We start from the raw sequence: 55,756 nt of genomic DNA, 5'->3' as shown, positions 1-55,756 counted from the left end.
AGGAGTATATTTGAACCGATTATGAAATGCTTTTCAGCTTATAGCATGAGGGGTAAAAATTAAATTGCACACTTACCGAATTCTAATTTTCTCCGGACATGAGGAAACACCGAGAAACTAGAAGCTATCTCAAAAATATCTTAGAATAATTGGAATCGGAGTTTTTAGCAAAGATAAAGTATTTTTGAGATAGCTTCTAGTTTGTGAAACGATTACCGATCTCTACATAATAGAGTGTCTAAAATTCCGCGTCTAAACGCGGGGTTTGTGCTCAAATTAACGGTATTTTATTTTATAGGGATCAGTAGGAAATCAAACTAAGTTTAGAATCGTTTCTGCATAAATGATTTCTTCCGCAGGTTCCATTAAATAATACCCTTGCGAATAGTCTATATCCAAAGATTTCACCGCTTCCAACTCCTCTTCTTTGGATACAAACTCGGCGACTACTTTAGCGCCGATTGTGTGGGCCATTTCCGTTATCGCGGCAGCCAATCGATATGAAGTTTGATTTTCATGAATTCCTTGTATAAATTTGCCGTCTATTTTGATAAAATCCGGCTGAATTTCCATCAGTCTTTCAAAATTGGAACGCTCCACCCCGAAATCATCAATCGCAATTTTGCAACCGATTTCTTTCAATTCTTGAAGAGAACGAGTAGAATTGGAACATCCATTCCAACGATCGTTTTCTAGAATTTCAAAAATCACCCGATCTGGAGATATTCTATAATGCAAAAGTCGATTCATCACCCAAAGTGGAAACCCTTTCTTATCCAAATCGGATTCGGAAATATTGATGGAAAAAGAATATTCGGAATGTTTTGAGAAATATTTAAACGTTTTTTCAACCATTAAAGGAGTGAGTAATCGAATCAGTCCCGTGGATTTTGCGATTGGAATAAACATCGCGGGATTATAAATCTGCCCCCCTTCCATAATTCTCGCTAAACATTCGTATTTTGTAATCCTTTTGAGCTTGTTATCGTAAATTCCCTGGAAGTAAGGAATTACATTTCCAGCATTCAAAGCTTCGTTGAACTTCCGACCCAACTTCAGGTTTGCATAAATTCGGTCCACCTTGTTGGTCGCTTCCGAATAAGAAACATATTCAACGGAAGAATCATTGCTCGCAGTCATCATTGCAAGTCTCGCTTTGTCATATACGTCCGATTGGTCCGACGAGACTCCGATCGAAATTTTAACCTGAAAAGAAATCCCGTCCACTTCGATACATTCGGACCTGAGAAAAATACGGACGGCACTCAATAAGGAATAAAATCGATCCTCTTCGATTTTCGCCAGAATCGCAATCATGTTGTCGTAAATATGAAAAATTTCTCCGTTGTAGCCTCTTACAAAACAATTGAGGACCGATAAGAATTCGGATAACACCTTGCGATATGTCTCAATTCCGAAATTTTCAGCGATAGAACCGAAAGACTCTATTCGAATGAGAGCAAGACTGGAACTTTCGTTTTCGATCAGTCTTTGATCGATTCTTCGTTTTAAATTTTCGAAATTAGGAAACAAAGTTTCACGATTGAACAGATACGTTTCTTCCAATTTAGAACTGAGTTCGGCCACCTTTCGATTTTGAAAGTAAGCTTTTACCGCTTCGGAAATGGTCAGAGTCAAATCCTCAGAATCCCAGGGTTTTGAAAGATATCGATAAAGATTTGCTTTATTCAGCGCATTTCCAAGGGTTTTCGCGGAAGCATAACCCGTAAGCATTACTTTATAGATTTGAGGATATTCTTGATGAATTTGAATCAGTAGTTCGTCCCCTCTTTTTTCACGCAGTACTTGATCACAAATGACCAAAGGAACGTCGATTTGTTCGGATTTACATCTCTCCAAAATTTCCATGGCAGAATCTGCATCTTCCGCGATCTCCACTTCGAATCGGCTTCCAAAACTGAGTTGAATTGCACACTTGATACTCTTCAATATGACAACTTCATCGTCTATTACCAATATAACCGGCTTGATATTCAAATTTGTATTTTGAATGAATTCGTTATTTCCCATCATACTTCATCTTTATTTTAAATTTCATTCTCTAGTTCTTAAAAAAAGGTCCAACAATTCTAATTTCAAAATAGGTGCTTCCCTTAAGAAGAATCAATTTATCTCTTGTCGTTACCAGACCTAATTGCGCAATTATTACGATGCAGAAGTTTCTATCAACTAACATTGAATTTAAAAATTCTTTTTCTATCAATTGTGCGTTAAAAACTTTGGTTATTTTTTATTTTGGATCTAAAATTAAAAGGAAATTCGATGTCTTAATTTTTGTAGAGTTATAATCTGAATTGAGATTATCGATTTACGAAAGATTTCAAAACGAATTTAAAATTTGGATATAATTTAATTCTTCAAATCTGAATGGGAAAATATTTTCGGATCAAAAGCACAAACCCGGTTTCTACCCGAAGATTTTGCTCGATACAACGCCTGATCCGCATTTACGAAGGCTTCCTCCAAATCCAACACCCCTTGTGAAACTCCAATACTCAACGTCACCGGGTTTCCATCGTCCAAACGAACTTGATTTTCCACTTCTTTGCGCAGATCTTCTGCGATGTCGGTTGAAGCTTTCTGACCGGCTCCGAATAAAAAGATGGCAAACTCCTCTCCACCCCAACGACAAACCGCATCGGTTTGTCGAATCGAACGACTAAGTACTTGAGCGACTTTTATCAACGTTTTATCTCCAGTATCATGTCCGAACTTATCGTTCACCTGTTTGAAATGATCGATATCCACTAGCAAAATCGTCCAATCCTTTCCGTGTCGATTTCCAATGGCAAGGGACCTCTGGGTCAATTTTAAGAAGCCCCTTCGATTCCAGATTCCGGTCAATGGATCTGTGTGAATCAACTTGGACACCTGATTCATCGAAGAACGCAACTTGACATACAATATGAGCACAATGAAAAACGTAAATACAAGCACCCAAAAAGGGAGTAGGTTTTTTATTATATAAATTATATATTCAAATATTTTAATCTCATGAACGAGCCAGATTTCTTCATCCTTAATTTTGTTTCCGATCCAGAAACTTCCTTTTTCGAGAGAAAACGAGTCCTGCGGTTCCATAATCATGGAAATCACCGAAAGAGGAAGCCGCGTATCCAACTTAAAAGTTCCGGATTTTGCTATGATTTTTCCATTTTCATCGATGAGCATGCTTTCTCCGATACAATCCCCGCTTTCCAAAATTCTCTGCATCGCGTCCAAACCTATATCGATCGAAGCGACGCCGATGAATTTCTCATTTACATAAACGGGTTCGGAAATTGTAATCATCAGTCCTTTCCCGGCAAGGTCATCGTAAAGATCGGTTATAATTTGGCGCCCGGTCGGATTGATTTGAGGGGTCGCCTGAGTCCAATACGGGCCCAAATAAAGGTCATCGGTAAAATAATAATTTTCATCCTTAAACTTCGGAGTAATATAGAGGAACTTTTGTTTAGACAAATAGTAAGCCCAGACAACCTCACTTTGTTTTTCAGTCAAAGACTCGAATTGTCCTCTTAAGTTCAAAGCGGCCTCAATTTCTTTGAGGATGGAAGGATTCAATTTAGAAACCGAACCCATTGCGGTAAGAGTTCCCGAATCTGCCCCTTCCTTATTTTCCCGACTGATATGGGGAATTCCAAACCTGTTTATACTTGGATAATTTTTGAATTTTTTAACGAGACTTGGATTTGCGGATGTATCTTCGTAAAATGTCAGATAGTCCGAAATCGATAACCCAAGCGCCCTTGTTTGCGAACCGACCCTACGAATATAATCCTTCATCACGCGAGTTCTCATACCTACGACTCGGTCAATTTCTTTTTTCATTCTCAGATTTTCATAAACCAGAAAAAATAACAGCAAAACAAAAACGATTGCCAAAAGCGAAAAGAGTATTCTCTTCTTGATTTTTACATTTTCAACTTGTGCATTAGTGTAAGTTTTAAATTGCAACTTGATCACCTCGATACCATAAATGGATAATAGCGCTTTAATAGATCGATGATACAAGTTCTATCGAAAAAGAAATCCAAATTCTTTTTCATCATTTATCATAATAAAACTTGAGAATCCATATTGTAAAACGTAGTCGATCTGAACTTTTTAATTCAGTTTCCGAATACAGAATGGAAAAAATACGAACATTTGACAAAAACAGCTTCTTTTGCTATTCAAAAAATATAATTTAGCAGAAAGACTTTCTGCTTATATGAGCTTACAAGCTATTTCGTAACAAAAGTAATCTTACCTAGTATTTATAACATCTTAAAAGTCACCGAATCACAGCAATAGAAATAATTTCACTTTATAATAAGAAAAGATTAAGCTCAAAATAGCCATAAAACTTGGTAAGAGTATTGCTTTTATAAAGACAAATATACGAAGTCGATTCTTACTTTGTTGTAAGGTCTTTCAGGCACGAAAACCTACGATAACAAGAAAGAATTCGTCCCGGTAAACCTCAAGAGAACGGCCGCATGAGGTATTGGGTCAAAAAACTCCTTCCCAGCTTTACAAACATTCAGAGAGAATATTTGTAAATCGTATTCCCGAAATACTCTATCCGGATCATTTTGAAACTCGGAAGCGGATGACGGTTGCTTTTATTGGAAAAATCAAAGATACTTCATCACTAAGAGTTTAGCTGGAGAAAGAATCGGATTTGAGCCAATCGAAGACGGCCTTTGGCGGATCTATTTCAGCTTTGTAACAATCGAATATTTTGATGAACGAATTCGAAAAATAATCAGGACTTTAAAAGTGTAGCCCATGTCTCTGGTTTAAACTGTTACCTATGTCCCAGGATGTACAGATTTTGGGTGGTGGGGTGATGAGCGACCCGTAGGGAGCAAATCATTGAGCCTGGAAGCGGGAAAACTTGGGAGATTTTTTTCTATCAGAAAATCATACTTTTTGCAAGTAAAAAGACTCATTTTGTCGGAACACTTGAAAAATACGGCCTTTGATCCTTATCTCAAAAGCCTTCTTCATTTGTGGGTTAAACTTCAGGTATTAGAGGGACTCCAATTTCTTTTTTGCCAACTCATATACGACCTGAAACTGTTCGAGTGTCATTTTGTTTTGCGCGCCTACCGGTGAATTTTCGATTTCACTGTGATTGTGCACGTAAGGAACATTCAATTTTTGTAAATCTCCCGGAGTAATATAAATCGTTTTATCCCCTTTTGTTACGGATAAATAATCGGAATCGTTGATTTTTTTAGTATGATTTTGCCTGTTTTCCAATTCTATATGACCCTCACAATGACAGATAAACGTCATATCTCCGTAGACCGAAGTATAAAATTTCGTTCCTCTCACTCCCGCAGTTGTTGTCGGAGTATGGAGACTCATTCTCTCCCCTTTTACTAATTTGTTCGTTAGGATCCAAGTACTTCCTTTGTCCTGAAAAAAGGCTTTTTCATCGGTCTCTTCCTTTACTTGAAATCGGGAATCCGATTGAATTTCAATCAAGTAGGAATTTTCACCGAAAACAAGCGAAGCTACGGACTTAGTCCCTGTAATGACTATATCTCCATTTAAGATCTCCTGAGTAACGGTCGCCTTTAAGTTTTGATCTCCTCTTTGAACGGAAACTTCTCCTTTTACAAAAGTAATCGCCCCCTTTGTTCGATTCGATTGTTTTTTACCACAATAAATACTTAACCCACTTACACAGACGACAATCAGTATCACCGATATTTTTTTCATAAATTCTCCAATCCAGGAAATCCAATTTGAATCGAGTCCATGGATGTTTTCGGATTCCAAAAAGGCAACCGAAATATTTTAGGCGTATTTTTTATATTCAAAATATATACGATCTTTTATAATGATAGTTTATCTATGCGACAACTTACCTGCAAGATAACTTGTTGGTAGATATGCCCCTACCAAATCTAGTATGGTAAACCATATCGGCGATGGTAGAATTATAATATTTGCGATGCCTCCTGCCAGGAAAAGGATACCTACCGCTAAAGCAAACTTAATCTTATGACTCGCACTTACCATTGCGGTTAGAAACGCTCCCGCAAATGTTCCAAGAGCATGAGCTAAAAAAGGAAAAATAAAATGTTTAGGCTGGAATAAATGCATGGATGTTTTCAGTCCTTCCATCGTAGTCACATCAGCTCCATCCGGCGGAGGTATTATATGACCGCTGAGCATGATGATTCCCATATTTACAATACTGCCGAAAACAGCTCCCGCTATTACCGCTATTGCATTTCGAATGATTGGATTCATATTCTATTGTCCTAATTTTGTTTTCTGATCGACGATTCGTCCCAAAACTCAAGCTCACTCGCCGAAATTCAAATTCGGATTTCCATATAATTTCAACGGCGACATACGGCAAGAATAGTTTTAACTTTTTCAATGCGTTTTCGTAAGCTTTTTAAAAACAATGATTTTTTATAAAAATCTATATTTGCGGTTTTTAATGTAGAGACTGTCTGTTTTTTGTGGGAAGTTTAAACTTTGAAAGTAGAGAAGTCTTATAGAAGAAAATTCAACACAATAATTTCTGCTTGACTACGTTGAAAGATTTTATCATAGAAAGAGAAGACTTTGGGTTATGTGAGTTCTGCCGAATTTCGAATTAAAAATTCCGCATAGACAGATCCGGGAAGTTTAAATACTTTATTTTATTGAAAATTGAGACTTCGTTGTTAGGAAACAGAAGGAATAATTGAGATCAAAATAAATACTATCCCCAATAAAATGTCCTATACGAATCCAACCATTGATACAATTAAAGAAATTTTATGTTAAATAAAATATCTAAATCTATTGTTATATTCGATTAAACAATGACTGAACTTAAAAATCTTGAAGAGAAATTAAATTCTAATTTAAATAGAATTTCGATTATTCGAATTGTTTCATGGTCCACTTTTGTTATTTTTTGGACATTCTCCTTTTGGACGATTTGTCAACAAACGATCTGGCTTCATAACTTTCAATTCTTTGCAAATTTACGTTTAGATTACTACTTATTCTTTTTTGGGTTATTAGTTAGTTATACAATTATTTTTCCAATTGCAAGGTATGCGGATAGGCGTCGAATAATATCTAATATTATTTTAGAATCCGAAGATGAAGAGCATACAAAATTTCTTGAATTCTGCAATATCATTAACAAAAGACTCAGTACAACTAAAAAATGTTTATTAGTAGAATCGAGTGAATCTGCATATTATAAATATTCAGCAGGGGCTTCAGAATTGCTCGATACTACAGAATTCCGACAAAGAATTAATTCCACATATAGAATATCAAGCAAGACCACGCATTATTCTTTTGAAACTGACGCCGTACAGATAACGCTTCTTGGAAGTATGGTATTAATCTTCCATTGGCGATCTCGAAAATTTTCGGTGCGTCAATCAATTAACTTTTATGGCTCACTCGAACGCTTTCATTTCATATGGGATGAGCAAATTCCTGTTGATTCGCAGATTTTACAATACCAATGGAAATATACAAATAAGAATGGTAGACCAGACCAAAGATTTAAAGATAATTATCAGATTCCAACTTTATTGTTTTGGTCATTTGAAATCGAAACAAACGAAGAAATACTGCAGATCCTTCTTAGCGATTCTTCTATGGGAGAAGATATAGCTAAAGCAATAGAAGATTTCAAAGCTATAGTTAGTTCAAATAAAATTTCAGAAGAAGGCGTTTAAGAATACAGAATGAGCAAAAAGCGCAAACAACCCAACCCCACTGTCATACTTTTACTTGTCATTACAATGATCATTCTAACAGCGGTTGCTTATTACAAATGGTTTAAGCGAATTTCGCAGTCCATGTTAGATGTAAAACTAAAAATCTCAATTTATTTTTTTCATTTCGCAAACGTGGCCTTGATTATCACAGCAATTTTTCATAATACTCCCTTAGCTAAAGATTACGGATTTATAAATTTTATCATAGAATTCAGTTTTTCATCACTCATTGCCTTCATTCCAAGCTTAATCCTACAATGGGGTTTAGAAAAAATTCAACTTATACTTAGGCGGGCTGATATTGTTTAAAATTTTTTCTAAGGTTTTAAACTCTTTCATTAGAGTTGTTGAAAAATTACCAATTAAAACGTTTACCAAAAAATAAATGAAGGTTCCAAAGTCGTGCGGCTTAAAACGGCAGTCAGCAATCCTGTGTAAATGACGCTCTCCAAAAAGAATCTAATTTCAATCGATCCCAAAGAAGGGAAAACTGATTCATAGCTTGAACCAAAGCGAGTTGCTCTCGAAGGAAGTAGACAATTAGAGGAAAATCTTAAGAATTTCAGTTCCTCTAAAAAGCGAGAAGGGATATAACGCCTCACTCGTCCTTAAACAATTCATCCGTAAATCTTGAATCTCCGACCAATCTACTTTCCAAAAAATTAAAACCGACTCTTCGAAAATACGGTTCAATGACCTTGAGATATTGTTTTTTGGTTCTCACGTAAGCGTAAGGATCTTCAAAGGAGATATCCTTTTTCATTCGAATATAATCTTCCTTTGTGGGAACGGAGAAATAAAGATACTTAACGATTTTATGAAGTTTTTCGAATACAGGTCTCAGATCACCTTTGATGTATTGAACCACGGAGTTGCAAATACCAAGATCAAATGGAAGATGTATAAAATACGTAAGATCCAATTCCTGGACAGTTGTGTTCAACACGGAAACATTCCATGAACGAATCCATTTCTGAGCGAAAAGTTCGTCGAGCATCTGTTCGGAAGGATCAATGGCAAGGACCCTTCCGGGTTTGAAGATTTTCACCATTTCTTTTAAGAGTATCCCTTTACCGAACCCGAAATCCGCCACCGAATTCACGTTTATTTCCATCAAATTCAGAATAGATTTCGCATAACGCGCATGTTCCTTCGCATTGAACGTGGCATCTACGTCCGTTCCCGAACCGTAAATATCTCTCCAATACTCGGCCTCGAACGGTTGGCCGTTGGCTCCCAAAGCCAAGTCTTCGTTTTCCAAAGGCTCTTCCTGTTTCCGATTCGGCTTGAAGTTCAATTTTTCTTTATAGAAGGATAAAGATACCACCGGATTCTTTCCTTTAGAAACGGAGTTCTTATTTTTTGCAGTCGATTTTTTTTTCCAGATCGACTTCAAGGATTCAGTTCCGGACTTAACGCAGAGATAGAAAATATTCTCGTTAGAAAACGGCTAAGTCTCTTCTCCCCGGTTTTCGAAGAAAGTTGAGTTTTTGCTTTTTCAACTTGAATCTTAATCTGTGTATTCTCCTTTTCACCGGAGATAACTTTCGTCAAAAATCCGGTAATTAATATCTGTTCTCCCGATAAAAATACGAATTGAGGATTTTTAAACTTATAACGTCTGAGCATCTCTCTTTTATCCGCGAGCCAGATCTCCTCAAGAAACAGATAATCCCGATTTTTCCATTCCTTCGGTCGAATCGATTGTAATCTTTGCTTGGAATGAAAATACACGTAAGACGAAACAGAAGGACTCGTATAGACTCTTTCGTCCGTCTGAATCACTCCCCTACTCTTTAAGCTCACAAGATCCTTCGTGAAGGCTCCGAGTTTGGTCGCGTCAAGTCCGGATGTCGGTTTAACGGAAAAATAAACAGACACGAGAAGGATCACGATCAAGACCGCACTCGCCGCCACGGTGTTAAGCTCTTTTTCGGATTTTAAAAGGAAGTTTCCGATATATAAAATTAAAAACAAAGGCCCAAAATTGGAGAGATAACTCCAGAGTAATTTGTAGAACATTTCGAAAGAATTTACGCCGTAGAAATTTGTGACGATCAAAACAGTCAACAACGTAAGGAAGATTCCCATATACGCGAGCAAGACCAACTGAGGGATATTCCTTCTCTTAAAAAAAACGGATTGATGTTTTTTTCTTTCTCGGATTCCTACTGTTCCCGCCTTCACTACAAAAATCGTAAAACCGACTAAAAAGATCGTAAAGTGAGAGAAAAAACTTCCAAGGATACAGACGATGAGAATGAATATGTCGCCCAAAGTTTCCATCCTAAACGCAAGAAAAAGAATCAAAAGAAAAAATAAGCTCAAACATTCCGGATACAAAACCAGAGGTATGGAATAAGTCAGAGGAGTGATCGCGGACAAATAACAGAGAATATAATGATTCGGTTTCCATTTTTCCCTCTGAAAAATCAATCCGATCCAATGAATCCCAAGCGAAAAAATAAATGCGGAAAATGTAAACAAAGCCGTGGTATAGTTGAGTCCTGTGACCGATTTCCAAAGACTCAGAACCAAAAACGGAAGAGGAGGTTGATCGGAGAAAAACTTTCCTTCTTCGGTTAAGGAACGGAGATTGGCGAGCATTTCCATCGCCTCCGGATTCAAAGGTTCTCCGAACCAGTTGTAAAGTACAGAAAGAACGACCGTAAGGCCGATCACAGATAGGAAAAGGAAGACTAGGTTGGCTTTATTACTTCTTTCTAAGTCCATTGGAGCTCGTAGGGTTTTTGCGGAAATCAGAGCAAGGATAAAAATTTGGGTGAAATTCTACCAACACATTTTGAAGTATCAACGAGACATCGAATCGGGACAAAATTCATGGAAAATAAAAATCATATCCTATACGACAAATCCGGCAAACCCTCCAAAGAACCTGCTTGGATTTTCAGAACGTACGCGGGGCACACAAACGCGAGAGAATCTAACGAACTTTTTAGAAAAAATCTATCCAAAGGACAAACCGGTCTTTCCATCGCCTTTGACTTGGCAACTCAATGCGGTTATAGTTCCGATCACGCAATTGCAAAACCGGAAATCGGGAAAGTCGGTGTTCCGATCAATACCCTGGAAGATTTCAGAATCCTTTTTAACCAGATCCCGATCGAAGAGATGAACACCTCGATGACGATCAACGGAACTTCGATGTATCTTTTGTCCCTTTACGTTGCCCTTGCCCAGGAACGCGGAGTAGACGTTTCCCTTCTTCAAGGAACCACTCAGAACGACATCATCAAAGAATACCTCGCAAGGGGAACGTACATCTTTCCTCCCGCGCAATCCATACGAGTCATCGTCGACATGTACGAATATTGCCTGAAAAACATTCCGAAATGGAACCCTTCCAACATTTGTTCGTATCACTTGCAAGAAGCCGGAGCGACTCCCGTGCAGGAACTCGCGTTCGCGCTCGCGACGGCAATGGCGATTCTAGACGCGATCAAGGAAAGAAATTGTTTCACACCCGACGAGTTCGAACAATGCGTGGGAAGAATTTCATTCTTCGTAAACGCGGGAATTCGTTTTGTGGAGGAGATGTGCAAGATGCGCGCCTTTACGGAAATGTGGGACGAGATTACAAAAAACCGTTATCAGGTAAAACAGGAAAAATACCGCCGTTTCCGTTACGGAGTTCAGGTAAATTCTCTGGGGCTTACCGAGGAACAACCAGAAAACAACGCGTGGAGAATTCTAATCGAAGCGTTAGGCGTCACCATGAGCCGAGATGCAAGATGTAGGGCCCTTCAGCTTCCCGCGTGGAACGAAGCGCTTTCTCTTCCCAGACCTTGGGATCAACAATGGTCTTTACGATTGCAACAGGTTCTCGCGTATGAAACGGATCTTCTGGAATATCCAGATCTATTCGAAGGTTCTAAAGTTGTCGAAAGCAAAGTAAAAGAACTTAAAGAAGAAGCTTATAAAGAAATCCAAAAAATTCTCGATATGGGCGGCGCGGTCAAGGCGATCGAAAACGGTTATATGAAATCTCAGCTTGTTAAGTCCCAAGCGGAACGTCTTGCTAAGATCAACAACAATGAACTCATCGTCGTCGGTAAAAATAAATGGACTGAAGGAACTCCTTCTCCACTCATGACCGATCAAGACGGAGGAGTTTTTAAAGTCGATCGCCAGTCCGCGGAAGAAACTTTGGAAGTACTCGCAAAAGTAAAATCGGCAAGAGACGTGAAGAAAGTCCAAGAGACCCTCTCACAACTTGAAGCGGACGCTAAAGCCGATAAAAATCTAATGCACGCTTCCATAGAATGTGCAAAAGCGGGAGTTTCAACCGGAGAATGGGCGGATGTTCTCAGATCCGTGTTCGGAGAATATAGACCTGCCACCGGTGTAGAAGGACAAAAACTCAATCTCGAAACCGAAAAAGTGATCCGAGTAAGAGGAAAAGTGGAAGCGTTCCTTAAAGCGAGCGGCTCCAGACCTAAGATCGTAGTCGGCAAACCGGGGTTAGACGGACATTCCAACGGAGCTGAGATGATCGCGGTATCCGCAAAACACGCCGGATTCGACGTGATCTATTCCGGAATTCGTTTAACACCGGAAGAAATCGTTCAGACCGCAGTAGAGGAAAACGCGGACGTAATCGGAGTTTCGATTCTTTCCGGATCTCATCAGGAATTGGCCGAACAGATCTTCCAGGAATTAAAACACTATAAAGCAGATATCCCTGTCGTATTCGGAGGGATCATCCCTCCGGGAGACTTCGACGCCCTTTTAAAACTCGGAGTCAAAGCTATCTTTACTCCGAAAGACTACGATCTCATGGACGTGATGGAAAGAATTATCGACATCATCTCTCAGACTGTAAAAGCCGCATAACGCGGATACGGGCACACGGTGAAACATCGTAAAGAAGATCTAGCGGAACTCATCGAAGGGGCGCGCGTAGGAGAAAAATTTCCTATCGCGAAACTCATCTCCGGCGTTGAAAAACCGGATTCTTTCGAGTTTAGAAAAAACCTCTTCGAGTCTCTTGCTTCTCAAGGTCTTACGGGCCAAAATTCTCTCACCGTGGGTTTTACCGGAACTCCCGGGGCCGGAAAATCTTCCTTACTCGGAGAATTGGCGATTCAATTTCTAAAAGCCGACGACGAAGAAACGATGGCGATCGTCGCGATCGATCCTTCCAGCCATATCTCCGGTGGTTCTTTGCTCGGCGATAGAACCCGCCTCTCTCTTCCCGCAAGAGAGAAAAGGATCTATTTCCGTTCCCAACCAAGCCAATTGGAGTTAGGCGGAGTCAATCCATATACGTATCACGTGATCCGTTTGCTTCGCTGTTTCTTTCGTTATGTGTTTATCGAAACCGTCGGAATCGGTCAAAACGAGATCGAAGTTTCGAAACTTACGGATCTTTCTTTTCTCGTTTTACAACCGTTAGGTGGTGATCAGGTTCAGTTTATGAAAAGCGGAATCATGGAAGTTCCAGATTCTTTTATTCTCAACAAATGCGACGAAGAGGTTCTTGCGAATTCCAGCTATCATATGTTAATTTCCACTCTGGAATTTTTAAAAGACGTCATGCCGGGAAAAAATCTTCCCCCCGTTTTTAAAACTTCCGCAAAAACCAAGTATGGAATCGGCAATCTTCTGGAATTTATCCGCAAGTCAAAACCCGTCGTCGATCGTTCCGTAGAAACGGATCTTCAGCTCAAGAAATGGATCAAAAACGAATACGGCAATTTCGGCTTGAAGATCATCGAACATCTTCCCTACTCGGGTCCCGAAAATTTTGAAACTCTGGAAGGAATAGCCCTCCGAGAAATTCGGAAAAATCTACAGTTTTAGAATCGATCTTCTCGGATTTGTGTCCGTGAAACGTGTGTTAAAACCTAACTTAACGTGAGTTCGGCGCGGTTCATTTTTCTGAATTTGAACTTTGTAAATTGATTCTTAAATTGTGGGAACTACAACAAATCTCGATTTTACGAATAAATTCTAAAACTAGGAACTCCTAATTTTAGAAAATTCTTTCTCATTTCCTTACGAACTTGCTCACGTTAACTTACGATCGTTTCGTCCAAGGATGTGTTTTGAAGTCCGTTTGAATCATCCCCTAATGAGACTTTAGTAAAATATAGAAAGCGGTTTTCGTATATTACGTTTGTGATTCGATACTCAGTTTCGACGAATAGTCAGGAACCCCGGAGATCGCGTTCGGTCATTGGGTTCGGTTTGAATTCCAATTCCCTGGATATTAGATTTTGTCGTAAATCGAGCGTCCAGATCATTCTGTAAGTCCCATGAAAACTAGGAACTCCTCTATTTAAAGTCTCCACGATAGAATCTCCCACTCCGACGTCTTCCAACCAAAGCATATAATTAAAAAGATAACACCTTGATACACCGTGCGCTGCCGCAAGCGCACCTAAAATCGCCCAAGTCCCAGTATTCACACGAATACTGAATTTTTTCATTTTCCCGACTCCCCGGTTGTATTTGATTTTACCCGCCTTACAATGGAGACGTTTCATCGCCGCAATGTATTTCCCGTATCTTCGTAATAGAAACGGAAGACGTCTCGGAAGAATTTTTTTCTCTTCCCGACTCAAACGATCCCAATAAGCAAACGGAACCAAAAGAGAATCCAAACCGAACGGACCCTCAATCAAGGCAGATTCAATTTTTTGACCGTCATCCAATAAAAGAATATCCATATTAAAGAACGGTTCTTAGAACTTTCTGTGCCGAGTGATTTTAGAGAATTTTTTGAATCGAACGTAGATTTAAATTTCGAACATGTTTTAAATCCCAAATTCACTCTTAACGAAACGTGCGAGTTTTCATAAATTACGCCACCTACACTTTCAAAGTTTCACACTGAAATATAAATTTGTAGTAGTTCCTACATTTTAAGATTAGGATAGATTCTTAGCATTGACTGTGATTGAGACACCATTATGCTGGAGAATAAATTCGAAATCCCGGATAACGTAAAAATGAAACATCATTTTGGAGACCTTTTGGATAGAACATACGGGCATTGGGCCATCCTGCCTAACATAGAAAGACATAAATATCATCTAGACGATTGGTCTCAAGCTCAAAAATTCTGTTTCAATTGCCACCATCTACGGCAACGACCTAAACTGGAAAACAATCGGATCCTTACCTAAACTAAAAGAACTGACGCTTCATCAACCAAATAAAGAGCAGCTTAATTTTGTAGCAATACTTGGTAAACTTAAAAGATTAAGGATTACTCATGCTCGCCCCAAGACCATTGATTTTCTAATCAGGCTTCAAAACGTAGAAGAGTTAGTCTTAGAATATGTTTCCGGTTTTGAAAGTGTGGAGCCAATCGGGGAATTAAAAAATCTCAAAGCCTTACACATCGAAAACGTTCGAAGAATCACAAACTTTTCCGGACTCGGTCGCGCCCAAGAACTTCGTTATCTCAGTATTAACGGTACATTTGACTGGGCCCAACCGATTGAAAGTTTTGATTTTCTTTCCGGACTGAACCAATTAGAATTTTTTAGCCTCGGATTTGTAAGATCACTCGCAAAAACTCCGGCCTTAGAAGCGTTGGCATGTTTAACAAGTCTTAAAGAAATCCGCATACCTAATCACATTTTTACACTATTAGATTATGCTTTACTGGAAACAGGCTTATCCGGAGTAAAAGGTTCGACTTTTCCGCCCTTTAAAAAATACATGTCGGGTCTTGATACAGACGGAGAATGGTTCTATTTACTAGGCAAAAAAGCGGGAAGAATTAAAGGTTCCTCTCCAAAAGCGAAAGAGAAATGTGAAACACACTTAAAAGCGTACGAAGAAACAAAGATAAACGCCCGCAAACTTTTAGATACACTCGCCAAAAGATAAGCATCGAAAAAAATACCTTTAAAATATTATGTTTTTTGCAATAGAGTTGTAGAAAAATTTCATGGTTCAGATTAGAAATCGCTTCAAACATCCATTTCAATGAAGCAGAAACGGATAGAAAATTAATTTTTCAAAAACTCTAATTAAAACCTACAACTCGCTCCTTTTCAATGCACATTCAAAAAATATAAAAACTCCTGTCCAAATTGTATTCGAAAATTAGAATCTATTAGGCATTTTCGAATACGAGAATTAAAAATCATTCTTCCAAATAAAAACGAATTCGAAAAACAGTATACACTACTTTCGAAAGTGCAGGGTGGCCATCGACTTTTAACGAATTCGTCGCAAAATTTACAAGCATTCAAAAAAGCGAGGACGATCATCTTTTTACCGGATGTTATCCTCCTGAGTTATTTCAGAAGTTTAAACGCGTGTGTCCAAGATTGAGATAGAAATCCAGGAATACACCAGAGAATACAAAGAGGTTCGATCGCTCTCGCAGCTTCCGCTTTTCCCATGTCTTCGATTTCCCAACCGAAAAGATTCAAGATTTCCTTTACTTGTTTTTTGGCGGATTCGTCGTTTCCGCAAATGAACATGCTCGGCTTTCCGTCTTTTAAGTGAGGATTTACCATCAAACCGCTTCCGACGGAGTTGAAACATTTTACGAAGTTCGCCTTGGGAACCTGCTTCTGGAATTGTTCCATTAGAGATTCATTGTATGTTGTAAAAAATTTCAAGACTCCGTTTTGGGGCGATTCTTCCCCGATCGGATTGGTTGTATCGATGATCGTTTTACCATTCAAAGAATCTATTCCAGCCAACTTTAACACCTCGGACGCGGCATTTCCTTTGGAGGCCAGCACAAGAATTTCTCCGAAGTTGGCGGCGTCCTCAAATGACCCAACCGACGCACTTGTTCCCGCCTTGGATAACCAATCTTTGAGTTTTCCGGAATCTCTCGTACCGATTTTTACTTCGGCCCCATATTTTAAAAATCCGTTTGCGAGAGTCTGCCCTACTACGCCGGAACCTAAAATTCCGATTTTTTTTCCTTTCATAAGTTCTCCTTTTTCATTCTCTTCGATTCCATTTTCTTGGTAAGAATCAAACACGTTTTTAATAAAACGCCTTAAAACTCAAAGCTAATTCTAAAACTATACAACAAAAATAATATATATATTTTTCACGACAAAGAACCTCTTCTAATTAACGTGAGCAGGGTCGTAAGAAACCCATGATTCATTTTTCTGAAAAGAATTGGAGTCTGATCTTTGTAAATTGATTCTTAAAATAAGAAAATCAGCACAAATCACGATTTTACGAACAAATTCCGAAATTGTAGGAATTTCTACTTTTAGAAAATTCTTTCTTATTTTCAACCACCGAACTCACATTAAACTCAAATCTTGCTCCCAACCATAACCAACCCCACAAATTAAGAAGACTTTTGGGATAATAAGGATCAAAACTGATATTTTTCAAGTGTTCCGACAAGAATGATACTTTTTACTTGCAAGAAGTATGATTTTCTGATAGAGAAAAATCTCCCGAGTCTTTCCGCCTCCAGGCTCAATGATTTGCTCCCTACGGGTCGCTCATCACCCTCCACCAAAAATAAGGGTGGGAACTAAGTTTCAGAGAGGATTTGTCGTAATTCCGACAGATTTATCTTCCGATCCAAGTAATTGTGGATAAGGTTATAGCTTCCCATGGAGCGCCATCTTGTCTTATAGTAATTTCTTAAATAAAAAAACTTGGAACTTGGTTGCTCATTTCCCGAAAAACAGACTTAAAAGATCAAAAAATTTCGCTTTTTTTAAAATAATTCCCAACTTTTCTGCAACCTGCGCAGTATTAACCGCTCATAGTATTCAACAGGAGTTAATACCAAATGGTGATTATTCTATCTTTCTTTATCGGGCATTGGTTCTTATCGGCTTTTGTCCAATCGTTCTTTCTACACAGATACGCGGCTCACGCAATGTTTAAGATGAATAAGTTTTGGGAAAAATTTTTTCACATTTTCACTTGTGTGGCACAAGGCTCCTCGTTCTTAAATCCGCGCGCTTATGCGATTATGCACAGACAACACCACGCATACAGCGATACCGGAAAAGATCCCCATTCTCCGATTGCCTCTAAAGGATTTTTGGACATGATGTGGAAAACCGCGCTCAATTACGAGGCAATCTTAGACAGAAAAGCGAATGTAGAAAAAGAATTTAGAGGCAACTACCCCGAGTGGCCGGCAATCGATAGACTCAGCGACTCCTGGACCTTCAGATTGTTCTGCGGAACCCTTTACACGTTATTCTACCTTTATTTCGTTCCCGCAGGACAGTACGGATGGTATCTGCTACTTCCAATCCACTGGGTGATGGGACCGCTTCACGGCGCAATCGTGAACTGGTGCGGGCATATGTATGGTTATAGAAATCATAAAAAAAATCCGGACAATTCGAAGAACACTCTGTTTGTGGACTTTATGATCGCAGGCGAATTGTATCAAAACAATCACCATGCTCATCCCAATTCTCCAAACTTCGCGTTCCGCTGGTTCGAACTGGATCTTACGTATCAAATAATGAAGGTCCTTCACTTATTGAAAATCATCAAAATCCAAAGAGCGATTTGGACCGAAAAAGGAAAAAAAGCGCTTCGCGGATCCGACGTTCCTATCGAAACAACATCCGCTTCTACAGCCGCCGCGTAACGCGTCTTTTCCTATTCCCAGATCCCGATCATCATAGAAAGGGATCTGTTGAAAGAATCCTTTTCCGTATCCATTGGGCCGGCCCGATTTCTCGAAATATAAGGATATTTATATATTCTGATTTTCGAACTCAGACACACAGCATGTCTTATTGGATTTTCACCATAAATCCAATACCGGTGACCGTTCACTCCAAATTTTGGAGATCTTTTAGAATTTCCTCTTCGTAATTTTTTTTCAATCGATCCAAAAAGTTTTCCTGTAAGGAAATCTTATCGTTCAAGAACAGAGAAAACAAACCGATTAACAGACTTCTCTTATCTTCAAAGCCAGAAAACAACCATTCCAAAAGCTCCAGCGCAAGATCCACTCTTTCTTCGATTTTGATCATATTACGAAATTCTTGTTTGATCCCTTCTTCCCGATTCTCTCTCAAAAGATTCCGGATCTTTTCCGGATAAAGATTGAGCAAGGTTTGTTTTTTAGCGTTAGGTGTACATACAAAATGATTGCGACCCGGAGGAAGATGCGACAAGATCGCTTCTTCTGCGGTTTGAGAAGAAACGCCGCTTTCCAGGAGAGTTTTTAAGAGCACTTCTCCCAATAAAAAATCCCGAAAAGGATAAAAAGGAAATCCGGAATTTACATCCGAACTCATTCTTTTCCGATCTCCGATTGTCTACAGACTTTTTTAGAAAAGCTTTCGAAAGAAGCGACTTTTTTTGTAAGTTCGAAAAAACAAAACACTGCCTTGTAATATTCGTCTTTGTGAAAGAAATAAAATTCGGATTTTCTCATTAGGGTTTTAGTTTGATTTCTTTGGAAGCTTGCGACCGCAACTGCAATCGATAGAAAAAGCAACGGGTAATTTTCTGGAGATATCATTGATCTTTTCTAGAAAAACTCTGACACAAATACAGAACCTTCCGCCATTCCTTTTTCAGATATCGTACTTTCTATGAGCCTTTTCTTCCTCGCCCAATTTTCGGATTTGCCGTTTTGCTGGGACATAAAGTCTTTTATCAACATAACTATATTTTCACGTTTCTGATCGCCAAACCGGGGCAGATTTCTAGAGTAACCTTCAATGCTATGGGTTCAAGTGATAATTCGGCTTTGATATCGAAAAAACAAAATGAGTATCTTCAATCCCCGAACTTTCTTTGAAAAAATCTCGATCATTTGTAACTAAATTCATTTCTTGTATTTGGATCATTTTCATGTCCCTAGAAAAACTAAAGGCAACCGAACGAGTCCTCATTTTAGGTAAACGAACCAAATTCGAGTTGGACCTGGAAGAATGGGGATCGCTCCAAAAGATCGAAAAAATTTATAGGATTCAAAACGATTCTTTTGCAAGGATCCACGAATCCCATCTCAGACAACTTTCCAATCGAGAAACTCTCAAGCGCCTTTTTCCAAACAGCACTTTTATTTTTCGAAAAGATATGGATCGTAATCCTCCTTCCGATTATGATCTCGTGATCGCTTTGGGCGGAGACAATCATTTCACGTTCGTCGCGCACCACGCCGTGGACACGCTCGTTTTGGGATGTAATTCCGATCCGCCTACGTCCGTCGGAGCGCTTCTTTCCTTTCATGTAGAAGATATTAAAAAAGCACTTGAGACGAACTGGGAAAATGCGATCATTGAAGAGTGGCCCTTGATTGAAGTCAAGATAGACTATCCGAACGGAAGGAATGTCAGCACTCTACGAGGAATCAGCGAAATTTCGATCCGAAATAATAGCCCCGATCTAACCAGCCGATTTCTGATCTGTCACGGCAACAAAATGGAAGAACAAAAATGTTCGGGACTTCTAGTTTATACCGGAGCGGGTTCTACCGGCTGGGTTATGTCCTGTGAAAATACAGACACAAGTTTTGACAAACAATCCCCTTTCTTCAAAGTCTATTGCAGAGAACTTAGAAAAAAGGGACATACTCAGTATGCTCTGGACCATTTTACGGTCGCCGATAGTTTCAGTCTAATTTCGGAAATGAAAGGAGGAATTTCGATCGATTCTCTTGCGGAAACGATTTACGATTTTCCGCCGGGTGCAAAAGCTGAGTTTAGCCTCTCTAAAAAAAAATTACACGTAGTGGTTCGTAAATTATGAGTCAATTGAACATCAAAAAGAAAGAAATCTCGTCCGAAATTTTCGTTTATATACTCGACGGCAGATTGGATGAAAACAGTTTTACTGATTTTAAAAGCGAGGTCATCGACCCTCCGCATCCGAACGCAGTGATTCTAAACCTAAACGAACTCAAATACATTTCCAGTTCGGGTATACGTTCCATCTTCGAACTGAGATACAAACTTTTAAACGACGGTAAAAAACTATTTTTGACGGAAGCTTCCGACAAAGTAATCCAGATTTTCAACCTTTTAGGACTTTGGAAACCTTTCACTCACTTTATCACGGAAGCAGAAGCGATCGAAGCCGCCAAGTAATCGATCACTTTAAATAAATTGCAACTACTCCGGGCCTTGGTATGGAGTTCCCTCCGTGAGGCCAACGGCTCGTGGGATTACGATAGTCCTTCGTGGTTTCTCCCGGATGTTGGACGGAGAGGAATAGCTCCTTTTGATCCGGAGTGAACCAGAGTCCTGTAAATTCCGCTCCGATGGGAGAAGAAGCGAATTGAAACGCCCTACCTACATCCGGGCCTTGGGTCCGAATCACAAACAATCCGTTGTTTCCAAATTTCTTATATACGGATCTGTTTAAGTTCTTACCGGAAATATCGGTCACGATCCAGAGATTCCCTTTTTTATCAAACGCCAAATTGTCGGGAGCGGCAAATCCCGAACCAGTTCCTCCCGCAACAAACACTTCAAAATCGAATTCCAGTCCCGCGTGGTCCCCGGATTTTTCCCGGATGCGGAGAATTTGTCCGAATAAATTTCCGTGTCTGTCATTGTTGGTCATCGCGATAAAAACAGTGCCGTCCAACGGATGGATTTCTATGTCTTCGGGACGATCCATCGGAGTCGCACCGCAAATTCTAGCGGCGCTTCTACAATGGACGAGAACGTCCGCTTGGGTTTCAAAATGTCTATCACCGTTTTCTTTTTTAGAATTTCTTAATGTTTCGTTCGACTCCAAATCAAGAGGAATCCAAATTCCATTATCGAAGTCCGCCGCATATAAAATTCCCGCTTCGAGTAGGGAGGAATTTTCCACTCCCAGAAACGGATCGTAAGAATCCTTGGATACGAACTTATAGACACATTCGTCGCGAGCGTCGTCTCCCATATAAACCACGATTTTGCCGGAGGAAGACAAAACAACCGCAGCGTTCTCGTGGGCAAATCGTCCCAAAGCGGTATGTTTGACCGGAACGGATTTGGGATCGAACGGATCCACCTCGATCACCCAGCCGTAATGGGTTTCGTGCGGAAGTTTGCAGGGTTCTATGATCCATTCCACATTTTCTTCGCACGAAAGAACGGTATTCCAAAAAGTAACCCCTCCCGCACAGTTCGCAAACGTACCGAAAACCTTGTTCGTATTTCCCACCGCGGCACTTCCGGCGGCGGGACCCGTTAGACGAAATTCTGTAAGTCCATTGATTCTTCTTCCGTAAGAGGAATCGGGAGAAAGAGTCCAGTCCCCGTTCTTTTTCGCGATTCGAATTACAGAACCGCCCAACGCGTACAAATATTGTTCGATCTGCTTGTCCGTTCTCTCGTTGGGTCCTTGCTTCTGACTGTCGTACCCGTTCACGTAGTATTCCAAAACTCCGAGAGTCTCGTGATTGTTCCAGAGAAGTCCCGTATCCTTCTTACCCCCAAAGGGGAAAAAACAATTGAAGTCGGAATTAAAACCGAACGTATCCCCTTGAGGATTTATCCGATCTCCGTAAAGAGCGATTGTGTTGTATCGATAACCGGGAGATAAGATCAAAGAATCTTGTTCACTCGGAGAGATCGGTTGAAACCGCTCATTCGATTTGGAACGAATGAATTCTTTCGACTTCGCGGAAGCCGAAAGAATTCCGGATTTTGCAATCGCCAACGCGGACGCACCCTTTCCTAAATACCGCAAGAATTGAGATCTGGACAGATTCATACGTCGAACTTTTCAGAATTTAAAAAGATCGCTATCCTGAATTTCCGAGAGTGTAACGAAATACGGTCAAAAACTTTCAAAAGATTTCGTCAGTCACTCGAAAGTTATTCATATCCAAAATTGAGTTGTTCATCGTTTTTTTTGCGAATAGAAATACGGTTTTATAAAATGATCCGTAAAACCGTCACCGTAATTTTGAGGATTGTCTCCCGATAAATCCGCAAGACGCAGTAGACAACGTTTTAAATTGTTGAACGTTTGAGGAACGAGCGGAGAGTAACTTCTTTGTGTTAGAAAGTCTAAATTCCGCTTTTCCCTGCGGCTGATCTCCCGAACCCGCTAAAATTTGAGCCAAAACCAAATTGGTTATTAAGTCTTTATTACTATCCTTAGAGCCGCAACTCATAAGAAAAAATAAAAATAGAGTGAGGAATGTCGCAATCGAAAACGCTCCTCGCATTATTTTTTTCGTTCTGTTTCATTGTAAAAACCTCCAATGAATTACAGTAGGTATCCCCCCCTAACACTGAAAGAAGAGATACCCAGGAAAGTCTAAACGGAAACGTAGGAAAATCGAGGAAAAACCGGCTTTTTGAAGGGGTTTTAGAAGGTTTTTAGACCTGTTATAGACAAAATATTGAAAACGAACGAAGAAGAATTCAAGAATATTACGAAGAAATAATACGAAAAAGCATTCGGATAACGTCGGAATTTAGATTTAAATTCCACCCTAAACACCCGTTCCTTTAACCAAAATCAAACGCATTATCCGGAGAACGCTTTCAGAGCGCGTCATATCTTTCAGGAATTTATCAAACAGTTCTTGATTCGAGCGAATCAACATTCCCTTGAGTGCTTCAGTTACAGACTGAGCTTCATGTCTGGAAAGTTCGTTTAACGATTTCTTAAACATTTTAACTGGAAGAGAATTTGTCGAAAGATTCTCATAATTTCCTGATAAATTGAGAGCTGTTACAAGATTTTTAATCAACTCGTTTTGATCTGGTGTTATTATTGATTTGAATTTAGAATTGTTTTTCGGAACGGACGAATATTTAATTGGAGTGCGGCGATCAGCGACATTTTTCTTTTTCAATTCAGGATGTAATTTGTAAATTGCGGTCACGATTTTTTCTAAGTGAACTTTAGAAAGATTTTTTGTTGATCTTTCTCCGGAAATGGATTCTACAAGATTACGGAAATTCTCTTCTGAAATATCGGCTTTAGATTTTAAAGTCCAAATTTGGAAAAGACTACTCATCTTACTATCCCCTTCGGGAATTCATTCCATTCTCTTCCGTCTAACTCTCGTCCGGATTCTTTCTTATTTCTTCCACCCCATTGTTTAAAGAAAAATTGAACTCTCGCGATATTGCACTGATCGCGAATCGAACGAATCCATTCCGCTTGAACCGGTCGCGCTCCCGGACCGGATTCACCGCCTACAATAACCCAATCTATTGGGAAACAATCGATATAACCCCAAGCGTTCAAATAAATTGAAACATCAACTTCTTCGAGTAATGGTTCGCAGGAAAGAAATCGAACTTTAGTCGGAATCTGTATAAGATGACGAAGCCTATCTTCAACTACGTTTTGACTTTCTATCGAAGTTCCAAGCCAAACGTTTTCTAATGTGAAATTTTTCCTGGAATCATAGTATTCTTTCGCTCTCTCGATTCTTTTGGTAAGGATTTGAAATATATTTTCAGGACATTCCCCAATGACCGAATGAACTTGATCGATAAAATCGAACGGAATGTCTTTATGAAAGAGATCAGACATCGAATCTACGAATATTCGTTTTCCTTTTACCGTACGTGGAAAATCCAACCGGTTCGGATGCAATTTTATTTCCGAAAACTTTCCCCACATTTTTTCAAAACGTTTTGTAAGAGATTCAGCATAGCAATTTTTACAGCCACTTGATATTTTCGTGCAACCAGTTGTTGGGTTCCAAGTCAAATCAGTCCATTCAATCTTTGTATGATTCATTGATACAATCTCTTCGTCAAAATGTGACTTCTGTAAGTGAGGAATTTCGAGATGTAAAAAACGATTCGAAGGGTAAGAGTTTCACAGGCTCGAATTTGATCGCCCAACACGGTTCTCCGAACATTTCCCACATACGAAAATACTTTTTCATATCCTTTGTTCCATCCTTGAGAATGAATTTTTTAGGAATAAATTCTGGATTTTCATCTAACCACGCAAATCCTTCTTCTTCATAGTCGGAGTCCGGCATTAACAAAGGACTTTGCTTTATAATCCAAGAAATTCTTATCTCTCCAATTTTCTTCCCACCGAAACGAGCTTGCTTATCATACGCTTGGACAATTTCCCCAGGGTGAAATTTTAAAGCATATTCATCTTTCCATTCACGTCGCGTGATTGTTTTTCTTCCCGCGAGAAGAGGAGCGGCGGTATAGCCAAAGGATATGATTTTCATTTGGATTTTTCCCTAAGTAAATCGATCTCCCGCGCCATTCTAAGCAACGCCTTCGCCATTACTCTTTCCTTGTGCTCACCTTCGTAAGTTATCGCTTCTGACACATTCTTTTGCAAAGAAATCTTGTTAGCCTCTTCTCTAAACCAGGAAGAAAGGAACGTAATATAATCGATGACCACCCGAACGATCACTCCTAAGAAAAAGAAACAAGCGATCGAAGCCCAAAACGTATATGTGAGGATCAGCTTTGCAATTTCCCAATCATTCATCTGTCTTCTCCTTTTCCGAAAAAATGGAAGGAAGTGTTTTGAGTCTGCGAATTTTCTTAGCGATTTCTATTCTTCGTTGTGCTAACTCGAAATATTCCTCTTCTTTTTCAATCCCTATGAAATTTCGATCCGTTTGAATGCAGGCTACTCCCGTTGTTCCGCTTCCCATGCAGTTGTCTAAGATCGTGTCTCCAACATTGGAATAAGAACTGATCAAAAAATTCATGAGTGCAGTAGGTTTTTGCGTAGGATGGATTCCTTTTCCGGATTCGGAAGGAAAACAAAGAACAGAATCTGGATGTCTTTGACCAAGATCGAGGTATTGATAGGTTTCTGATTTTGGTCCTCGAACGTTAAAGAGCTTAGAATAATTCTTTTTAGAAGATTTTCCTTTTCTTTGAAATTTAGGATCGATTTGGTATTTTTGTGGGTTATAGACAGGTAGTTTTTTGTAAAAAATCAGAATATTCTCATGTGATTTATTCGGCATTTTGTTCGCGTTCAGAAATCCGGACGCTTTCGTTTTATACCAAATGAGTTCATATCTGAAATTTTTCGGGTTACTATTGATCAGAGCCGTGGTAAAAGGCTGACTTGCTGTAAGGATGACCGCCCCATTTTCTACGATCATCCGGTTGTATTGTTCCCAAAGCTCTTTGAAAGGAAGAACTTTATCCCAACTACAATCCGTTGTTCCGTAGGGTAAGTCACAAAGAACCAAATTTACTGATTTGTCCGGAATCTGAGGAAAGATATTAAAACAGTCGTCATTAAAAAGCTGAATCGAAGGTTCTGTATTTTTATTTGTATTTGCGGTAAGAGTCATTAAATTGTTTTTTCCATCCATTGTTTAAGAGAGTTTACTTTGTGCGTTTTTATTGCTTTTCGATTTGTTATTTTCAAATCCAGTATTTGTTCTTCGGTGATTTCAAATTTAGCTTGAATGAGTTGATAAACTTGGGAGATCGATTTTGCTTCAAAAACAAACACCGTCGAAATCAGAAAACCACGATCGAGAAACGAAACGCGTCCAAAATACGTTTGAATCATCGTTTCCTCCAAATCGTGAACCACCGCGCTGTGCTTTCCTGATCTCCTCCAACCAAAAGTAACCTTGCGCGTTCCAAAAATCCGGCTGGATAGCCTCCGTGGTATCCATGCTTACACAGCGACCAAGAATCATCGTATCTCGAACTTCTTCGGCGACTCTTGGTCCACAATATAACCCGTCACCATCCTCGGAGAAACAATTTATGTGCCCAGTAAGAGGACGTTTCATCCTCTACGATCCTCTTTCAGTTTTTCGATGGTTGCTTGAGATACCCCAAGTCGTTTCTTTGCATATTGAGTCATCGTATTGATGTTAACAACCCCATACTCATCAAGAACCGCGTCAGAAAAATCATTAAATTCCAAATCCTCAAACTGGATCTTTATTTGTGCTTTAAATGTCGTTTGCATTGGGTTCCGCCTTTTTGATTTTCCAACCTGAATTGGATTCATGAAAAAATTTGAATATAAATAGTTTTGCTTTTTCGGAACACTCTGGAATTCGTATAGTCTTCGATTCTGTGTTTTCGAAGATCGAAAGATTCTTTATTTCGTGTTGAAGTTCACGGCTGAGTTGCTTAGAGAATTCTAAGAACGCTTTCCATCCGAGTTTCGGATCTTTCAAATTCTGTTCTTCTTTACGTTTTTCTGCTTCGGGCCAGATCGCCGCGTGAACAGTTTCAATTTTGTGCATATACGCATAAGCTCCGGAAATATTTTCCGTTGCGGAAATCCAAAAGGATTCCTTTCCGAACTTAGGGTGCTTTCGGATCGCGATCAATTTTTCGAGAAGATCGAGAACGTTAGGAGCCGGAATTCCATTGTTCATAAACTGATTCAGAGCAATCGTCTCTTTTTGAATACTTCTGAAATAGGATCTCTCACGAGATTTCAAAAAGCTCTCCACGACGGAGAGCAAATTTGAGTAAGTAACTTCTGAAATAGGCGGAAGGACCATTAAGCGGCATCTCCCACGGCTTCGATTTCGGCGTCAATTTCACTCGGAGTGATATATAAACGTTCGTTTTCCTCGTTTAACTGGACTCCGATCTTTTGCGTTGCCCTCAGAGGTTCTGCTAAGATTTTTTCTTTATTCAGTTCCAATTTTACGCGGAGATAGATTCCGCCCAATTTTGAAACGAGATTATTGAACTTTTCCAAAAGACCGTTTTCTGAGAGAATCTTTTCGAATAGTTTCGAGGACGTACGAGTCTTCACCGAAGCCGGGACTTTTCGAAGTTTCAACTCTCCTGTTGGCAGTTTACAAGTCCGATACTCCGGATCTGGGAATAGTTCGTCCTTGTTCGTGTCAACGTAGAGCTTAATACCAGAAACAATGTGCTGGATTTTTAAATCCAGCGGGGTAAGTTCAGTTTGGAGTTCTGTCGTAAGCTGGCTGATTTGGTCGTCTACCTCGCTTTTGATACGATCTCTCTCGCGTTTGGTCTCCCCAAGCTCTGCTACAGCTTGGGTGAGATCGGCGCGATTTTTATAGAGATTATCCGGCAGTTCAACTTTCCCTTTCGGTGTTTTCTTTGCCACTTTCTACCTCCTTATCTGTTTCGGGATTCAAATCCACAGCTAATCCTTTTGAAGAAGAAGGAATAACCGGTGCCTTTGGAACCTTTCCCGTTTTTTTCTTCGCCGTTTTACGAACGGCCTTTTTCTTGACCGTCTTCTTTTTAACTGGCATAACGTCGCTCCTTTTACGCGGTTTTACCGAGAGCCTTGTTGACCTCGTATTCTGCGAGTCCTGCTTTGATCAGAACGATCTTATCCGCCATGTCCTTCTTTTCGGTGGACGAGGACTTTTTACGATCGCTGATCTGAGCTTTCAATTCTACCGCGCGTTTGTTGATGTCTGTTAACTCTTCTTCCCACGACTTCAATTCGGAATCGTTTTCGATTTTCCCGAGCATCTCCTGAATTTCCAGCAGTGCTGTTTCTTTCTCTGATTCGGAATTGATGAGATAAGGAGCCGGTTTTTCTTTTACAGGTTTTTCTGCTCGTTCTCCTGTTCCCTTTTTCTTCTTTCCTTCGTTTGTTTCGTTAGCCATTTTTCCTCCTAATTAAAAAAATGCGTTAGACGGCTCTTGCTTCTTCCCGTGCGTCGTTTAATAATTTGCTGGCAAGATCGCGAACAGCGTCCGCTTTTGATCCGTTTCGTTTGTGGTTGAGCGATTCGTTTATGAATCCAACAGAAAGGTCTTCTTTGATTTCTCGTTTAATAAAGCGTTGAATCATTCGATTAGAAATCTTGTGTTCTAACAGGGCTTCTTTGAACGCCTGTGCTTTCAGAGTTGTTAATGTTGTTCTTGTTACCACTCCGTTGAAATCCGGCAACAACCACAAAGATTGAGCAAGATGTTTGATTGAAGCCGGATATTCTCCAGTTGTATCCAGAAAATCGGATTTCGCAGAATCGTCTTTGAAACTTAAATTGAATCTTTTTTCTGCTATTTCTATCGCTTCTTCCGACGTTGGAAGATTCATCTCCTCGACAAGAACTCGTTTTCCGATTTCACGAGTTCTAAATATTTCCCCAAATCGAGGTGTAGCTTGTAGAAACATCACCATAGCAAATAAATGCGTTTTTCCCATTGCCTCGATTTCATGAATGAGCTTTAACTCCCGCATCATATTATGAGAAAGGTTATGACTCTCTTCGAAAACTATCACGACCTTGTAACCAGAATCGAGAGCGTCAGTCAATACGCTTCGAAGCAGTCTATATTTCGATTCGATCGAACCAGGAACGTGAACATCCGGGTTTATTGCTCTAATAATTTCCTTCATAATTGCGGCGGAACGAGGCTGCACTGAATGAAATACCGGAACTTCAAGAACAATATTAGATTTAGATTTTCTAAGTTGTCGCAAAAGTTCCTTTCTGATTTCTGATTTGCCAGCACCGGCTTTTCCTGTGACTACTGCCCACTGATTTCGTTTAATCACGTCCTTACAAAATTTCAATACTCGTTTTGCATTTTTAGTCTCAACGAATACATCTTCGCATTCTTCCAGTGCGTTGTTAGTTTCTTCTCTCACTTGTAGTAACTCCTTCATTTACCAGTTGAAACAGTTTTTAATCGTGTCGAAAATCCGTATTTAATTAGCAAACGATCAACTGTAGAACGTTTGTATTTTCCGATCGGAATTATTCCTTCTCTTTCCGCCATAACAATTGCGCGAGACGTAGAAATGGGAAACCCCTGAATGCATTTTTTAATTAACGCAATGCTCTTTATGTGTGATTTTTCTTCTTTTCCCTTCATTTGTAATAACTCCTAAATTTAAAATTGCTTAACCGTTCGTTCCGGTTCCGAGATATATGTTTACGATTTTGTAAAGTGTATCAGCCGGAACGTGTCCGTATTGATCGATGAACTTCCTGAAAACTTCACGCATTGCTACCAGATCCTCCTCACCGATTTCATCCGCGGTAAATCCGGTTTCGTTGAATACGTACGTAATCGCCTCATCCACTTTTAAAATTTTCGAGGGAGCCATTGCAACATGTGTCTCCGCATCCTCCCCTTGTGCGGGGAAGAATGTTATATTTGTGTCACGTAGATAGGATTCTTGTTTGATCGTTTCTTTAAACTTTTGGGAAGTTTCTTGAATATGTTTTCGTAATTGTTGAAGTTCTGAAACGCGGACTTCATGTCCTCGTCCATCGGAAATTTCGAATGTCTCTATGTTGCGTTGAATCTTTCCATACGGTTTTACTTGGAAGATTTTACCGTCATCGGTTTGAGCGCATTTCTTCCCTTCGCTGTTTGTAAATACAACGACCTTAGTTCCGCGCGGTAGTTCTGAACTTACAAAAAATTGTTGTTTATCGATTTGGATCGTTCCGTATCTGGTGATAACTTTCTCGTCTTCGGTAACAAGAGCGTCTTGAATGTTTTTACGAGTTGCTTTCGTAATCGGATGGTCTTTTGTCCCATCCACCCATCGTTGAAATGCCCCGCTCTTATTGTTGTCAAAGATCAAATAGCGATTATCATAATTTCTTAATTCATCGAGGGAATAAATTCTATTTCTGTTGATCGTAACTCCGAAGGTTCGCTTATACGCTCCGACTCGTGCCTCGACCGCACCTTTCGCGCTTGCGTGGCCGGGTAAGTGAGTTCTAACCTCGATCCCAAGCCGACCAAGAAAAGATTTCATGTGATTCGAATTTAAACCGGAACCTTCGTCACAAAAAATAAGTTTTGGAATTCCCTGGATAGGGATTTGCAAATTGCTTTTAGCCTGCATCGCATATGTCAAAAACGTAATCCAATCTTCTGTATTTTCTCCTCCGTGTTTCGCTCCGATCGTTTTTGGATCTGGAGCGAACGTCATCATCAAGTAAGATTTCGAATAGTTATCTACGATGAAGTAATCCCAAATTCGTTTTAAATCATGTTTTTCTAAAATATCCATCGCATGCGAAGAATCGTATTTGATATCGTCTCTATAATCGATTCTGTTCTTTTTAATATTCAAAAAATAATGATTCTTCATCGTTGCATCTACTATCCAACAGTGATTCGGATACGGACTAATGAGTTCTGTCGCTACTGATGGTGTATCAATCAGCTTCGTTGAAATTCCAAGTTGATTGAGTAAACGATCAGCAGTTGATCTTGTGTATTTCCCGCGCGGAATTAGTCCTTCGTTTTCGGCGGCGGTAATTGCCAGTTCTGTGGAAACTCCGTAACCTTGTTTTCCAACTTTTCCCCCGCGCTTGATCATCGCAATCGTCACCATGTGGGCTTTTTCTTCTTCGAGTTGATCCTGAGATTTTCGAATCTGTGCAACTCCTGAATAACCGGCCACTATCGTTCTCGAAACACCGTTCTCGATTTCTCGGAAACGATCATAGATCGTTTCCTTGGAAACTCCGAATTGTTCCGCAAACGTAAGAACGATTCTTTTCTTATCCGAACGTGAAGATGCGTTTCTCCACATCGTGAAACGTTCATTTAAAATTGTTATGTCGATCTCTCGGCGACCCATGATAAACCTTCTTATTCGTGATCCTGAATCGCAAAGAAGTAAGGAGTCCAAACGTTGTTGAGTTTTGTTCCTGCCAGTTTGAACATCGTTTCGAGTTGCAAAACAGAACCGGCGACGTCCGAGTCCGCCTTCAAAGAATCGTCGATATTATTGATCTCAACTACTGCTTGTTCTATGGACAGAAGGAGTTCCATAACTCTTTTCGAGGCTCCGACCTTTGTGGTGACCGTTGCGATCAAATCGGATTCGGTTCCTTTTTCTTTCGCGATATAATCGATTGCTTCGCTAAGGCTTTTTATCTTGTCGGATTGTTTTTCGATTAAACTCTCGTTGACCTCAAGATCACGTTCTAAGCGAGACTTTTCTTTTGTTAGTTCTTTATGTTCCTCGACAACTTTAATCGCTTCACGATACGTTTTCGTGTTCTGTGCGATCTCTTCCGCACGGATCGACTCGTATTCCTCGATAGTAAGTTCTTTGCCGTCGAGTAAATGAACGGTTCCCATTCCTGTAATTTTATATACATCCGAATCGGACGCAATTTTGGCTAATGCCTTTATCTGATCCTGATCCACTCCGGAGTATTCTTCCTCGCTCATCTTGTCCGACAGCATCAGCATATTTTTTGCAAAACTGATGGGGATAAACTTGGGCATCGTTGCTTGTAGGTAATCTTTGAATGTCTCGAATCCTAATCTTGTGAAAAGTTTATGATCCCTCATCTCCTTTAAGTCAAAACAGAATGCGATGAGATTACTTTGAATCCTCTGACTCAAATAAATGGCTCTGGCTAATAGTTCTCGTTCCGAATCTCCGCCGGTCTTTGGAACGAGAGCATTTTCTATATTGCTGTCTGATATTTCTAAATTCATTGTGTGATTGTCTCCTGAATAGTTTTCAAAATTTTTGGTTTATCGGAAGATAAGTTCATTGCGAAATCGGGGGCGAGTTTATACTGCACCGGGTTTGTTTTGTTTTTCAAATTGTCCACCGCGTTACGCATCACTAAGCCGTGTTCGACTAACGCGTTGAGGTTGTGTTGAATCGTTGCACTGGATCGAGCCAGCAAAAGAGCAAGTTCGGTTATTGTCCAAAGACCGGATGTATCCGAAATGAAGTGTTTGATCAGTTGCAGTTCTATTCCAACGGTGCGGTCTGTTGAATATTCTGTGGATGATGAAAGATTTTCCCGCAGAGCTGTTTTTTTACCGTAGAGAGAATTGATTAGTTCGGCGTTTAGATAAGAACTGAATCTATATTTTTTGAGAAGTTCCGCCTGATACAGCCTTTCCAAGGAGCGATGTATCGTCCGGATTTTTCCCTGGTTCGATGTGAGGAGCGCGACATCGGCATAATGTCTAAAAATTGACGGATACGTGAGAAATACCTTCAAAATCGTTAAATCTATGTTTTTTGTTTTCGGTTTAGATTTTAGTGGGTTCATGACGCCGCCCTTTTTATTTTTAAAATCTGAATATACCAATTTGCGAATGTCTGAATTTCTTCTCTACTATAGGGTTCTCCTAATCTTTCTCGTTCCTTATCCTCACGGTAGATACGGCGAACATTCTCAATCGGAAGCCCCCAAGACTCCTCTATTGCTTTCACGTAGCGTTGTGTGTTTCGAGTCCCTTTTATCGTGTGGGAAAGGACCGCTGGATCGAATGTCAACATATAGTTAGATCCCGGTGTTATATGTTGACACTTTTTGGAATAATACCATGCGATGTCCCGCAGGGTCATCTTGCTCTCGATAACGATCAGCCCAATGCGCTCGGACATGACTCGCCCGCGACGCCAAAGATCGCCTCGATGGATTAGCTTTCCGTTGAGTAAAACCCGGCTTTCTTTTTTCATTATGCGATCGCGATCAGGCGCCTACTCGCCTTATATTGAATATAAGGGTTTGATAACATTCTTCTAGTAACTACGGGGAGGATATGGCGCTGAATGTATTCGGCCAACTCGATAGCAGATAATTTTTTGGCCATGTATTCTGGGATTTCCCTCCAGCACTCTTCGAAAACTCGTTTCGTTATTTTTAGAGTTTTTTGTATTTTTTCTTTTTTGGGCGTATTCATGCGGCACCGTCCGGAAAGTTTTTAATTGCTATCAGATTCGTTTTTGGTATAAACGGACGGATGTTATTGATCGTTGCCGATCCTCGTTGCATGTTTGGTCGAAGACATTTTGAACAAAGATAGTTTTGAAAAAGTTGTCTCTGTTCTCCGCAATAAACACATAGATTAGGCTTCATTGTTAGTTCTCTCCTGAATTAAATTTTCATTCGACCACTCTGAGAATTTGCCTTTTAGTTCCCGGTCCTCGAGAAACGCATCCAGTATCGCACTCCGAGTCAGAAGACACTCGATGATTTCTATATGGTTTCGTCTACTTCCGTCCTTTTTATAAAGTCTCGACAGCAGAATACTTCTCCGAAGTAGAGAGATACGTTCGCTAACTGTCATCGTGTGTATGCCTCCGTACCGATATTTTGATCCATCCGCCAATCATAGAATTGATCGGAAATATCATGTTGTTTTTGATATTCCTCCATGAGTGCGCATCGAGTGAGTAGGATATCTATAATTTCCGTTTCCGTTCTGAGTGAATTATCGCCCGTCGTTTTTTTTCGAGAGATAGAGACTACGTTTCAGATATTCGAGTTTATATTGTGTCATCATTCTGAGAACTCCTCATCAAAAATATATTCGAGAATACTCATAAACTCCTGGATCGCTTCCTTATCATTTCCGCAGATTTGGGCGATGTCGTTTTTTACCAGATAGAGAGCGACGATTTGCTTATCGCTCATCTCGCTATGATCGTCTCGTCTCCAATCGAACGTCGGAAATTTCTCCTTTACTGAGTCCGCCACGTTTGAGATCAGCGTTTCTTCAAAATCTGAGAGCATATCCGAAGAAGAAGTTTGTATGTTAGAAGCGGCTCCGGTTATGTTGTGGTGCATCACGCTATCCGTCTCCGTTTTTTGGAATTGAGTTCTTTCTCTATGGCTTGAATCTCATCGCGTAACCGTAGTGATTGTTTAGCAACGATCCAAACATGAACATACACAGCAAAATCAGTATGCGAAGGAATATCGATTCGCACGTAAGGAATGTGTTGGGTATTCAGTTGTCTGTGTCGATCCGCGAGAAACAGAAAATCGATTGGAACGTCCGTTAGATCGGCATATATTTTTGCGTTGCAGTAGGCGGTTGCGGCCTTGCGCTGAATTTCGTTAGTAGGTTCGAAAACTTCCCAACGTTTTGGTTCAGTCCACGTAGTTTGAGGTTGCGTTTTTGTTTTCATGCTGCGCTCCTGCGTTTTTTGGAATTTTTGTGAGACGGTTTTCCCATACGAAACGGAACGTTGAACTTTTTGAACGCTTCCCGAACCTCAGTATACGAGTGTTGTCCGTTTAAGCTTTTTGAAAGATAGTCATAGTTGATTCCCGCTTCCCTTGCGAACTTCGCGAGGGTTCTCATTTTCAAGGTGATACAAATGAAATCCTTACATTCGTCTCCGTTGGTAATGATCATAAGGCCGCCCTTTAACTCCGTTTTTTGTTTGCGATTCGGCTCACATTGACGATACTGTCTCTATGTTACGGATAGCAGTATTGTGTCAGATTTTGCCGAGTTTTGGCGGGAACTCTCCCGCCTGGAATGACCATTTCGGCATCACCGACAATTGTCAAGAGAAAATTACGGTATTACCGACATTTTTATGAATTCTCGTATAAAAAAAATCTATGAGGATTCCGGATTAACTCAGATAGATTTTGCAACAAAATTGGGGATTTCCCATGGATCGTTGAATGATTTGTTGACCGGACGATCAAAAAAACCCAGTCATAAGACAATCCTTGCAATGCGAACGGAGTTTAATATTAATCCGCTTTGGCTATTGACAGGCGAAGGTCCTATGTTTGCCAGCGCGGAGGATGTAGATAGATCGAATCGATTGAATGCTGAATTTGGTCTTTTACATCGCTTGAGACCTTTGCCAAAACTGCGAAAAATCATAACGATTCTCGAAAAAATTCCAGAATCAAAGCTTGATCAGGTGGAAGGGATTCTAAAAACCTTTATGGAAAAATAGGGAATATATTTACGAATGACTATGGTTGAATAATTCTATCGACCATGCCCAAACTTCTGCCGCGATTTCGGGAATTAAGCTTTGCGGATTATGTCTGATACATTTGTCTACGACTTTTTCTATTCGGTTTTCTAAGAGTAAAATTTCTAACTCCGCTCTATTTTGCATATCCATCTATCCAACCCATTCCCTTCCCACCAAAAACGTGCTCAAATTATACCTGTAGCATGGTACAAAAAGTTAATTTAATAAGCGTATTTATTTGAAAAAATCTTCTATTATGACAAAATAAATCCGATAAAATATCTATATCACAACTGTTTGTAATCTGTAATTTGTGAGTCAAGAGTCAATCAAAAAGATGAATAATAGTGAGAAAATTGCAACTCAGGCGGACCGACTGCGGATTATAGCCGAAGAACAAAGTCTGAAAAAAGCAAAAATTGCACGGATAGGCGGGGTGACGGCAACAGCTGTAGCGAACTATATGGCAGGAATTAGGCAAATTCCTTTCGAACTCGCCTATGGATTGATGAAAAGTTTCGGATATAACCCGTTTTGGTTGATTTTGGGAGAAGGAGAAAAACGTTTTTCACCGGGGGCGTGGCAGTTGCTAAATACGGGCCACGATGAATTATTTGAGAAAATAGATCGAGAAAGGATTTTCGTGAAACAAATCGAGGCGAAAAAAATTCAAAAAATAATCGAACGAATTTTAGATTTAGATCAGTCGGATTTTGCCTTATTTAAGACGGTTTTTGATCGGATGTTTCCTCCCGAAACGCCCGAATAAATTTTCCCGTATAAATTTCAATGAGTTTGGGCGTTGGAATGCCTGCGCGTAAGTCCCGGACGAATTCGTGTAATAAATTACTAATTTTTTGAATCATGTGTTTTCCTTTTACAATCCGACGGATTGATTTTTGATTTTCCCTTTTTTTAGGATTTTCAGCTAATGGCTCATCCTTAATTTCATTCTTGTTAAAAATTAGGAGTTACGTCGTGAAGAAATTTATTCTGATCCTTTTTGTTTCATTCGTTTTATTTGCCACGGATACAAATCGAAATGAGGCAAAAAAGTTATTCGATCAATCCATGAAAACGTTAAACGAAGCAGAGAAAAGGGAACTGAGAAAAAAGATTATAGAACTTTCTCCTGAATCAGATTACGGATATTTTTCTCGGGGATACATTGCCGAAATGGATCAGGATTTTGAGAATGCAGAAACATTGTATCTAAAAGCGACGGAGATCAATCCAAAGTTTGGACAAGCATTTGCAAATTTAGGTAGGTTAATGTTTTCTCTTCGGCAAAGAGAAAAGGCAATTGATTATTATTTAAACGCCATTGAAGCAGAACCAAAAAATTCTGATTTCTATTCGGGTGCTTGTTATTCTCATGCCAATGGAGAAGATCCTACAAAAGGTATTCAGTATTGTAATAAGGCAATTGAGTTAAATCCGAAAAGTTCCTCAGCCTATTATTCTAGATCATTGTTTCGGGCACTTTGCAATGATCCCCGTGGGGCGATTCGCGATTTAAACATCGCGATAAAACTAAAACCAAATTTTGCCGAAGCGTATCAACTTAGAGGACTGGGCAAAATTGGGTTAGGAAATAAAGATTCCGGTTGTAGTGATCTGAGTAAAGCGGGGGAATTAGGCAATACTGACGTCTATGATAATATGAAAGAATTCTGCCAATAAAAAGACTTGACAAAACTCTAATGTGCCATTCAAACCGGATGGCATGTCTACAATTAAGGGCCATACTCGCAACGGATCTTTACTCAAATTAACTCAACCGTCGTTATCCGCCAATGGGATTCATCTCGTTGAAACCCAAGAAATACTCATACCAAAGGACAAACGGAAGTCGCTGACTTCAAAAGAAGCGGCGGCCTATTTGAATCTTTCGATTAGGTCCTTTAACCGACATGTGATTGATCACGAGATACCGTATATAGAATGGGGACCTCGAACCAGAAGATTTCTAATCTCGGATCTCGATCGCATTTCTCAAACTCTCAAAACTACAAAACAAATTTACTAACCATTCCCTTCTCAAAAACGAACTCTCTTAAAAATTAGAGGCCAAGATGTTTTGGAAGATCCTCTAAGGATCTTCCGTCCAGCGGAGCTTCGTGTTATTCTTCTCTCACAATCGGAAGCGATTAAGTAGAACTTAGCCCGCCACAGTGCGGGATTTTTTTTGAGGGAGAGAATGGAGAACTTAAAAACAAATCAAATCAAGCTCGGGATTAAAGACCTTTTGGTTCTCCTGGGGTTCGTCATATCCGCAGTTGTTCAATACAATACAATGTATAAGGATCACGAAATCCGAATCGTTAAGATCGAAACGGAAATGACCGCGATCGCCAAGGACCTTTCGGAAATAAAATCTGATGTTAAGGATTTGATCCGACTCTCGTCACCGCGTAGGAGAGGTTCGGAATGAAGTTATTATCTCACGACGACAAAACCGGAAAGCCTTCGGATACTACGTTCAGAACGTGGATCGTTTTTATATTAACGATCTCATATTTGATTGCCCTTTCGATTCTTTCAATCGTATCCCCGGATTCGTTAAGGCCCCTTCATATGGATCTGATCCAATGGTTAATCGTATTTTATTCCGCGGCTGGAAGCCTCTATTTAGGAAAGCGAATCAACGAGAATTTGAATTCGAAAACAAAATCCTTCACCGACTTAATCGAGAATATCGGCGGAAAAACCAGCGAGAAAACACAGTCTGAAATTGGAAGTAGTCGGCTATGAAATCGATCTGTTTGGTTCTACTGTTTATTTGCGCCTGCACCGCCTTACAAAAAACGGGGAATGAGGCGATCTATGAATCAGCAAAAGCAGACGTAGAAACTCTCCCGCCTTCGAAAGAAAAACGGAATATTCAAAAGGCTCTGGATGTTTGTGGCGAACAAAATGAAGAGTTAAAAGAACTTCGAGAGGAGAATTTGAAACTCCAAGAGTTAGCGAACAAGTGGAAGGGACTTAGGAATTCGGCGATAGCCGTCGGAATTTTTGCGGTCCTTGGGCTTGTTGGCGTATTGATCTATAAGTTTCGTAATCTACTGGGGGCTCCATGATCTCACATCTCTCTCATCCAATCGCTCCTTGGAATCCACAGCGTGGAGATCAAATTACACCGAGACTCAAACTACGCGATTACCAACAGTGTATGGGAAATGTTTTCCAAGACTTCATCGTGTATGTAGGGATGCTTAAAAACATTCCGGGGTTCATCCGACTGACCACCTTTAACTACTACGTGCTCTTAGAAGATTGGGTGATTCAACACGGAAAGAATATTTATGATTCGGAACACCATGCAGAATATTTCAATCTGTTGATGCAGAATAATCAGATTCCGTTACAAATCGTCAAAAAACAGGGAAACAAAGAAGAGCTTTGTAAGTATTTTGAAACCGGATTTTATCCCTGCGGCCTCGGAACCAGGCTTACGAGGAAAGGCCACATCATTCGTGGAATCGGAATCATTGAAATGAGCGATGGAACAAAATATCTTCGTGCCTCCGATCCGTATGGACGAGGCCCCGCCTATCTGGATCCGAACGGACACGAAGTAGATTATGAATTGAATCTACTGTTTGATTTTGGTGTTCCTACGATTCTATACCTGGAGGACGTGAAGGAATAGGATGGCGTATTCTGAAAACGTAAAACACCGCGCCTATACCCTGTTCCTCGTCGGAAAAAACGCGGAACAAATTGAAGCGGTTCTAAAACCGGAGTTCCCGAAAATTTCGGCGAACACGATACGCAGTTGGGCAGAAGCAAAAGACCAATCCGGAAAAAATTGGTTTGATTCTCGCGATGAGGTAAATCGTGTAACGCGTTTGAAAATTCAGGAACAGACGTCCGATATGCGTTCCAAAATAAAAACAGATAACGCGATGATGATGCAAGCCGTTCGGAATGCGTTTTTATCGGAAGCCGGTTCTATGATCGGAATAGCGAAAGATCCGGTACAACTCGGATATCTTTGGAGTAAGTTTGCGAGTAATCAAATTCAGCTGGAAAACGCGGATTCCGGCTCTATTGATTTAATACGTGCGGCGGATACGTTGCTCGATCTTTTTATGAAAGGTCCGAAGACGAAGAAATCGATTAGTGAAGAATGGGGAATTCATCAAAAGAATCTATTAGCATGGCATTCGGAATGGACTAACGCCAAAGAAGTTCAGGGAACAATCATAGAAGAACCGAAGGCATTGACGGAAAAACGTTCATGAGTTCGGCGAAACAACAGGAATTCATTCAACAGTTAATTGATAAGGGAGAAAGATCATTCTCCAATACTTCTTTTATAGAATATCTCCTGGCAAAGGTATATGTTCGAAGTTCGGACGGAGTTTCTCGTTATTCTTTTGAAGGCCATGCGTATCTAAAAGAAATCGCCAAGAAACTCGAAAACACGAAACGATTTTTGGCCTTGAAGGGCGGGCAAGTCGCTCTTTCTACGTTACTCATCGCAGAATCATTTTGGAGGGCTGAAAAAGGGTCTTTAAAATTGGCGTGGTTTTTTCCTGACGCGGGTAATATGAAAATCTTCGTTCAAGATAGAGTGAACGATATGATCAATATCTCGCCTCATATCAAAAAAAATGTCGATCAAACGGACTCAATCAAGAACGTCCAGCTGTTGAAATATCTGGAATCCACGCTCGCGTTTCGCGCGACGGAAACATTAAAGCAGGTAAAAACGTTCGACTCGGATATAAACTATCTCGATGAATTCGACGAACAAAATCAGGAACATGCTGAATTTGCAAACGACCGTTTAGATCATTCGAAACTGGCTTTAAGTCGTGTGATTTCTCAGCCTTCCTTTGAAGATTTTGGAATTCACGCAGAGTGGAAAAACTCGAATCAATGTTGGTGGCTAATCAAATGCGAGACATGTAACGAATGGAATAATCTCGTTCAACGTTTCATTGACGAGCCTGGATCAATTTTTGGCGTAAAGATCGGGAAGATTTCTAAAGTTGTTTTTGCTTGCAAATGTGGTGCCGCTTTGAATCCGCAAAAAGGAACGTATGTTCCCGCATTTCCGAAACATCAAAATACCGGTGTTCAAGTCGCTCAATTTTTCAATACGATCAAAACTCCCCAACAACATTATAACAGATGGAAAGAAGCGACTACTTCAATCAAAAAGAAGAACTTTTTCATATCCGTAGTCGGCTGGCCGTATTCAACGGATGACGAAAAACCAGTAACTCAAAGTTTACTGGATTCGATGAGAGGCGACCACGGAATTCCCGAGGGAGTGGATTCTTTTACATATATGGGAGCCGATCAAGGGGATACGGTCCACATGCTTTTCGGGGAACACACGTCGGATAACCGAATCAAAATATATCCGGCCAAATTTTCAGTTCTCAATGAATCGGAAATCAATCGTGCGATCGAGAAGTTTAAAGTGTATTCCGGAATCCTCGATGCGATGCCGAACAAAAACTGGTCTGTGAGAACTGCACGACGATACAGCGATTACATTCGGATTCAGTATTTTTCAAAACGCTTTTCAACTCAGGACGAGTCTTTGGTTTCGGAAGATGAATCGGAAGGCATTCAAGTCGTGAATGTCAATCGCGATGAGTCGCTTCAAGACACAGTGGATGCGATTAAGAACGGACTCTTTCTCTTTCCGGATAAATCACGTCTTTCCGGTTATGACTTGGAACTTGCTGAGGAGCTGGATTTACATTTGAAAATGCTAATTAAAGAACGCGGAGAAGATGACAACGGAAAACCGAAATACTCCTTCAAGAAAAAAGTCGCGAACCACTTTGGCATGGCCTTAAATTCGTTGCGTCTGGCTTTCGAGTTGGGGGCGCCATGAAGTTTTCGGAAAGAATTTCTAAACAAGTTGGCTCTTTCATAGATCGTTTTAGTAGCAAAGGAACGAGTTTTGCAATCAGTCCGAATTCGACAAAATCATTCAGTCAGAGTTCGAACGACGTTATCACATACGTTGACGAGGTGACGCCGAACTATCCGATTCAAATGTTTCCCGTTCTTTCCAAACTTGCACTTATCAATCCAGATTTCAACCAGTCGTTGAAAAGAAACATCTTTTTGATGAACACCGGTTTTGAATGGAAACTGGAAGGAGCGAGCCAAAACGTAGCGAAATTGGTTCAAAACGAAATTGACGACTGGTTTGATTTACATCCGGGAATAGCGAACAAGCTTCTTAGACAAACTGCAATTATGGGAGTTCTTTCGGCTGAGGCTGTTCCATCGTTTGAGTTGGATGCAATCGAAACCGTACAGCTGATCCCCGTTGCTAAAGTTAGATTTAAAAAAGAACGTATTGAAGGAAAAAACGGAGGAGTTCGATACAAATACGTTCCATTTCAAATCTTGGAAAACGGAAATCAACTTGTTCTAAACGAAGAGATCTATACTTACGAAGCACTTGAAACCGATGAAGACAGCCCGTATGGAATCCCTCCTGCGATCGCGGCGATCAAAGCTATGTATTCGCAGTCTCGCGGAATGGAGAACCTTGAAAAGTCGACAAACAAGTGGTCACTCCTCGGATTTCTTTCTGTAGTCATGTCGAAATTCAAACCGGCCCCAGGAACCGACTTAAAAACCCACGGAACACAGCAAAAAGAGTTTTTGAAAACCTCGGCTAACGAAATCGAAAAGTCGATTGAATCTGGACTGTTAGTTGGATCGGAAGGAACAAAGATCGAACATCATTCGATCGCTTCCGAAAAATCGACGGGATTGAAAGATGTGATGCAAATCATTGAGGAACAACTCTCCTCTGGAATGGATACAGATTTGTTCATCTTGGGACGACCTACGAGTGTCACAGAAACTTACGCGAAAGTTTCCTCAAAACTCTTTTTAATGAAAGGAGAAAACGTTCGTCATCCGGTTAAAAGGTTCCTTGAGAAAACGTTAACGTTACATCTCCGAATGAAGGGATATAAATTCACTCGATTGCGAGCTTCTTGGAAAGAAGGACGACCTTTAAATCCAGAAGACGATGCATTAGCAAAGAAAACAAATGAGGAAGCTGAGAAACTTCGCACAGAAAGATTTCTATCCTTAGAGCAAGCTGGTGTCATAGATCTGGATACGGTAGCCGTGGAACACGGTTATGAAAAAGCATTTGGAACACGCATTTCTAAAAACGCGTTAGGCGCGTTTTTAAGGACTTTGGGCATCGACCCCCTATCTCAGGAGGGAAAAGCACTCGTGAACACCTATGAACACCGTTTAAAACGCAATGAAACGGAGACCGGTGGTAGTTCAGAACCCGATTTTACATCATCCGATGAAAATGATGAGGAACTTGCAGAAAAGTTCCAAAAAAAAAAGGGCTCTCAGACCAATGTTGTTCCGATACAACGCGGACGCAAACATTAGGAACGTGGAATGAGGAGGAAGAGAAACAGTTAGAGGAGGTCATCAATCGTGGCTTAAAGAAAATTTTCCATTCCTACGAAGAAAAAGTTAAAGAAGTTCTGAGTGGAATCAAATTCGAACTCGATTCGGATGACGCGGTAAAGGTAATCACAGACTACATTGTCCGCGAGATGGGGGACAAATTTCCGGATTTAACTCGGGCTCAAGTCGAGGAATTTACACGCGAAGCGTGGAAGATCGGCCAAGCGTATGAAGTCGGTGTAAAGGATATCGCGCCTCGAATCAATCAGGACGCGATCGATTTTTTCGGCCGATTAAACAACGCGGACTACGGAAAACTTTTTAACTCGCAACGAACCGTTTTTGAAGAATCGATTCGTTCCGTATTGGATGGAAGTAAAACAAAAACCGAAGCACTAAAAAAACTGAAAGAGAAACTCGGAGTGGATCTTGAAAACAAAAAAATTACCGAGAGAATCGACGACATTTTTCGAAACAAAATATATACGTCTCAGAATTTTTCCAGAATTCAGCGGATGCACATACTCGGAATTGCGGAAGTGGAAATTGTCGCGATTATGGATGCGAAGACTTCTCCAATTTGCAGAGAACTGAACGGACGTAAATTCCAGGTTTCGGAAATGAGCGACTTCGTTGAGGAGTTCATCAGCACTCCGGTAGACGAGAATTTTTGGAACAAGTATCATCCTCCAACCGCAAAGGAAATCAAAGATTTTCCAGGAATGAAATCCTCGGAAATTTTGAAAACTCTCTCGGTAAAGTGTCCGCCGTTTCATTTTAAGTGTCGGACAACGATCGTAACGTTTGTGAAATCGGTTATTAATCGGATTACCGAAAGCGGACAGACTCCCCTGATGGGGAAAATTGAAAGTCCGTTAAATCCTATGGAGAGAGCTAAAAATAGAAATGAAGTTAGAACGGAAAGCTTAAGTGGTCTCGAACAAGAGGAACTTCTGAATAAAATTTCATCGCTCCAAGGAAACGCAGTTTGGAATTCAGACAGGTTGAAGACCAGTTGGAAAAAACGAGTTGCGGATGGAAATTCCGGTATATTTGGAAAAACAGAGGCCACATACGCATCTAAGGCCATTGATGTTTTGAAAAACTTCAATACACTGTATGCGTATTCGATGGAAGATAAAAAGACGAAATTTAAGTCTTTCAAATTTGGTTTTGTTCAAGATCAAAAAGGCGGAGGAAAATTTTTCGTTCCGGTAAATGCGGAAACGTTCGAGATCGAAAATCTCTTTTTGCTGGAGATAGAAAGCATTACGGATTCTTTATTGAAGGTCACATGAAACGCGAGCGAATTTTGAAACTGATCGAAACCGTCGAAGGTGGTAGCGTCGAAGAGCAAGAAATGATTGTCCAAATCCTCGACGAGATAGATGGAAAGTTTGAAGATTGCGACGCGAATCTGGTTCGTAAATTTTCGTTACTTTCTCACCTATTCGGTGGAATGGATTTGTCTGAAAGTTCGTGGAGATTTTTCCCGGACGAAATTTCTTCAGGAAAATATCCTTTGGAAAAACTTCCCGAGCATGTGCGAGAAATCGCCAACGAGTTATACTACAAATAAAAAGCGGGAATCCGCACACTACTTAAACGCTTCCTTTGAGTGGAAGCAATGGCAACTAAAAAGACAGAAAAGAAACAACTCCAATACGACTCTCACGGTTGGGCAACACTTGATAATGGCGTTAGACTAAATTGTTCCGGTCAAGGCTCCGTTGTATTATTTGCGTCTGGAGCTGTTCTATCCGGTGGTGGAAAATTATCTACTCCAACAATTCCACAAGAGCCAATTTCTTCGGATTTACCGTATGTTGAACACGATTTCAGAATGTTGTCTAAGGCATTCATTGAGTGTTATGCACTCGATTTTACAAAGGACAATGTTCTAAAAAATGCAACGTCTCTGTTCGCAACGAAGATTTACAAAGATCATGAAACATTTGTAGAAAATTCTATTGGCGCAGTCATCGACCCAACTTGGAGTGATGAAAAGAATAACGAAGGAGTCAACGGCAGATTTAGGTTCTTTAAAAAATTTGCCTCATCCATCATCGATCGGTTAGAAACCGATCCTCCGATTTTGGATTCGTGTTCTGTCGGAATTCAATTCACGTTTATCAAATCTCATCCATATCTTGAAAACTTTTACTGGCATCTTGGAGAAGAAATCGAAGGTTCTATTGTTCGTTTGATCATCACTAAGATCATCACGGTTTCGGAAGTTTCCATAGTATGCGCTGGCGCGGACCCTAACGCCAAAAAATTATCACTGAATCATTTTGACGAAACCTCGTCCGAGTCGGGGGAGGAAGAACCACAAACGGAGGAAAATATGAAACTCAAAGCTAAATTACTTTTGGCCTTGGGTCTTTCGTTGGAATCTCTCGGTCTGGAAAAACAGGGCGAAGAAGTGGAGTTGTCTGCTGAAAAATACGAGGTCGTTTTACAAAAAGCGGGCTTGGAATATTCGAAGTTAAAGACGGCTCTCGATACCTACGCAAGACTCACAAATCAAGAAAGTTTTTCAGCAGGGTTTGATCACGAATCAAACGTTGCAACGTTGAACGAACTCTTGGGAGAGCCGAGAAAAATACTCGAACAAAATCGAAACGAAGTTCTGAAGGCATACCGTTTATTTGTAAACGGAAAAGCGGACAAGACGATCGAAGAGATGATCGAGAGTGCAGACTTGAAACAACTCAAAGCACTTGCTAATCAATACGGAATCAAATTGAACGAAAAATTTCCAGTTCGCACAGATGAACTTGGAAATCTTACACGTGGTTCCGGTAACGGTGGCGGTGAATTGGAAGACACCGAACCTTACATGACCGTGGAGATACCAGCATGAACCCATTTTCAACAAAAGCAACAGGATTAAGAGAACCGGAACTGATAACGTTCGATAACACGAATAACCTTACAGATAATTCGATCGGTCAGCCAGTTATCGTATCCGGCGAAATGACAGTTTCATTAGCGCCGAACGGATCGAAATTCGATGGTTTCGTCAGTAGCATAGACAAGAAGTCTGTCACCGTTCAAATCGAAGGAAGTTTCGAAAGTTCCTATTCAGGGAACGTTCCTTCTTACGGTCGTGACACTTTGGCCTCAGATGGAAACGGTGCAATCAAGAAAGATGTTGGAGGGGATGTCTTTCTCGTTCTTTCGATCGATACTGCAGGCAAGCGCGTATCGTTCATTCGGTTATAAGGAGGAATCATGTCACTTACCAAAAAGAAACGAAAACTTCGCTTTAAAAAAAGCGAGATCAAAGAACTGTCTCTCGAAAAAGGAATGTATCAACAACTCGACACGAACAAATGTGCGGTTCCTCTATCCAAAATTATCGAGCAGATGGAGGAAAAAGCAGGATTCGATCCGTTCGATCAAAAATCCGATGTAGGTTTAATGAATCCGGTCGAACGCCAGTTGCTGATTAATGGAGTCGATGTATTCAATAGCGCGACCCTGATCGAAGATTTCTTCAAAACCAACAACACCAAAATTCTTTTTCCAGCGTTCATCAGTGATCAGATCTATTTAGGAATGGGGTTAGGTCAGATGGAACTTTCCGTTGAAGACCTAAAAGCTACTTCCCAAAAAATCTCTTCGACTGCAATCGAGAAGATCGGTATCGATTTCGAGAAAGAAGATGTCGATGTAGCTACCGTTGGTGAGGGAGGTAACTTTCCAGGAGCGAAAATCGCTTTAAAAACCGGATCTGTCTCAATGAAAAAAGTCGGTCGGAAGATGATCATCTCCTACGAGGCCGCGCGAAGAGTGAATATCGATATTCTGAAAATTTATCTTCAAAGAATCGGATATCGCTTGGGTCAGCAAATGGCACAAGAGGGTTTAAGGGTTCTTATGGACGGTGATGGAACCCCAGGGTCTGCCGCTCCGATTTCTTACACGAAAGCAAACGAATGGAAGTATGCCGATATCATTCGACTGATCTATGGGCAATTTAAGAAAGGTCAAACTGCTACAACTGTAGTTTTGAACAACGAGTTCCTTTTGGACGTGCTTACGGATGAAATCAATTTCAAGCAGTTCCAATCTTTGAATATTGCGGAAAAATTTATCACCTCCGGAGAGATTCAAGGATTTTTTGGCCGAGCTTGGAAAACGTCCGAATTCGTTCCAGATAAGACGATGATTGCTTTCGATAAAACTTCCTGTCTATCGTATTTCGAAGAAGCGAAATCTTCGCTTATCGAAACAGACAAGATTATCGACAAGCAACTGGAACAAACTGTAATCAGTTTGAATTTTGGATTCACGAAATTGTTTCAAGCCGCTTGTCACCAAAAGACTCTTCAAACAATTCCATCCGGTTCGTAAGGAGAAGTAAAACAATGATCAACGTGTTATCTGACCTCAAAGCGCTCGTCGGAGTAAAACCCTCCGACCTGGATATGAACGATTCCGTAAAACTCACAACCGACAAAACAGAATTCGAGGAGTTTTTGGAATCGGTGGCGGATAACGCGTTGAAACTCATTCAAAGTTGGGGCTATTCCGTTCCGGCAGCTCCTTTTCCGCGGGAGCTTCGGAGAGCGGAAGTCCTTTTGGTAAAAGCGGAAATCATCGAGGAACATGGACTGTTAGACGTCGTTGACCCTATGGAATTCCAAGTAGGCGGTCAGAATGGAGAACGTAGGAAGATGCAAAAACTTTCCTCGGAAGAGCGTGGCGAAAAAGCCGCCTCATTTCGAAATCGGGCGTATGTAACTCTTTTCGGAAGGTCGCCTGAACCGGGGTCGATATTTGCATGAGTGTAGAAGGAATGCTAAGGCGTTCATATCTAAAACACACAAATGCAGATTTCACGATCTTAAAATCGACTCTGGAAACTGCGGTCGGTGACAACGAGTTAAACTCGTTTCGAAAAACAAACTGGACTCGATTGAAACGTGTTCGAGGATATTTTGATTTCAATACTCAAACGGAAACCAAAGGAACGGGAGGAGAAAGACAAGGTTACGATGCGATTGCGGAAATTCTTTTCGATGAAATCGAATCCGTATCGAATCAACTGGATCAAAATTGTCGGATCTTTCGCGGGACGATTCCTTTGGAGATTGCTATCACCGACGAACATGCGAAATTCGCGTGGAGGATTGAAAAGTTTTTACCGGGGAAACACAGTGGAAACTTTTCTGTGATTGTGATCGGTTTGAATCTGCCGGAAAAAGGAAATCAGGTTTTTTTAAGATGAGCGGAATTTCGTATAAAGATAACTTGAAGAACTTGTTTCGAAACGCAACCGACAAACTTCAATCTTGTATCGGAAGCGCGAATATTAAAAACGCATATCTTTTACAGGCACTCATTACGAAGGGTTTTCGAGATCAAAAATACGTTTCTCAATATGAAGCGTTGCATCCGGAGACGATTGCCAGAAAGGCCAAAAAGGGGTTCGATCCAAGGTTTTTGATCGAGGGAGACAAGAGTAAATCGGAAGATTTATGGAAAAGTTTCGAAGTTGCGACTCTCGGAAAATATGAGGCTGTCGTCGGAACGAACGCTAAATATGCGAGAGCCCACGAGTTCGGATATGAAGCTGGTGGAATTCCAGCGCGTCCGGTTCTTGGACCGTCCATTGACGAAGGTTACGAACAGTTCAAAGAAAATTACAAAAACGGAATGCGGGAGTTTATGAAACAATGAAAATCGGACATATCAAATACCTAAAGAATTTGATTCGGTCGATTCAAGCGAGTCCGGAACCACCCGAAACGGAACCGCGTCAACTCATTCCGAACGATCGGATTTTCGAAGTTCATCCGCCGGATGACAAGTTTCAGGAATTGGTTCCGTTTTGTGTCGTCGAACATTCTCCGAATCAACCGGAACGAAACGGACGAAGAACCGAGCGACTCGAACCTACGATGATCGACGGAGTAAAAAATCTTCAATACCTGAAGGAGCATTACAAACAGGAATACAAATACGTTTTGAATTTCTGGTTAAACAATGTGAAGCAAGATCTTCTTTCCAAAGGAGATTTTACAGGCAGTCCAATTGATTCCGGAATCGTAGATCAAGCCCTGATCTATATCGCAAAAAATGAACGTTATGCTACCACGCAAGGTGCAACCGTAGAAATCCGGCCGGGAAAAACCGCTCTCGTTACCGATCCAGCGGAACGTTTGAGTCTCTACAAGATTTACCTGGAAGTGATTTTCGAAGACGGAATTTTTGAAGTGGAGCAAGTTCCTACGTTGGCTTCGGGAACTTTTGAAATCGAGGAGCCAACGGAAATAGTAAGTTCGGAGGAATTATGAAAGCAGACGAGTTTATTCAAAAACACAAAATCAGGCCGGCACTTGCGGTAGGATTCAAAGAACATTTACGACTTGATCCGGAAAGTGATATAGAGGAAGATTATCTGACTGCGACTTTTCAAGAATTCGCGGGAGTAAAACCGGATGGGTCTTCGCTCGAAAAAGTAAGTGATGCAGATCCGAGACAAAGTTTCAGTCAAGCGAAAGGACTCAAACTTTCCGATGAAGGACTTGTCAAAGCGCGGACACCAAAAGAAGTTGTCTCCGCCGACGAAAAAAAATAAAGAGCGCGGATAACGCGCGATAAAATCTACTTACTCGCTCCGAAAACAGGAGCGAACGAATGGCAACAGGCGATGTTTCCACATATCACCAAGACGGTGGAATCAACTTTAGCGACGTAAAACCGGATCGTGTCGGTTCCAAAGTAGGAACCGCAGAAACGGGAGACGCAAATCGAATTTACATAATCAATAACGCACCACAGGCGCGGGACGTGTTTGGTCGAGGCGAACTTGTAAGATCTCTCGAACAATTTTTTGAAGAGTTCGACGAATCGAAAGGACAAAAACCGGTTCCGGTTCTTTGTGTTCGTCCCGAGAGCGACATCGCTGGAATTGTCGGAACTCCGACGAAAACCGGCACTGGTTTAGCTGCTCTTCCGACAATTGCTGGAACTCCATTAGGTAACAGAAACGTTGTTCTGAAAATCACAAAATCGGGCGCACACGGAACCGCAGAATACCGTAAGTCTACAGACGGTGGAGAAAACTTTTCGTCTCCGATCATAACGCCCGCTTCCGGTTCTCCGATCTCTCTCGATGTTGGAGTTACGGCAACTTTCGTGAATGCGTCCACTCCAACAAACACATTTGTTTCGGGTGACACGTATACGTTTCCGATTTCGGGACCGACCGCATCCACCGCGTCCCGACTTACCGCAGTCGAAACACTGAAAAGAGAATACCGGTCCTACTGGATTCACGTTCTCGGTCCTGCAACGCGAGCTTTTGCGATGTCGTGCAACGCGATTTTGGAAGAGATGGAAACCCTGCATCACCTCCCTTCCTTTATCATCCTCGAAGCTCGCGGAAAGAATGATTCGGAAACCGTTCCACAGTATTCCCAATACATCCAAGACGAATTCGATCCGTTCTCGTCTCCGAAAGGAAGAGTGATGATAGCCGTCGGAGAAGCTCGCTACATTCCGGGTGGAGTCAAAGCCGCCGGTGGATTTTCCGCAGTGAAATCAGCCGGAAACACAATGGGAGAATGGAGAAACTTCGCGACCATGGCGACCGCAAAAATCGCCGCGGCTCCGGTTAACGTTTCGATCGGTTATGTGAAAGACATGCGGTCTTTAACTTTCTCCGAGGTCCGTTATTGGAACGAGGGATACAGAGACTACATGGATCTGTTACACGACATGGGTCTTATGGTCCTTAAAGAATACGATGACTACGAAGGGATTTTCGTAGCACGCGACAAGATCAAAGCGGTCAGCTCTTCCGATTTCAAAGAACTGCCCGAGAGAAGACGTGCGGACAAGATGCACCGCATTCTTTACCGCGAATCTCTTCAATTCCTGAATATGGATACGGAAGTCGATTCCGGTTCCGGCGGTCTCGATTATCTCAAAACCTACATCGATTCCAAAATCTCCGCAGAGATGGAAGCGCCCGGAAGAAAGGAAATTTCCGGACACGAGATCGTCTTAGATCCGAACAAAACGTTCAAAGTGGATCGGATTCTGAGAGCGAAATGTAGAATGTTCGTAAGCAATCGAACCCAAGCGATCGAGTGGGAAACTTCCTTCGCAACACAAAAATAGGAGATTAGAAAATGGCATTAGAAGTAGTAAAGGAAAACTATAGCTTCACAGGCCTTGAGTTTAAATTGTTCGGTTATGACATGGTGAACTTTTCGTCGTTCAAATTCGAGCATGCCGTCGAGATCGAACTCACCTACGGAAAGTCCGGCGAGGTCGTGGGATATACCACAAAGAACTACAAACGAACTCTGTCCGCAGAAATCTATTTCGAGGAATTGGATCGTTTGGTTTTACTCGCGGCACCGTACGGCGGACTGATTGAAAAACTTCCGCCTGCGCCGCTCACCGCGATTTTGACAGCGGAAGGACGACCCGATTTCAAATACATCGCTCCGGCGGTCAAAATCACAAAATACAACGCGGATATCAAATCCGGAAACTCGGGAGCGATCGCGGTTCCGTTGGAACTGGCGCTTCTCTCGATTCCGGTCATCACGTTTGCGTAAAGACAGAAAAAACTACTTAAGAGTTTCTAAATTTAGAATATAAGGAAAACAATATGAATCAATTAGTAGACTCGATTCCGGCACTCAAAGAAGCGGTTGGGAAACTTCCTAACCCCTATAAAATTATCGATGACGATTTTCTTTCTAAACACAAAAACGAAATCGAGGAAATGAAACTTCATTTCGTTGGCAAAGGGGGGCTGCATTTGCTGGATGTCGGTGAAGACAGAAAGATCATCTGTCGAGTTCCCAACAAAACTCAAGTAGAAGAAACACTAGAAAAGTCCAGAAAAGAAAAGCAAATCGACGTCGCTCACCGGCTTGTTGGTCAGTGTTGTTTGTATCCTCCTATCGAAGTTTTGAACGAATGGGCGCAGGATTCTCCAGGGATATTTCTCCCGCTCAGTAATAAGCTTCTTGAGTTGACTGCTACCATCAAAGAGGTTACCGCAAAAAAGCTATAAACAATCGTCTTCACGAACTTCGACAAGGAATTGGTGCGTTGGAAGTTCTATCCATGCACTATTTTCCTGGACGGAAATTTGAATATCCAGAAGACGGGGATGAAAGGGATCAATTCGAAATTCGACTTGCCGCAGAATTGGAATACATTCGGGAAATTGAAATCAATACGATGGCCCGCGCAATCGTCAGAGCGTTTAACGGGGAATAAGAACAGGAGAGGAATCATGGACAGCTCAATTTTTGAACTCGGAGTAGTGATTACTCTACGCGACTTAGCGTCAAACAAACTCGACGAAATTAACGACAAGTGGGACGCCATGCGTAAAAAATTGGGAGAAACACACTCGGATGTCGTGAAAATGGAGGGCGCTATTGGCAACATGAAAGTTGGCGGCGCGCTTCTCGGAGCCGGATTGGCCGTCGGATCTCTCACAATGAGTTTTGTCAATGCCCGAATGGAAACATCCAAACTGGAGGGGAACCTCAAGTCTCTCGGACTCGCTTCGAAAGAAGTTGATAATATAACGAAAGCAGCATATTCAATGTCGTCGGGGATGGGAGAATCGACCGATACAATATTAACTGGTATCTATGATCTAAAATCGGCTGTTAGTGATTTAAACGGAACCGAAATAGTAGATTTTACACAATCTGTTTTAGACGCCGCGATAGCAACAAAAGGGAATTTTGAGGGAATGTCAAAACTCTTCGGAATGACATTTCATCAATTCAAACATCTATACTCCGATATGGATAATGTGGAGTTTGGTAAAAATATAGCGAATGATATTGCGTGGGCTGCAAATGTTTACCGCGCGGATGGTCAAACAATCGAGCAAGCGATGAAGAGCATTGGTTCGACTGCGGCATCACTAAAAATATCTCTTGAGGAAGAATCAGCTGTTTTGGGTATGTTGTTAAACACGATGGACCCAGGTGTGGCGGGAACTTCCTGGAAATCATATCTAACTCATTTAAATGAAGGTTTTAGTAAACTGGGTCTGAACGCATACAACGCGAATGGAAAACTAAAAAACACGTCAGAGCAACTCGCAGAACTTCGTAAAAAATTTGGGAACTCCTTGGATATAGGGGAGTTGGACATCATAAAAAAAGCGTATGGTTCCGATGAGGCCGTACAATTTATCAATACTCTCCTACCAAAGACAGACGAATTAGGAGATAAAATACATGAAATTGTAGAACTCAGTAAAAACAAAGATTATCGTTATCTAGAAATCGCAAAACAAGCAAATCTCGAATCTCTTCCAACTCAAATGAAACGTGTCTCAGAAGGTTGGGAGAATTTTCAAAAAATCCTTGGAAAAGGAATCGAAGATTCCGGTCTCAAGACAGTCGTTTCGCTTTTTGCGAATGGACTTTCGATCGTAAACGATTTTCTAAAAGAGAATCCGAGACTTGCGGAGTTTGCCGGAACGTTTCTGATGCTCACAACAACCGCCGCTCTCGGAGCCGGTGCATTTCTCGTTTTGAAAGGAGCTTGGACCGCGCTCTCCGTTGCGATGAATCTTGGTCTCGTTTCGAATCCGCTCGGTTGGATCGTGATCGGGGTTGTCGCCGCGATCGCCGGAATCTCACTCCTTATAACCTATTGGGATGAGATCAAAACGGCGGCGGTTGGTGCCTGGACTTGGATCACAGAAACTTGGGCGGGTCTTGGAGGTTTTGTCAAACTTCTTGTAGCTGGGTTTCTTCCTTTCATCGGAATTCCTCTTTTGATTCACGAACATTGGTCTACGATCAAGGATTTTCTTTTCGGGATCTGGGATGGAATCATATCCGCAGGCGCACAGATCAAATCAATGTGGAGTGATTCTCCTTCTTGGGTTAAGGGTCTGGTATATGGTCTCGCTTTACTCACATTACCCGTAACCTGGATGATAGCGGTTCCGGCTCTCATCATAGCTCACTGGGATACGCTCAAGAATTTTGTAACCGGATTTGTTTCTCAAGTCGTAGATGCGTTTCACTCACTCCCGTATGGAATTAAGGAAGCTCTAATATTAGCGTTTGTAAATCCGTTCTTGGGCCTCGGAAGTTTAATCTGGTCCGCGCTCAGTAATGTAATCGGGAATATTCGTAATCGGATGAAAGAGTCCGGATTGAGTTTGTTTGAAGCGTTCGGTCTCGGAATCTTAGATTCAATCAACGATTTGAAAACGACAGTCAATTCCGTAATGAGCGTTATCGCTCGTTTTCTTCCTCACTCGAATGCGGATGAAGGACCGCTATCCAATTTAACCGGAAGTGGGGCCGCGTTTGTGGATACGTTCGCTTTGGGAATGAAACAGAGGAAAGCATTTCTTGCAACGACAATGATCGATGTAGCAAGTTCATTCGATCAGAAAGTTGAAACAGCGAAAGACTACGGACTCAAATTTGTGGATACCTTTAAAGATGGAATGCTTTCTGGAGTGAACACAATTACGAAAGGAATTAATACACTTTGGGGTAAAGGAGTTGTTCCAAACGTGAATCAATCGGATGCAAAAGAGGGCCCTCTATCAAAAACCAGTCATTTTGGAAGATCCTTCGTCTCGACATACGTATCCGGAATCGAAACAGAAACACCCCGTCTAAAACCGGTGATGCAACGATTCAACGAAGTTTTGAACCCCGAAAAAGGAATCATCCGCAGACTCAAAGAAGAGTCCGATGGAGAGGATGGAGGAATACTTTCCGGAAAGAACGGATCTACAATCAGCATTGGAAGTTTAATCGGACAACTCGTCATCGGAGGCGGGAAAGAAAACAAACGTCAGATTGGAGAAATTTTAGCGGATGCGCTCTTCGATGAACTCGACCGGTATGAGGAAGTTCCAGCATGATCGGAGGAATAACACCGCCAATTGCACCAGCAGGTTACATTCCTCCGGAGATCATTACCGGGGACACTGATCGACTTGTAATCAGTCCAGGAATTCTAACGGATTATGAATTCCCTTCCGGAACAAAATTCACCTTGCGGAAGGAGAAGAGAATCGTTTTAACAGCGATTCCCGGAGGATCCGGAACAGTGAAAGAACTAACGGGTCAAGACGATTGGACAATCACGATCGAAACCACGTTACTGGCGGCTGTGTATGGAGCGGGATTACTTGCGGCCCCTTCCAACCCCTTAATCAAGACGATGATTCAGCAGGTAAAAGAGATACGAAGAATTTGGGAAAACACAGAATCTATCGGACTCACTCATTCCCTTCTGAACGCATTAGGAATTAAGAATGTAGTATTCAAATCGATTCAAGTTTCGAACGCAACCATTCAATACAGCCAACCTGTAACGTTTGTTTTCTTGAGTGACAATGACATTGATTTGGATCAAGCTTCTTTAGAAGCGAAACGTTCGATCGTGGAATCCTCTATATGAATTCTTTCTATGTTCTCAAACCAAACGATACACTACAACGTCTTGCGGCAAGATATTATGGCAGGTGGGAAATTTGGAGACTGATCTTTGATTCAAACCCACACCTCAGCAGTTGGAAATCCCTTCCAGTCGGAGTTCAAATCGAAATCCCAATTCCCCGAACCGACGATATAAATCATACAATCCGTGACGGTGATACGTACGAAAGTTTGAGTCTCTCCTATTATGGAACGGAACATTTTTCCGGAAGGATTCGAGACGCAAACGAAAATCTCCAACCTTATGAAAATATAGGTTCCGTTCTATTCATTCCCTCGCTGATAGAAAAATCAGATTTGGTAAATGCAAAAAGGAGAATGATGTAAATGCTCGTCTTAGAACAAGAATTGAGCATAGGCGGACTCAAGTTCCCGGTTGTGTCGGAAGTGGTTCTCGAATCCTCAAGGGAAATTCCGACCGATGTTTTGAATATTAAACTTCCGAAATACAGAAATTTGAAGAAAGATTCCATTCAGAAATTTGCGAAAGTAGAATGGAAAGCCGGTTACAAACAATATGGACTTTTC

67 protein-coding genes and 3 pseudogenes (1 of these 70 running past the window's edge) are annotated in these 55,756 nt (G+C 41.0%); 37 read left to right on the top strand and 33 right to left on the bottom strand.

The genetic code is table 11. The annotated features are described in order from the left end of the window. Positions 1-312: 312 nt before the first annotated feature. Entirely contained in the window at positions 313-2,031 is a 1,719-nt protein-coding gene (locus tag FHG67_RS20080) for an EAL domain-containing response regulator (RefSeq protein WP_004495053.1), read from the bottom strand. Positions 2,032-2,370: 339 nt separating this feature from the next. Next, positions 2,371-3,978 (bottom strand): sensor domain-containing diguanylate cyclase, encoded by a 1,608-nt coding sequence (locus FHG67_RS20075; RefSeq protein WP_036075544.1) that lies wholly within the window; start codon positions 3,976-3,978, stop codon positions 2,371-2,373. A 514-nt stretch (positions 3,979-4,492) separates the two neighbouring features. Between FHG67_RS20075 and FHG67_RS22775 the strand changes: the two are divergent. Beyond that, a pseudogene (locus FHG67_RS22775) lies at positions 4,493-4,791 on the top strand (IS481 family transposase); the annotation flags it as partial. A gap of 246 nt (positions 4,792-5,037) precedes the next feature. On the opposite strand, the gene FHG67_RS20065 reads toward FHG67_RS22775, so the two are convergent. Next, a complete protein-coding gene (locus tag FHG67_RS20065; RefSeq protein WP_051060277.1) occupies positions 5,038-5,736 on the bottom strand; it encodes a FecR family protein in 699 nt (232 codons plus the stop codon). 129 nt (positions 5,737-5,865) lie between these two features. Then, positions 5,866-6,273 (bottom strand): hypothetical protein, encoded by a 408-nt coding sequence (locus tag FHG67_RS20060; RefSeq protein ID WP_036075518.1) that lies wholly within the window; start codon positions 6,271-6,273, stop codon positions 5,866-5,868. Positions 6,274-6,839: 566 nt separating this feature from the next. Here FHG67_RS20060 and FHG67_RS20055 point away from each other — a divergent pair. Next, positions 6,840-7,718, top strand: a complete 879-nt coding sequence (locus FHG67_RS20055) for a hypothetical protein (RefSeq protein ID WP_004501563.1) — start codon at positions 6,840-6,842, stop codon at positions 7,716-7,718. Between the two features lie 640 nt (positions 7,719-8,358). Here FHG67_RS20055 and FHG67_RS20045 read toward each other — a convergent pair. Together FHG67_RS20045 and FHG67_RS20040 are read right to left on the bottom strand one after the other, a co-directional pair. After that, positions 8,359-9,057 carry a class I SAM-dependent methyltransferase gene (locus FHG67_RS20045; RefSeq protein WP_085986093.1) on the bottom strand — a complete coding sequence of 233 codons (699 nt, stop codon included), beginning with the start codon at positions 9,055-9,057 and terminating at the stop codon, positions 8,359-8,361. 95 nt (positions 9,058-9,152) lie between these two features. After that, positions 9,153-10,493, bottom strand: coding sequence for a hypothetical protein (locus tag FHG67_RS20040; protein ID WP_061216613.1), 1,341 nt, complete (start codon positions 10,491-10,493; stop codon positions 9,153-9,155). 108 nt (positions 10,494-10,601) lie between these two features. On the opposite strand from FHG67_RS20040, the gene FHG67_RS20035 reads away from it, so the two are divergent. Both FHG67_RS20035 and FHG67_RS20030 read left to right on the top strand, forming a co-directional pair. Further along, the gene (locus tag FHG67_RS20035) at positions 10,602-12,614 is read left to right on the top strand and encodes a protein meaA (protein WP_004500819.1); all 2,013 of its coding nucleotides are present in this window, start codon (positions 10,602-10,604) and stop codon (positions 12,612-12,614) included. 18 nt (positions 12,615-12,632) lie between these two features. Beyond that, positions 12,633-13,583, top strand: coding sequence for a P-loop NTPase family protein (locus FHG67_RS20030; RefSeq protein ID WP_002619641.1), 951 nt, complete (start codon positions 12,633-12,635; stop codon positions 13,581-13,583). A 347-nt stretch (positions 13,584-13,930) separates the two neighbouring features. On the opposite strand, the gene FHG67_RS20025 is transcribed toward FHG67_RS20030, so the two are convergent. Next, complete coding sequence (locus FHG67_RS20025) at positions 13,931-14,452, bottom strand: DUF1564 domain-containing protein (RefSeq protein WP_016759666.1); 522 nt, start codon at positions 14,450-14,452, stop codon at positions 13,931-13,933. A 282-nt stretch (positions 14,453-14,734) separates the two neighbouring features. On the opposite strand from FHG67_RS20025, the pseudogene FHG67_RS22525 reads away from it, so the two are divergent. Continuing rightward, positions 14,735-15,623: pseudogene (locus tag FHG67_RS22525) on the top strand (leucine-rich repeat domain-containing protein). Positions 15,624-16,036: 413 nt separating this feature from the next. Here the strand turns inward: FHG67_RS22525 and FHG67_RS20005 are convergent. Next, complete coding sequence (locus FHG67_RS20005; RefSeq protein WP_036058979.1) at positions 16,037-16,687, bottom strand: NADPH-dependent F420 reductase; 651 nt, start codon at positions 16,685-16,687, stop codon at positions 16,037-16,039. 833 nt (positions 16,688-17,520) lie between these two features. Here FHG67_RS20005 and FHG67_RS20000 point away from each other — a divergent pair. Beyond that, entirely contained in the window at positions 17,521-18,342 is an 822-nt protein-coding gene (locus tag FHG67_RS20000) for an acyl-CoA desaturase (protein WP_004499153.1), read from the top strand. A gap of 187 nt (positions 18,343-18,529) precedes the next feature. Here FHG67_RS20000 and FHG67_RS19995 read toward each other — a convergent pair whose 3' ends face one another. After that, entirely contained in the window at positions 18,530-19,000 is a 471-nt protein-coding gene (locus FHG67_RS19995) for a hypothetical protein (protein WP_004499152.1), read from the bottom strand. Then, complete coding sequence (locus FHG67_RS21905) at positions 18,997-19,227, bottom strand: hypothetical protein (protein WP_036076066.1); 231 nt, start codon at positions 19,225-19,227, stop codon at positions 18,997-18,999. The genes FHG67_RS19995 and FHG67_RS21905 overlap by 4 nt, the downstream gene beginning before the upstream one ends. A 335-nt stretch (positions 19,228-19,562) precedes the next feature. On the opposite strand from FHG67_RS21905, the gene FHG67_RS19990 reads away from it, so the two are divergent. Continuing rightward, positions 19,563-20,462 (top strand): NAD(+)/NADH kinase, encoded by a 900-nt coding sequence (locus FHG67_RS19990; protein WP_004499147.1) that lies wholly within the window; start codon positions 19,563-19,565, stop codon positions 20,460-20,462. Next, on the top strand, positions 20,459-20,800 hold the full coding sequence (locus tag FHG67_RS19985; RefSeq protein ID WP_002625173.1) for an STAS domain-containing protein: 342 nt from the start codon (positions 20,459-20,461) through the stop codon (positions 20,798-20,800). Before FHG67_RS19990 ends, FHG67_RS19985 begins: the two co-directional genes overlap by 4 nt. A 4-nt stretch (positions 20,801-20,804) precedes the next feature. On the opposite strand, the gene FHG67_RS19980 is transcribed toward FHG67_RS19985, so the two are convergent. The 23 genes and pseudogenes from FHG67_RS19980 to FHG67_RS19850 form a co-directional block, all read right to left on the bottom strand. Further along, on the bottom strand, positions 20,805-22,421 hold the full coding sequence (locus tag FHG67_RS19980) for a PhoX family protein (RefSeq protein WP_004502106.1): 1,617 nt from the start codon (positions 22,419-22,421) through the stop codon (positions 20,805-20,807). A gap of 730 nt (positions 22,422-23,151) precedes the next feature. Further along, on the bottom strand, positions 23,152-23,682 hold the full coding sequence (locus FHG67_RS19970) for a phage protein GemA/Gp16 family protein (protein WP_004498890.1): 531 nt from the start codon (positions 23,680-23,682) through the stop codon (positions 23,152-23,154). Then, a complete protein-coding gene (locus FHG67_RS19965; RefSeq protein ID WP_004498904.1) occupies positions 23,679-24,416 on the bottom strand; it encodes a DUF5131 family protein in 738 nt (245 codons plus the stop codon). Before FHG67_RS19965 ends, FHG67_RS19970 begins: the two co-directional genes overlap by 4 nt. Before the next feature lie 16 nt (positions 24,417-24,432). Further along, positions 24,433-24,870, bottom strand: a complete 438-nt coding sequence (locus tag FHG67_RS19960; RefSeq protein ID WP_004498841.1) for an ASCH domain-containing protein — start codon at positions 24,868-24,870, stop codon at positions 24,433-24,435. After that, entirely contained in the window at positions 24,867-25,139 is a 273-nt protein-coding gene (locus FHG67_RS19955) for a hypothetical protein (protein WP_004498893.1), read from the bottom strand. The genes FHG67_RS19960 and FHG67_RS19955 overlap by 4 nt, the downstream gene beginning before the upstream one ends. After that, entirely contained in the window at positions 25,132-25,965 is an 834-nt protein-coding gene (locus FHG67_RS19950) for a DNA-methyltransferase (RefSeq protein WP_004498882.1), read from the bottom strand. The genes FHG67_RS19955 and FHG67_RS19950 overlap by 8 nt, the downstream gene beginning before the upstream one ends. Further along, positions 25,965-26,189, bottom strand: a complete 225-nt coding sequence (locus FHG67_RS22520) for a hypothetical protein (protein ID WP_036075496.1) — start codon at positions 26,187-26,189, stop codon at positions 25,965-25,967. Before FHG67_RS22520 ends, FHG67_RS19950 begins: the two co-directional genes overlap by 1 nt. Positions 26,190-26,218: 29 nt before the next feature. Beyond that, positions 26,219-26,418 (bottom strand): annotated as a pseudogene (locus tag FHG67_RS22515) (hypothetical protein); the annotation flags it as partial. Next, on the bottom strand, positions 26,415-26,600 hold the full coding sequence (locus FHG67_RS19935) for a hypothetical protein (protein ID WP_004498842.1): 186 nt from the start codon (positions 26,598-26,600) through the stop codon (positions 26,415-26,417). The pseudogene FHG67_RS22515 and the gene FHG67_RS19935, both read right to left, overlap by 4 nt. Continuing rightward, positions 26,584-27,084, bottom strand: coding sequence for a hypothetical protein (locus tag FHG67_RS19930; RefSeq protein WP_172616489.1), 501 nt, complete (start codon positions 27,082-27,084; stop codon positions 26,584-26,586). The genes FHG67_RS19935 and FHG67_RS19930 overlap by 17 nt, the downstream gene beginning before the upstream one ends. A gap of 62 nt (positions 27,085-27,146) precedes the next feature. Beyond that, entirely contained in the window at positions 27,147-27,731 is a 585-nt protein-coding gene (locus FHG67_RS19925; RefSeq protein ID WP_004498859.1) for a host-nuclease inhibitor Gam family protein, read from the bottom strand. Then, on the bottom strand, positions 27,700-27,882 hold the full coding sequence (locus FHG67_RS19920) for a hypothetical protein (protein WP_004498845.1): 183 nt from the start codon (positions 27,880-27,882) through the stop codon (positions 27,700-27,702). The genes FHG67_RS19925 and FHG67_RS19920 overlap by 32 nt, the downstream gene beginning before the upstream one ends. Positions 27,883-27,895: 13 nt before the next feature. Continuing rightward, positions 27,896-28,246, bottom strand: coding sequence for a hypothetical protein (locus tag FHG67_RS19915; RefSeq protein WP_004501543.1), 351 nt, complete (start codon positions 28,244-28,246; stop codon positions 27,896-27,898). 25 nt (positions 28,247-28,271) lie between these two features. Continuing rightward, complete coding sequence (locus tag FHG67_RS19910) at positions 28,272-29,255, bottom strand: ATP-binding protein (protein ID WP_051017892.1); 984 nt, start codon at positions 29,253-29,255, stop codon at positions 28,272-28,274. Next, positions 29,252-29,464, bottom strand: coding sequence for a hypothetical protein (locus tag FHG67_RS19905; RefSeq protein WP_004498871.1), 213 nt, complete (start codon positions 29,462-29,464; stop codon positions 29,252-29,254). Before FHG67_RS19905 ends, FHG67_RS19910 begins: the two co-directional genes overlap by 4 nt. Before the next feature lie 28 nt (positions 29,465-29,492). After that, positions 29,493-31,148, bottom strand: coding sequence for a DDE-type integrase/transposase/recombinase (locus FHG67_RS19900; protein WP_004498839.1), 1,656 nt, complete (start codon positions 31,146-31,148; stop codon positions 29,493-29,495). 59 nt (positions 31,149-31,207) lie between these two features. After that, complete coding sequence (locus tag FHG67_RS19895; RefSeq protein WP_004498840.1) at positions 31,208-32,068, bottom strand: hypothetical protein; 861 nt, start codon at positions 32,066-32,068, stop codon at positions 31,208-31,210. Beyond that, positions 32,065-32,640, bottom strand: coding sequence for a DeoR/GlpR family DNA-binding transcription regulator (locus tag FHG67_RS19890; RefSeq protein WP_036075483.1), 576 nt, complete (start codon positions 32,638-32,640; stop codon positions 32,065-32,067). The genes FHG67_RS19895 and FHG67_RS19890 overlap by 4 nt, the downstream gene beginning before the upstream one ends. Then, a complete protein-coding gene (locus FHG67_RS19885) occupies positions 32,637-33,053 on the bottom strand; it encodes a hypothetical protein (RefSeq protein ID WP_036075480.1) in 417 nt (138 codons plus the stop codon). Before FHG67_RS19885 ends, FHG67_RS19890 begins: the two co-directional genes overlap by 4 nt. Beyond that, on the bottom strand, positions 33,053-33,277 hold the full coding sequence (locus FHG67_RS22510) for a hypothetical protein (RefSeq protein WP_004498911.1): 225 nt from the start codon (positions 33,275-33,277) through the stop codon (positions 33,053-33,055). The genes FHG67_RS19885 and FHG67_RS22510 overlap by 1 nt, the downstream gene beginning before the upstream one ends. Positions 33,278-33,876: 599 nt before the next feature. Beyond that, positions 33,877-34,164 carry an LIC13344 family protein gene (locus FHG67_RS19860; RefSeq protein ID WP_004501533.1) on the bottom strand — a complete coding sequence of 96 codons (288 nt, stop codon included), beginning with the start codon at positions 34,162-34,164 and terminating at the stop codon, positions 33,877-33,879. Beyond that, positions 34,164-34,508, bottom strand: a complete 345-nt coding sequence (locus FHG67_RS19855) for a hypothetical protein (protein WP_004498898.1) — start codon at positions 34,506-34,508, stop codon at positions 34,164-34,166. Before FHG67_RS19855 ends, FHG67_RS19860 begins: the two co-directional genes overlap by 1 nt. Beyond that, positions 34,505-34,738, bottom strand: coding sequence for a hypothetical protein (locus FHG67_RS19850; RefSeq protein WP_004498907.1), 234 nt, complete (start codon positions 34,736-34,738; stop codon positions 34,505-34,507). The genes FHG67_RS19855 and FHG67_RS19850 overlap by 4 nt, the downstream gene beginning before the upstream one ends. A 151-nt stretch (positions 34,739-34,889) precedes the next feature. Between FHG67_RS19850 and FHG67_RS19845 the strand changes: the two genes are divergently transcribed. The 29 genes from FHG67_RS19845 to FHG67_RS19710 form a co-directional block, all read left to right on the top strand. Next, positions 34,890-35,300 (top strand): helix-turn-helix domain-containing protein, encoded by a 411-nt coding sequence (locus tag FHG67_RS19845; protein ID WP_061219676.1) that lies wholly within the window; start codon positions 34,890-34,892, stop codon positions 35,298-35,300. 361 nt (positions 35,301-35,661) lie between these two features. After that, a complete protein-coding gene (locus tag FHG67_RS19840; RefSeq protein WP_036075477.1) occupies positions 35,662-36,093 on the top strand; it encodes a helix-turn-helix domain-containing protein in 432 nt (143 codons plus the stop codon). A gap of 209 nt (positions 36,094-36,302) precedes the next feature. Beyond that, on the top strand, positions 36,303-37,007 hold the full coding sequence (locus FHG67_RS19835; RefSeq protein ID WP_020782275.1) for a tetratricopeptide repeat protein: 705 nt from the start codon (positions 36,303-36,305) through the stop codon (positions 37,005-37,007). Positions 37,008-37,050: 43 nt separating this feature from the next. Next, positions 37,051-37,353, top strand: a complete 303-nt coding sequence (locus FHG67_RS19830; protein ID WP_004498886.1) for a MerR family transcriptional regulator — start codon at positions 37,051-37,053, stop codon at positions 37,351-37,353. 171 nt (positions 37,354-37,524) lie between these two features. Beyond that, positions 37,525-37,758, top strand: coding sequence for a hypothetical protein (locus FHG67_RS19825; RefSeq protein ID WP_004498844.1), 234 nt, complete (start codon positions 37,525-37,527; stop codon positions 37,756-37,758). Beyond that, a complete protein-coding gene (locus FHG67_RS19820) occupies positions 37,755-38,078 on the top strand; it encodes a hypothetical protein (protein WP_004498880.1) in 324 nt (107 codons plus the stop codon). Before FHG67_RS19825 ends, FHG67_RS19820 begins: the two co-directional genes overlap by 4 nt. Next, complete coding sequence (locus tag FHG67_RS19815; RefSeq protein ID WP_004501548.1) at positions 38,075-38,404, top strand: hypothetical protein; 330 nt, start codon at positions 38,075-38,077, stop codon at positions 38,402-38,404. The genes FHG67_RS19820 and FHG67_RS19815 overlap by 4 nt, the downstream gene beginning before the upstream one ends. Continuing rightward, positions 38,401-38,976 (top strand): hypothetical protein, encoded by a 576-nt coding sequence (locus tag FHG67_RS19810; protein ID WP_004501541.1) that lies wholly within the window; start codon positions 38,401-38,403, stop codon positions 38,974-38,976. Before FHG67_RS19815 ends, FHG67_RS19810 begins: the two co-directional genes overlap by 4 nt. Position 38,977: 1 nt before the next feature. Beyond that, on the top strand, positions 38,978-39,571 hold the full coding sequence (locus FHG67_RS19805; RefSeq protein WP_004498862.1) for a hypothetical protein: 594 nt from the start codon (positions 38,978-38,980) through the stop codon (positions 39,569-39,571). Further along, positions 39,568-41,184: a phage terminase large subunit family protein gene (locus tag FHG67_RS19800; protein ID WP_004498895.1), complete on the top strand. Its 1,617-nt coding sequence runs from the start codon at positions 39,568-39,570 to the stop codon at positions 41,182-41,184. Before FHG67_RS19805 ends, FHG67_RS19800 begins: the two co-directional genes overlap by 4 nt. Further along, positions 41,181-42,728 carry a hypothetical protein gene (locus FHG67_RS19795; RefSeq protein ID WP_004501551.1) on the top strand — a complete coding sequence of 516 codons (1,548 nt, stop codon included), beginning with the start codon at positions 41,181-41,183 and terminating at the stop codon, positions 42,726-42,728. The genes FHG67_RS19800 and FHG67_RS19795 overlap by 4 nt, the downstream gene beginning before the upstream one ends. Positions 42,729-42,898: 170 nt before the next feature. After that, positions 42,899-44,047: a structural protein gene (locus tag FHG67_RS19790; RefSeq protein WP_004498905.1), complete on the top strand. Its 1,149-nt coding sequence runs from the start codon at positions 42,899-42,901 to the stop codon at positions 44,045-44,047. Beyond that, entirely contained in the window at positions 44,044-44,328 is a 285-nt protein-coding gene (locus tag FHG67_RS19785; protein WP_004498908.1) for a hypothetical protein, read from the top strand. The genes FHG67_RS19790 and FHG67_RS19785 overlap by 4 nt, the downstream gene beginning before the upstream one ends. Positions 44,329-44,376: 48 nt before the next feature. After that, positions 44,377-45,615 (top strand): hypothetical protein, encoded by a 1,239-nt coding sequence (locus tag FHG67_RS19780; RefSeq protein ID WP_004498857.1) that lies wholly within the window; start codon positions 44,377-44,379, stop codon positions 45,613-45,615. Then, entirely contained in the window at positions 45,612-45,977 is a 366-nt protein-coding gene (locus FHG67_RS19775) for a hypothetical protein (protein WP_004501524.1), read from the top strand. The genes FHG67_RS19780 and FHG67_RS19775 overlap by 4 nt, the downstream gene beginning before the upstream one ends. A gap of 9 nt (positions 45,978-45,986) precedes the next feature. Then, on the top strand, positions 45,987-47,111 hold the full coding sequence (locus tag FHG67_RS19770; RefSeq protein ID WP_004498897.1) for a phage major capsid protein: 1,125 nt from the start codon (positions 45,987-45,989) through the stop codon (positions 47,109-47,111). Positions 47,112-47,125: 14 nt separating this feature from the next. Beyond that, positions 47,126-47,545, top strand: coding sequence for a hypothetical protein (locus FHG67_RS19765; protein WP_004498889.1), 420 nt, complete (start codon positions 47,126-47,128; stop codon positions 47,543-47,545). Next, entirely contained in the window at positions 47,542-47,988 is a 447-nt protein-coding gene (locus FHG67_RS19760) for a hypothetical protein (RefSeq protein ID WP_004501514.1), read from the top strand. Before FHG67_RS19765 ends, FHG67_RS19760 begins: the two co-directional genes overlap by 4 nt. Continuing rightward, on the top strand, positions 47,985-48,440 hold the full coding sequence (locus tag FHG67_RS19755) for a phage virion morphogenesis family protein (protein ID WP_004501526.1): 456 nt from the start codon (positions 47,985-47,987) through the stop codon (positions 48,438-48,440). Before FHG67_RS19760 ends, FHG67_RS19755 begins: the two co-directional genes overlap by 4 nt. Further along, positions 48,437-49,057 (top strand): LIC10173 family protein, encoded by a 621-nt coding sequence (locus FHG67_RS19750; protein ID WP_004501537.1) that lies wholly within the window; start codon positions 48,437-48,439, stop codon positions 49,055-49,057. The genes FHG67_RS19755 and FHG67_RS19750 overlap by 4 nt, the downstream gene beginning before the upstream one ends. Further along, the gene (locus FHG67_RS19745) at positions 49,054-49,341 is read left to right on the top strand and encodes a hypothetical protein (RefSeq protein ID WP_004501545.1); all 288 of its coding nucleotides are present in this window, start codon (positions 49,054-49,056) and stop codon (positions 49,339-49,341) included. The genes FHG67_RS19750 and FHG67_RS19745 overlap by 4 nt, the downstream gene beginning before the upstream one ends. A 59-nt stretch (positions 49,342-49,400) precedes the next feature. Next, a complete protein-coding gene (locus FHG67_RS19740; protein WP_004498860.1) occupies positions 49,401-50,888 on the top strand; it encodes a DUF2586 family protein in 1,488 nt (495 codons plus the stop codon). A gap of 11 nt (positions 50,889-50,899) precedes the next feature. Beyond that, positions 50,900-51,334: a hypothetical protein gene (locus FHG67_RS19735; protein ID WP_004501550.1), complete on the top strand. Its 435-nt coding sequence runs from the start codon at positions 50,900-50,902 to the stop codon at positions 51,332-51,334. A gap of 53 nt (positions 51,335-51,387) precedes the next feature. Continuing rightward, the gene (locus tag FHG67_RS19730) at positions 51,388-51,798 is read left to right on the top strand and encodes an LIC_10177 family protein (RefSeq protein ID WP_004498843.1); all 411 of its coding nucleotides are present in this window, start codon (positions 51,388-51,390) and stop codon (positions 51,796-51,798) included. A 53-nt stretch (positions 51,799-51,851) separates the two neighbouring features. Continuing rightward, positions 51,852-52,007, top strand: coding sequence for a hypothetical protein (locus FHG67_RS21900; RefSeq protein WP_004501516.1), 156 nt, complete (start codon positions 51,852-51,854; stop codon positions 52,005-52,007). Positions 52,008-52,023: 16 nt separating this feature from the next. Beyond that, on the top strand, positions 52,024-54,648 hold the full coding sequence (locus tag FHG67_RS19725; protein ID WP_004501534.1) for a phage tail tape measure protein: 2,625 nt from the start codon (positions 52,024-52,026) through the stop codon (positions 54,646-54,648). Beyond that, positions 54,645-55,190, top strand: a complete 546-nt coding sequence (locus FHG67_RS19720; RefSeq protein WP_004498912.1) for a DUF6046 domain-containing protein — start codon at positions 54,645-54,647, stop codon at positions 55,188-55,190. The genes FHG67_RS19725 and FHG67_RS19720 overlap by 4 nt, the downstream gene beginning before the upstream one ends. Continuing rightward, positions 55,187-55,555 carry a tail protein X gene (locus FHG67_RS19715; RefSeq protein WP_004498896.1) on the top strand — a complete coding sequence of 123 codons (369 nt, stop codon included), beginning with the start codon at positions 55,187-55,189 and terminating at the stop codon, positions 55,553-55,555. The genes FHG67_RS19720 and FHG67_RS19715 overlap by 4 nt, the downstream gene beginning before the upstream one ends. Continuing rightward, positions 55,556-55,756, top strand: partial view of a hypothetical protein gene (locus FHG67_RS19710; RefSeq protein WP_004501511.1) — the start only. 891 nt of this gene lie beyond the right edge of the window; 201 of the gene's 1,092 nt are visible here — the first part of the coding sequence; the start codon lies at positions 55,556-55,558; the stop codon falls past the right edge of the window.

Origin of the sequence: Leptospira weilii (assembly GCF_006874765.1) — a bacterium.
Classification (GTDB): domain Bacteria; phylum Spirochaetota; class Leptospiria; order Leptospirales; family Leptospiraceae; genus Leptospira; species Leptospira weilii.
This window is presented reverse-complemented; position numbering and strand designations above follow the sequence as displayed.

Excerpts from the sequence above, each read along its gene's own strand:
- FHG67_RS19980 (WP_004502106.1), bottom strand. The coding sequence starts at position 22,421 with ATGAATCTGTCCAGATCTCAATTCTTGCGGTATTTAGGAAAGGGTGCG.
- FHG67_RS22510 (WP_004498911.1), bottom strand. The coding sequence starts at position 33,277 with ATGAATACGCCCAAAAAAGAAAAAATACAAAAAACTCTAAAAATAACG.
- FHG67_RS19800 (WP_004498895.1), top strand. The coding sequence starts at position 39,568 with ATGAGTTCGGCGAAACAACAGGAATTCATTCAACAGTTAATTGATAAG.
- FHG67_RS19750 (WP_004501537.1), top strand. The coding sequence starts at position 48,437 with ATGAAAATCGGACATATCAAATACCTAAAGAATTTGATTCGGTCGATT.
- FHG67_RS20000 (WP_004499153.1), top strand. The coding sequence starts at position 17,521 with ATGGTGATTATTCTATCTTTCTTTATCGGGCATTGGTTCTTATCGGCT.
- FHG67_RS19965 (WP_004498904.1), bottom strand. The coding sequence starts at position 24,416 with ATGAATCATACAAAGATTGAATGGACTGATTTGACTTGGAACCCAACA.
- FHG67_RS20005 (WP_036058979.1), bottom strand. The coding sequence starts at position 16,687 with ATGAAAGGAAAAAAAATCGGAATTTTAGGTTCCGGCGTAGTAGGGCAG.
- FHG67_RS19920 (WP_004498845.1), bottom strand. The coding sequence starts at position 27,882 with ATGCCAGTTAAAAAGAAGACGGTCAAGAAAAAGGCCGTTCGTAAAACG.
- FHG67_RS19740 (WP_004498860.1), top strand. The coding sequence starts at position 49,401 with ATGGCAACAGGCGATGTTTCCACATATCACCAAGACGGTGGAATCAAC.
- FHG67_RS19810 (WP_004501541.1), top strand. The coding sequence starts at position 38,401 with ATGATCTCACATCTCTCTCATCCAATCGCTCCTTGGAATCCACAGCGT.
- FHG67_RS19855 (WP_004498898.1), bottom strand. The coding sequence starts at position 34,508 with ATGAAAACAAAAACGCAACCTCAAACTACGTGGACTGAACCAAAACGT.
- FHG67_RS19995 (WP_004499152.1), bottom strand. The coding sequence starts at position 19,000 with ATGAGTTCGGATGTAAATTCCGGATTTCCTTTTTATCCTTTTCGGGAT.
- FHG67_RS19900 (WP_004498839.1), bottom strand. The coding sequence starts at position 31,148 with ATGTGGAGAAACGCATCTTCACGTTCGGATAAGAAAAGAATCGTTCTT.
- FHG67_RS19790 (WP_004498905.1), top strand. The coding sequence starts at position 42,899 with ATGGGGGACAAATTTCCGGATTTAACTCGGGCTCAAGTCGAGGAATTT.
- FHG67_RS19755 (WP_004501526.1), top strand. The coding sequence starts at position 47,985 with ATGAGCGGAATTTCGTATAAAGATAACTTGAAGAACTTGTTTCGAAAC.
- FHG67_RS19715 (WP_004498896.1), top strand. The coding sequence starts at position 55,187 with ATGAATTCTTTCTATGTTCTCAAACCAAACGATACACTACAACGTCTT.
- FHG67_RS19720 (WP_004498912.1), top strand. The coding sequence starts at position 54,645 with ATGATCGGAGGAATAACACCGCCAATTGCACCAGCAGGTTACATTCCT.
- FHG67_RS19935 (WP_004498842.1), bottom strand. The coding sequence starts at position 26,600 with ATGCAAACGACATTTAAAGCACAAATAAAGATCCAGTTTGAGGATTTG.
- FHG67_RS19770 (WP_004498897.1), top strand. The coding sequence starts at position 45,987 with ATGTCACTTACCAAAAAGAAACGAAAACTTCGCTTTAAAAAAAGCGAG.
- FHG67_RS19985 (WP_002625173.1), top strand. The coding sequence starts at position 20,459 with ATGAGTCAATTGAACATCAAAAAGAAAGAAATCTCGTCCGAAATTTTC.
- FHG67_RS19805 (WP_004498862.1), top strand. The coding sequence starts at position 38,978 with ATGGCGTATTCTGAAAACGTAAAACACCGCGCCTATACCCTGTTCCTC.
- FHG67_RS19820 (WP_004498880.1), top strand. The coding sequence starts at position 37,755 with ATGAAGTTATTATCTCACGACGACAAAACCGGAAAGCCTTCGGATACT.
- FHG67_RS20060 (WP_036075518.1), bottom strand. The coding sequence starts at position 6,273 with ATGAATCCAATCATTCGAAATGCAATAGCGGTAATAGCGGGAGCTGTT.
- FHG67_RS19950 (WP_004498882.1), bottom strand. The coding sequence starts at position 25,965 with ATGACTCTTACCGCAAATACAAATAAAAATACAGAACCTTCGATTCAG.
- FHG67_RS19850 (WP_004498907.1), bottom strand. The coding sequence starts at position 34,738 with ATGATCATTACCAACGGAGACGAATGTAAGGATTTCATTTGTATCACC.
- FHG67_RS19735 (WP_004501550.1), top strand. The coding sequence starts at position 50,900 with ATGGCATTAGAAGTAGTAAAGGAAAACTATAGCTTCACAGGCCTTGAG.
- FHG67_RS19730 (WP_004498843.1), top strand. The coding sequence starts at position 51,388 with ATGAATCAATTAGTAGACTCGATTCCGGCACTCAAAGAAGCGGTTGGG.
- FHG67_RS19910 (WP_051017892.1), bottom strand. The coding sequence starts at position 29,255 with ATGAAGGAGTTACTACAAGTGAGAGAAGAAACTAACAACGCACTGGAA.
- FHG67_RS19760 (WP_004501514.1), top strand. The coding sequence starts at position 47,542 with ATGAGTGTAGAAGGAATGCTAAGGCGTTCATATCTAAAACACACAAAT.
- FHG67_RS19970 (WP_004498890.1), bottom strand. The coding sequence starts at position 23,682 with ATGAGTAGTCTTTTCCAAATTTGGACTTTAAAATCTAAAGCCGATATT.
- FHG67_RS19890 (WP_036075483.1), bottom strand. The coding sequence starts at position 32,640 with ATGAACCCACTAAAATCTAAACCGAAAACAAAAAACATAGATTTAACG.
- FHG67_RS19990 (WP_004499147.1), top strand. The coding sequence starts at position 19,563 with ATGTCCCTAGAAAAACTAAAGGCAACCGAACGAGTCCTCATTTTAGGT.
- FHG67_RS19860 (WP_004501533.1), bottom strand. The coding sequence starts at position 34,164 with ATGCACCACAACATAACCGGAGCCGCTTCTAACATACAAACTTCTTCT.
- FHG67_RS19825 (WP_004498844.1), top strand. The coding sequence starts at position 37,525 with ATGGAGAACTTAAAAACAAATCAAATCAAGCTCGGGATTAAAGACCTT.
- FHG67_RS19775 (WP_004501524.1), top strand. The coding sequence starts at position 45,612 with ATGAACCCATTTTCAACAAAAGCAACAGGATTAAGAGAACCGGAACTG.
- FHG67_RS19840 (WP_036075477.1), top strand. The coding sequence starts at position 35,662 with ATGAATAATAGTGAGAAAATTGCAACTCAGGCGGACCGACTGCGGATT.
- FHG67_RS20035 (WP_004500819.1), top strand. The coding sequence starts at position 10,602 with ATGGAAAATAAAAATCATATCCTATACGACAAATCCGGCAAACCCTCC.
- FHG67_RS19765 (WP_004498889.1), top strand. The coding sequence starts at position 47,126 with ATGATCAACGTGTTATCTGACCTCAAAGCGCTCGTCGGAGTAAAACCC.
- FHG67_RS21905 (WP_036076066.1), bottom strand. The coding sequence starts at position 19,227 with ATGATATCTCCAGAAAATTACCCGTTGCTTTTTCTATCGATTGCAGTT.
- FHG67_RS19725 (WP_004501534.1), top strand. The coding sequence starts at position 52,024 with ATGGACAGCTCAATTTTTGAACTCGGAGTAGTGATTACTCTACGCGAC.
- FHG67_RS19745 (WP_004501545.1), top strand. The coding sequence starts at position 49,054 with ATGAAAGCAGACGAGTTTATTCAAAAACACAAAATCAGGCCGGCACTT.
- FHG67_RS19830 (WP_004498886.1), top strand. The coding sequence starts at position 37,051 with ATGTCTACAATTAAGGGCCATACTCGCAACGGATCTTTACTCAAATTA.
- FHG67_RS19795 (WP_004501551.1), top strand. The coding sequence starts at position 41,181 with ATGAAGTTTTCGGAAAGAATTTCTAAACAAGTTGGCTCTTTCATAGAT.
- FHG67_RS19955 (WP_004498893.1), bottom strand. The coding sequence starts at position 25,139 with ATGAATGATTGGGAAATTGCAAAGCTGATCCTCACATATACGTTTTGG.
- FHG67_RS19885 (WP_036075480.1), bottom strand. The coding sequence starts at position 33,053 with ATGAAAAAAGAAAGCCGGGTTTTACTCAACGGAAAGCTAATCCATCGA.
- FHG67_RS19960 (WP_004498841.1), bottom strand. The coding sequence starts at position 24,870 with ATGAAAATCATATCCTTTGGCTATACCGCCGCTCCTCTTCTCGCGGGA.
- FHG67_RS20025 (WP_016759666.1), bottom strand. The coding sequence starts at position 14,452 with ATGGATATTCTTTTATTGGATGACGGTCAAAAAATTGAATCTGCCTTG.
- FHG67_RS19915 (WP_004501543.1), bottom strand. The coding sequence starts at position 28,246 with ATGGCTAACGAAACAAACGAAGGAAAGAAGAAAAAGGGAACAGGAGAA.
- FHG67_RS20065 (WP_051060277.1), bottom strand. The coding sequence starts at position 5,736 with ATGAAAAAAATATCGGTGATACTGATTGTCGTCTGTGTAAGTGGGTTA.
- FHG67_RS19785 (WP_004498908.1), top strand. The coding sequence starts at position 44,044 with ATGAAACGCGAGCGAATTTTGAAACTGATCGAAACCGTCGAAGGTGGT.
- FHG67_RS20055 (WP_004501563.1), top strand. The coding sequence starts at position 6,840 with ATGACTGAACTTAAAAATCTTGAAGAGAAATTAAATTCTAATTTAAAT.
- FHG67_RS22520 (WP_036075496.1), bottom strand. The coding sequence starts at position 26,189 with ATGATTCAAACGTATTTTGGACGCGTTTCGTTTCTCGATCGTGGTTTT.
- FHG67_RS21900 (WP_004501516.1), top strand. The coding sequence starts at position 51,852 with ATGCACTATTTTCCTGGACGGAAATTTGAATATCCAGAAGACGGGGAT.
- FHG67_RS20080 (WP_004495053.1), bottom strand. The coding sequence starts at position 2,031 with ATGGGAAATAACGAATTCATTCAAAATACAAATTTGAATATCAAGCCG.
- FHG67_RS19905 (WP_004498871.1), bottom strand. The coding sequence starts at position 29,464 with ATGAAGGGAAAAGAAGAAAAATCACACATAAAGAGCATTGCGTTAATT.
- FHG67_RS19780 (WP_004498857.1), top strand. The coding sequence starts at position 44,377 with ATGGCAACTAAAAAGACAGAAAAGAAACAACTCCAATACGACTCTCAC.
- FHG67_RS19895 (WP_004498840.1), bottom strand. The coding sequence starts at position 32,068 with ATGAATTTAGAAATATCAGACAGCAATATAGAAAATGCTCTCGTTCCA.
- FHG67_RS19815 (WP_004501548.1), top strand. The coding sequence starts at position 38,075 with ATGAAATCGATCTGTTTGGTTCTACTGTTTATTTGCGCCTGCACCGCC.
- FHG67_RS20040 (WP_061216613.1), bottom strand. The coding sequence starts at position 10,493 with ATGGACTTAGAAAGAAGTAATAAAGCCAACCTAGTCTTCCTTTTCCTA.